The sequence below is a fragment of the Clostridium sp. DFI.1.208 genome, from assembly GCF_024463855.1.
Taxonomy (GTDB): domain Bacteria; phylum Bacillota_I; class Bacilli_A; order Erysipelotrichales; family Erysipelotrichaceae; genus Clostridium_AQ.
The window spans coordinates 57,672-115,342 of record NZ_JANGCA010000007.1 but is presented as its reverse complement, the minus strand read 5'-3'; the positions used below and the strand labels follow the sequence as shown (position 1 = coordinate 115,342).

The 57,671-nt window shown below is 46.4% G+C and carries 56 protein-coding genes, 2 pseudogenes and 2 riboswitches (2 of these 60 cut by a window edge); of the genes and pseudogenes, 53 read left to right on the top strand and 5 right to left on the bottom strand.

From position 1 onward, the window contains the following. The 15 genes from NE665_RS05610 to NE665_RS05540 all read left to right on the top strand — a co-directional run. A protein-coding gene (locus NE665_RS05610) for a SpoVG family protein (RefSeq protein ID WP_117442477.1) crosses the window boundary here: on the top strand, window positions 1–116 show its 3' end. 337 nt of this gene lie to the left of the window's left edge; the window shows 116 of its 453 coding nt (coding positions 338–453); the start codon falls outside the window, past its left edge; the stop codon is at window positions 114–116. Next, the gene (locus tag NE665_RS05605; protein WP_117442476.1) at window positions 116–673 is read left to right on the top strand and encodes an MT-A70 family methyltransferase; all 558 of its coding nucleotides are present in this window, start codon (window positions 116–118) and stop codon (window positions 671–673) included. Before NE665_RS05610 ends, NE665_RS05605 begins: the two co-directional genes overlap by 1 nt. Continuing rightward, window positions 670–1,416 (top strand): hypothetical protein, encoded by a 747-nt coding sequence (locus NE665_RS05600; protein ID WP_227199217.1) that lies wholly within the window; start codon window positions 670–672, stop codon window positions 1,414–1,416. The genes NE665_RS05605 and NE665_RS05600 overlap by 4 nt, the downstream gene beginning before the upstream one ends. Before the next feature lie 36 nt (window positions 1,417–1,452). After that, window positions 1,453–1,887 (top strand): PrgI family protein, encoded by a 435-nt coding sequence (locus tag NE665_RS05595; protein ID WP_071144312.1) that lies wholly within the window; start codon window positions 1,453–1,455, stop codon window positions 1,885–1,887. 97 nt (window positions 1,888–1,984) lie between these two features. Further along, entirely contained in the window at window positions 1,985–4,261 is a 2,277-nt protein-coding gene (locus NE665_RS05590) for a VirB4-like conjugal transfer ATPase, CD1110 family (protein WP_117442489.1), read from the top strand. Between the two features lie 33 nt (window positions 4,262–4,294). Further along, window positions 4,295–6,973, top strand: a complete 2,679-nt coding sequence (locus NE665_RS05585) for a CD1108 family mobile element protein (RefSeq protein WP_117442475.1) — start codon at window positions 4,295–4,297, stop codon at window positions 6,971–6,973. Window positions 6,974–6,991: 18 nt separating this feature from the next. Next, window positions 6,992–7,237: a DUF4315 family protein gene (locus tag NE665_RS05580; RefSeq protein ID WP_025577937.1), complete on the top strand. Its 246-nt coding sequence runs from the start codon at window positions 6,992–6,994 to the stop codon at window positions 7,235–7,237. Continuing rightward, window positions 7,227–8,339, top strand: coding sequence for a DUF4366 domain-containing protein (locus NE665_RS05575; RefSeq protein ID WP_055158513.1), 1,113 nt, complete (start codon window positions 7,227–7,229; stop codon window positions 8,337–8,339). The genes NE665_RS05580 and NE665_RS05575 overlap by 11 nt, the downstream gene beginning before the upstream one ends. Before the next feature lie 39 nt (window positions 8,340–8,378). After that, window positions 8,379–13,280, top strand: coding sequence for a class B sortase (gene srtB / locus NE665_RS05570; protein WP_118654719.1), 4,902 nt, complete (start codon window positions 8,379–8,381; stop codon window positions 13,278–13,280). 62 nt (window positions 13,281–13,342) lie between these two features. Beyond that, window positions 13,343–13,825 carry a hypothetical protein gene (locus NE665_RS05565; RefSeq protein ID WP_015542949.1) on the top strand — a complete coding sequence of 161 codons (483 nt, stop codon included), beginning with the start codon at window positions 13,343–13,345 and terminating at the stop codon, window positions 13,823–13,825. A gap of 181 nt (window positions 13,826–14,006) precedes the next feature. Continuing rightward, the gene (locus NE665_RS05560) at window positions 14,007–14,624 is read left to right on the top strand and encodes a DUF6088 family protein (protein WP_040446582.1); all 618 of its coding nucleotides are present in this window, start codon (window positions 14,007–14,009) and stop codon (window positions 14,622–14,624) included. After that, complete coding sequence (locus NE665_RS05555) at window positions 14,621–15,619, top strand: nucleotidyl transferase AbiEii/AbiGii toxin family protein (RefSeq protein ID WP_117442473.1); 999 nt, start codon at window positions 14,621–14,623, stop codon at window positions 15,617–15,619. The genes NE665_RS05560 and NE665_RS05555 overlap by 4 nt, the downstream gene beginning before the upstream one ends. Before the next feature lie 59 nt (window positions 15,620–15,678). Beyond that, a complete protein-coding gene (locus NE665_RS05550; RefSeq protein ID WP_226875831.1) occupies window positions 15,679–16,020 on the top strand; it encodes a hypothetical protein in 342 nt (113 codons plus the stop codon). Next, window positions 16,016–16,783: an FAD-dependent thymidylate synthase gene (locus tag NE665_RS05545; RefSeq protein ID WP_220431387.1), complete on the top strand. Its 768-nt coding sequence runs from the start codon at window positions 16,016–16,018 to the stop codon at window positions 16,781–16,783. Before NE665_RS05550 ends, NE665_RS05545 begins: the two co-directional genes overlap by 5 nt. Beyond that, complete coding sequence (locus NE665_RS05540) at window positions 16,780–17,193, top strand: deoxyuridine 5'-triphosphate nucleotidohydrolase (RefSeq protein WP_005361111.1); 414 nt, start codon at window positions 16,780–16,782, stop codon at window positions 17,191–17,193. Before NE665_RS05545 ends, NE665_RS05540 begins: the two co-directional genes overlap by 4 nt. A gap of 119 nt (window positions 17,194–17,312) precedes the next feature. On the opposite strand, the gene NE665_RS05535 is transcribed toward NE665_RS05540, so the two are convergent. Further along, window positions 17,313–17,627 carry a helix-turn-helix transcriptional regulator gene (locus NE665_RS05535; protein ID WP_005361112.1) on the bottom strand — a complete coding sequence of 105 codons (315 nt, stop codon included), beginning with the start codon at window positions 17,625–17,627 and terminating at the stop codon, window positions 17,313–17,315. Between the two features lie 149 nt (window positions 17,628–17,776). Between NE665_RS05535 and NE665_RS05530 the strand changes: the two genes are divergently transcribed. The 18 genes and pseudogenes from NE665_RS05530 to NE665_RS05445 all read left to right on the top strand — a co-directional run bounded on the left by NE665_RS05530 (window position 17,777) and on the right by NE665_RS05445 (window position 32,181). Beyond that, window positions 17,777–18,286, top strand: coding sequence for an SLOG family protein (locus tag NE665_RS05530; protein WP_055158503.1), 510 nt, complete (start codon window positions 17,777–17,779; stop codon window positions 18,284–18,286). Window positions 18,287–18,351: 65 nt separating this feature from the next. Next, window positions 18,352–18,477, top strand: coding sequence for a DUF3789 domain-containing protein (locus tag NE665_RS05525; protein ID WP_081017347.1), 126 nt, complete (start codon window positions 18,352–18,354; stop codon window positions 18,475–18,477). A gap of 3 nt (window positions 18,478–18,480) precedes the next feature. Then, window positions 18,481–20,589, top strand: coding sequence for a DNA topoisomerase 3 (locus tag NE665_RS05520; protein ID WP_173769604.1), 2,109 nt, complete (start codon window positions 18,481–18,483; stop codon window positions 20,587–20,589). Then, window positions 20,586–20,969 (top strand): hypothetical protein, encoded by a 384-nt coding sequence (locus NE665_RS05515; protein WP_025580944.1) that lies wholly within the window; start codon window positions 20,586–20,588, stop codon window positions 20,967–20,969. Before NE665_RS05520 ends, NE665_RS05515 begins: the two co-directional genes overlap by 4 nt. Window positions 20,970–20,974: 5 nt before the next feature. Then, window positions 20,975–21,343 carry a cysteine-rich VLP protein gene (locus NE665_RS05510; protein ID WP_025580945.1) on the top strand — a complete coding sequence of 123 codons (369 nt, stop codon included), beginning with the start codon at window positions 20,975–20,977 and terminating at the stop codon, window positions 21,341–21,343. A gap of 153 nt (window positions 21,344–21,496) precedes the next feature. Beyond that, entirely contained in the window at window positions 21,497–22,129 is a 633-nt protein-coding gene (locus NE665_RS05505) for a hypothetical protein (protein WP_117442469.1), read from the top strand. 13 nt (window positions 22,130–22,142) lie between these two features. Then, window positions 22,143–23,063 (top strand): DUF4316 domain-containing protein, encoded by a 921-nt coding sequence (locus tag NE665_RS05500; protein ID WP_064785837.1) that lies wholly within the window; start codon window positions 22,143–22,145, stop codon window positions 23,061–23,063. Beyond that, complete coding sequence (locus NE665_RS05495; protein WP_015542941.1) at window positions 23,063–23,761, top strand: hypothetical protein; 699 nt, start codon at window positions 23,063–23,065, stop codon at window positions 23,759–23,761. Before NE665_RS05500 ends, NE665_RS05495 begins: the two co-directional genes overlap by 1 nt. Continuing rightward, window positions 23,758–24,102, top strand: a complete 345-nt coding sequence (gene mobC, locus NE665_RS05490; protein ID WP_005361131.1) for a plasmid mobilization relaxosome protein MobC — start codon at window positions 23,758–23,760, stop codon at window positions 24,100–24,102. Before NE665_RS05495 ends, mobC begins: the two co-directional genes overlap by 4 nt. A gap of 85 nt (window positions 24,103–24,187) precedes the next feature. Continuing rightward, the gene (locus tag NE665_RS05485) at window positions 24,188–24,478 is read left to right on the top strand and encodes a CD1845 family protein (protein WP_005361132.1); all 291 of its coding nucleotides are present in this window, start codon (window positions 24,188–24,190) and stop codon (window positions 24,476–24,478) included. Window positions 24,479–24,566: 88 nt separating this feature from the next. Further along, complete coding sequence (locus NE665_RS05480) at window positions 24,567–25,976, top strand: relaxase/mobilization nuclease domain-containing protein (RefSeq protein ID WP_040446696.1); 1,410 nt, start codon at window positions 24,567–24,569, stop codon at window positions 25,974–25,976. 57 nt (window positions 25,977–26,033) lie between these two features. Beyond that, window positions 26,034–26,133: riboswitch (TPP riboswitch) on the top strand. Between the two features lie 59 nt (window positions 26,134–26,192). Continuing rightward, window positions 26,193–26,290: riboswitch (TPP riboswitch) on the top strand. A 66-nt stretch (window positions 26,291–26,356) separates the two neighbouring features. After that, on the top strand, window positions 26,357–27,031 hold the full coding sequence (locus tag NE665_RS05475; protein WP_117442468.1) for a TenA family protein: 675 nt from the start codon (window positions 26,357–26,359) through the stop codon (window positions 27,029–27,031). Next, window positions 27,028–27,831: a bifunctional hydroxymethylpyrimidine kinase/phosphomethylpyrimidine kinase gene (gene thiD / locus NE665_RS05470; RefSeq protein WP_055200142.1), complete on the top strand. Its 804-nt coding sequence runs from the start codon at window positions 27,028–27,030 to the stop codon at window positions 27,829–27,831. Before NE665_RS05475 ends, thiD begins: the two co-directional genes overlap by 4 nt. A gap of 11 nt (window positions 27,832–27,842) precedes the next feature. Continuing rightward, the gene (gene thiE, locus NE665_RS05465; protein ID WP_117442467.1) at window positions 27,843–28,484 is read left to right on the top strand and encodes a thiamine phosphate synthase; all 642 of its coding nucleotides are present in this window, start codon (window positions 27,843–27,845) and stop codon (window positions 28,482–28,484) included. After that, window positions 28,474–29,130 carry an HAD family phosphatase gene (locus NE665_RS05460; protein WP_005361145.1) on the top strand — a complete coding sequence of 219 codons (657 nt, stop codon included), beginning with the start codon at window positions 28,474–28,476 and terminating at the stop codon, window positions 29,128–29,130. The genes thiE and NE665_RS05460 overlap by 11 nt, the downstream gene beginning before the upstream one ends. A gap of 2 nt (window positions 29,131–29,132) precedes the next feature. Next, window positions 29,133–29,618, top strand: a complete 486-nt coding sequence (locus tag NE665_RS05455; RefSeq protein WP_223385983.1) for an NUDIX domain-containing protein — start codon at window positions 29,133–29,135, stop codon at window positions 29,616–29,618. A gap of 618 nt (window positions 29,619–30,236) precedes the next feature. Beyond that, window positions 30,237–31,823, top strand: a pseudogene (locus tag NE665_RS05450) (SrtB-anchored collagen-binding adhesin); the annotation flags it as partial. Window positions 31,824–31,827: 4 nt separating this feature from the next. After that, window positions 31,828–32,181 (top strand): hypothetical protein, encoded by a 354-nt coding sequence (locus NE665_RS05445; protein WP_005361149.1) that lies wholly within the window; start codon window positions 31,828–31,830, stop codon window positions 32,179–32,181. 36 nt (window positions 32,182–32,217) lie between these two features. On the opposite strand, the gene NE665_RS05440 is transcribed toward NE665_RS05445, so the two are convergent. From NE665_RS05440 to NE665_RS05430, 3 genes are read right to left on the bottom strand one after another with little or no spacing between them, the layout of a single operon-like run. Next, window positions 32,218–33,096: a HAMP domain-containing sensor histidine kinase gene (locus NE665_RS05440; RefSeq protein WP_004611592.1), complete on the bottom strand. Its 879-nt coding sequence runs from the start codon at window positions 33,094–33,096 to the stop codon at window positions 32,218–32,220. 26 nt (window positions 33,097–33,122) lie between these two features. Then, window positions 33,123–33,944: an ABC transporter permease gene (locus NE665_RS05435; protein ID WP_004611593.1), complete on the bottom strand. Its 822-nt coding sequence runs from the start codon at window positions 33,942–33,944 to the stop codon at window positions 33,123–33,125. Beyond that, window positions 33,937–34,998, bottom strand: coding sequence for a response regulator (locus tag NE665_RS05430; RefSeq protein WP_117442466.1), 1,062 nt, complete (start codon window positions 34,996–34,998; stop codon window positions 33,937–33,939). Before NE665_RS05430 ends, NE665_RS05435 begins: the two co-directional genes overlap by 8 nt. 395 nt (window positions 34,999–35,393) lie before the next feature. Between NE665_RS05430 and NE665_RS05425 the strand changes: the two are divergent. From NE665_RS05425 to NE665_RS05330, 20 genes and pseudogenes are all read left to right on the top strand, one after another. Beyond that, a pseudogene (locus NE665_RS05425) lies at window positions 35,394–35,657 on the top strand (hypothetical protein); the annotation flags it as partial. A gap of 302 nt (window positions 35,658–35,959) precedes the next feature. After that, complete coding sequence (locus NE665_RS05420; RefSeq protein ID WP_347285919.1) at window positions 35,960–36,574, top strand: TetR/AcrR family transcriptional regulator; 615 nt, start codon at window positions 35,960–35,962, stop codon at window positions 36,572–36,574. A 110-nt stretch (window positions 36,575–36,684) separates the two neighbouring features. Further along, window positions 36,685–38,457, top strand: coding sequence for an ABC transporter ATP-binding protein (locus NE665_RS05415; RefSeq protein ID WP_117442464.1), 1,773 nt, complete (start codon window positions 36,685–36,687; stop codon window positions 38,455–38,457). 1 nt (window position 38,458) lies between these two features. Then, window positions 38,459–40,192: an ABC transporter ATP-binding protein gene (locus tag NE665_RS05410; RefSeq protein ID WP_117442463.1), complete on the top strand. Its 1,734-nt coding sequence runs from the start codon at window positions 38,459–38,461 to the stop codon at window positions 40,190–40,192. 16 nt (window positions 40,193–40,208) lie between these two features. After that, a complete protein-coding gene (locus tag NE665_RS05405; protein ID WP_055158882.1) occupies window positions 40,209–41,024 on the top strand; it encodes a class I SAM-dependent methyltransferase in 816 nt (271 codons plus the stop codon). A gap of 24 nt (window positions 41,025–41,048) precedes the next feature. Beyond that, a complete protein-coding gene (locus tag NE665_RS05400; protein WP_055158881.1) occupies window positions 41,049–41,855 on the top strand; it encodes a class I SAM-dependent methyltransferase in 807 nt (268 codons plus the stop codon). Between the two features lie 218 nt (window positions 41,856–42,073). After that, entirely contained in the window at window positions 42,074–43,030 is a 957-nt protein-coding gene (locus tag NE665_RS05395; RefSeq protein WP_220431385.1) for an AraC family transcriptional regulator, read from the top strand. Window positions 43,031–43,163: 133 nt separating this feature from the next. Further along, entirely contained in the window at window positions 43,164–43,775 is a 612-nt protein-coding gene (locus NE665_RS05390; RefSeq protein WP_025654297.1) for an MptD family putative ECF transporter S component, read from the top strand. After that, a complete protein-coding gene (locus NE665_RS05385) occupies window positions 43,772–44,473 on the top strand; it encodes an energy-coupling factor transporter transmembrane component T (RefSeq protein WP_025654298.1) in 702 nt (233 codons plus the stop codon). The genes NE665_RS05390 and NE665_RS05385 overlap by 4 nt, the downstream gene beginning before the upstream one ends. Window positions 44,474–44,483: 10 nt before the next feature. Then, complete coding sequence (locus tag NE665_RS05380) at window positions 44,484–45,962, top strand: ABC transporter ATP-binding protein (protein WP_117442461.1); 1,479 nt, start codon at window positions 44,484–44,486, stop codon at window positions 45,960–45,962. A 2-nt stretch (window positions 45,963–45,964) separates the two neighbouring features. Continuing rightward, window positions 45,965–47,779, top strand: a complete 1,815-nt coding sequence (locus NE665_RS05375) for an ABC transporter ATP-binding protein (RefSeq protein ID WP_117442460.1) — start codon at window positions 45,965–45,967, stop codon at window positions 47,777–47,779. A gap of 3 nt (window positions 47,780–47,782) precedes the next feature. Then, complete coding sequence (locus NE665_RS05370; RefSeq protein ID WP_055158875.1) at window positions 47,783–49,516, top strand: ABC transporter ATP-binding protein; 1,734 nt, start codon at window positions 47,783–47,785, stop codon at window positions 49,514–49,516. 21 nt (window positions 49,517–49,537) lie between these two features. Continuing rightward, window positions 49,538–49,927 (top strand): metal-dependent transcriptional regulator, encoded by a 390-nt coding sequence (locus tag NE665_RS05365; RefSeq protein WP_055158873.1) that lies wholly within the window; start codon window positions 49,538–49,540, stop codon window positions 49,925–49,927. A gap of 2 nt (window positions 49,928–49,929) precedes the next feature. Beyond that, complete coding sequence (locus NE665_RS05360; RefSeq protein ID WP_204987885.1) at window positions 49,930–50,439, top strand: winged helix-turn-helix domain-containing protein; 510 nt, start codon at window positions 49,930–49,932, stop codon at window positions 50,437–50,439. A gap of 453 nt (window positions 50,440–50,892) precedes the next feature. Continuing rightward, a complete protein-coding gene (locus NE665_RS05355) occupies window positions 50,893–51,315 on the top strand; it encodes a sigma-70 family RNA polymerase sigma factor (RefSeq protein ID WP_055158871.1) in 423 nt (140 codons plus the stop codon). Between the two features lie 301 nt (window positions 51,316–51,616). Next, window positions 51,617–51,886 carry a hypothetical protein gene (locus tag NE665_RS05350; RefSeq protein WP_147324006.1) on the top strand — a complete coding sequence of 90 codons (270 nt, stop codon included), beginning with the start codon at window positions 51,617–51,619 and terminating at the stop codon, window positions 51,884–51,886. Window positions 51,887–51,918: 32 nt separating this feature from the next. Then, on the top strand, window positions 51,919–52,134 hold the full coding sequence (locus tag NE665_RS05345) for a DUF6870 family protein (protein ID WP_117442459.1): 216 nt from the start codon (window positions 51,919–51,921) through the stop codon (window positions 52,132–52,134). Window positions 52,135–52,272: 138 nt separating this feature from the next. Then, window positions 52,273–53,901 (top strand): recombinase family protein, encoded by a 1,629-nt coding sequence (locus NE665_RS05340; protein ID WP_117442458.1) that lies wholly within the window; start codon window positions 52,273–52,275, stop codon window positions 53,899–53,901. After that, window positions 53,902–55,536: a recombinase family protein gene (locus tag NE665_RS05335; RefSeq protein WP_055158864.1), complete on the top strand. Its 1,635-nt coding sequence runs from the start codon at window positions 53,902–53,904 to the stop codon at window positions 55,534–55,536. It abuts the gene before it with no gap. Beyond that, a complete protein-coding gene (locus tag NE665_RS05330) occupies window positions 55,533–57,065 on the top strand; it encodes a recombinase family protein (RefSeq protein WP_055158862.1) in 1,533 nt (510 codons plus the stop codon). Before NE665_RS05335 ends, NE665_RS05330 begins: the two co-directional genes overlap by 4 nt. A 45-nt stretch (window positions 57,066–57,110) precedes the next feature. Here the strand turns inward: NE665_RS05330 and NE665_RS05325 are convergent, their stop codons facing one another. After that, a protein-coding gene (locus NE665_RS05325) for a site-specific integrase (RefSeq protein ID WP_117442487.1) crosses the window boundary here: on the bottom strand, window positions 57,111–57,671 show its 3' portion. It continues 420 nt past the right edge of the window; the window shows 561 of its 981 coding nt (coding positions 421–981); its start codon lies beyond the right edge, outside the window; it ends in the stop codon at window positions 57,111–57,113.

Below are 57,671 nucleotides of genomic sequence, written 5' to 3'. Positions count from 1 at the left end.
CGACAAAGGGAGCAGCGGAAAAACCTTCCCTGACCGGTGCATTGAAAGAAAATGCCGGTAAGGTCAAAGAACAGCCGGCCAAACCGGCCACATCTAAGAATGAGCAGGCTCGCTAATGCCGGAAACGAAACAGTACGGCATTATCTATGCCGATCCGCCCTGGCATTATGACAGGAAACATGGAAGCGGCGTTGCGGAAAACCATTACCCCACAATGAGCATTGAAGAAATCTGTGCCCTGCCGGTATCGGAACTTGCCGCAAAAGACAGTGCCCTTTTTCTGTGGGCGACCTTCCCGCAGCTCAATGAAGCCTTCCGGGTGATCGATGCCTGTGGATTCAAATATAAAACGCTGGCTTTTCTATGGCTCAAACAGAACCGGAAAGCGGATAGCTGGTTTTATGGCATGGGCTTTTGGACCCGCTCAAACGCGGAGGTCTGCCTGCTGGCAACCAGAGGCCGTCCGAAACGCCAATGTGCGGGAATCCATCAGTTTGTGATCTCCCATATTGAGCAGCACAGCAAGAAACCGGACGAGGTGCGGGATAAGATCGTAAAACTCATGGGCGATCAGCCCAGAGTGGAACTGTTTGCAAGACAAAAGACACCCGGCTGGGATGTATGGGGCAATGAAGTGAACTGTACGCTGACTATGCCGGAGCGAAAGGGGTGATTTTGATAGAACAAGATGCAAAGCGGCTGCTTATGGAACGGCTGGACGAGTGTTTGAAGGTTCATGCGGATATGCTGGATGCACAGAACATCGGCAGTATTTACGAGTTACAGGGACTTTCGGAACTCCACTATTATCTGAAGGTTGAGCATGTATTTACTCCGGCGGAAGTAGAGGCGCTTCTTTCTTTTCAGGACCCGTTGGATGTAGCCCGATGGTGTTGGGAAGAAAATAACCATGAACACAGTTTCCCGATCTGCGATCTTCTCAAAGAAATTGATGCAGAGCAAAAATTTGAACATTTCACAAGCGAGCCTTCCGCACAGGACAAATATACGCTCCTGATGAAACGACTGGGACAGAATTACTTTGCCTACCGGGAAAGCCTTATGTCAAAGGATAAGGAATCCTTAATTGAAAAAGCTGCTGAAATTACAGCCATGCAGGAGGCGTATTCCTATCTGACAACAAAGTTTGAGTTCGGGGATGAAATGCTGGATGATGTGCTGGCGCTTGAGAATCCTTTGAAATACTTTGCAGACCGTTGGCTTTTGCCAGTTTCGGATGTGTTCGACGTGGATATGGATATTCGTGAAAATATTGCCGGAATCCGAGACAGCCAGGAATACCTGTGTCAGAGAGGACCGGCTGTTTCTGTCCTGGCACGGCTGCAAAATGCGGCTCAGGAAGTGCGGGAATGTCCGGCTGCGGAGAAAGCGGTACGCGATTTTGGTGCACGCTAATGGACCGGAAACTATATTACGATGGGAGGTGTATAGATGCCTTATGTACCTGTACCAAAGGATTTAACCAAAGTTAAGACCAAGCTGGCCTTCAATCTGACGAAGCGCCAGCTTATTTGTTTCAGCCTTGCCGGGCTTGTCGGCCTTCCGGTGTATTTCTTTACCCGCGGGGCGATCGGGAACTCGGCGGCTGTACTTTTGATGATCGGGCTGATGATGCCCTTTTTCTTCTTCGCCATGTATGAGCGTGACGGGCAGCCGGCAGAAAAGATTTTGAAGAACCGGCTCCGTTATAAGCTCTGGCCGAAGGACCGTCCATACAGGACGGATAACCTGTATAAATCTATGTCAAAGAAGGAGGTTACAAAGATTGCCAAAAAACAAGCAGCAGGAAGCTCAGGAAAAGCGTCTGCAAAAAAACATCAGGCAGGCCAAAAAGACCAGAGCCGATGCAAAGCAGGGCAAAACTAAGTCTGCCCGTTCCAAGCCGTCTAAAAAAGGCGGCTTTTTTGCCGGGCTGAAAGCAGATGCCCCGCAGACGGTCCAGCAGAGCATTCCCTACCGTGAAATGTACCGGGATGGGATCTGCCGGCTGACTGATACCCTTTACACCAAAACGGTGCAGTTTTTTGATATTAACTATCAGCTTGCACAGGCAGATGATAAAGCACAGATCTTCGAGGGTTACTGCGATTTCTTAAATTACTTCGACGCCTCGATCCATGTGCAGCTTACCTTTATCAACCAGCGGGCCAATATGCAGGATTTTACCAGAAGCATTGACATCCCTCCCCGCGGCGACGAGTATGACGGAATCCGCAGGGAATACGGGGATATGTTAAAGAACCAGTTGCAGAAAGGAAATAACGGTCTCACCAAACGTAAATACATTACCTTTGGGATCGAGGCAGATGACCTGCGTACTGCTAAAATGCGTCTGGAACGCATTGAAACGGATGTGCTGGCAAATTTCAAGACCCTTGGAGTCCAGGCAAGATCCTTAAACGGACTGGAACGTCTGGAGCTTCTTCACAGCCAGCTTCACCCGGACGGTCAGGAAAAGTTTCATTTCCAGTGGTCGGATCTGCCTAAGACCGGTCTTTCTACCAAAGACTTCATTTCCCCATCCGGGCTGTCTTTTTCAAAGGATGGAAAGACATTCCGGGTAGGCGATCATTCCGGTGCTGTCTCCTTTTTGCAGATTTTGGCGCCGGAGCTTACCGACCGGCTTTTAGCGGATCTTCTTGACTTAAACGACGCCGTGACCGTCAACCTGCATATCCAGTCTATCGACCAGGCGCAGGCGATCCGAAACATCAAGCGTAAAATGTCGGACCTGCAGAAAATGACCATTGAGGAACAAAAGAAAGCGGTCCGATCTGGGTATGACATGGACATCATTCCCACCGACCTTGCCACCTATGGAGAAGAAGCCAAAAATCTTTTGCAGGATTTACAGAGCCGCAATGAGCGCATGTTCCTTGTGACGGTACTGGTGGAAAATATCGCTGCCAAACGTCAGAAGCTGTTCAATGATATTTTTGCCGCTTCGGGTGTGGCACAGAAATACAACTGTGCCTTAAAACGGCTGGATTACCAGCAGGAACAGGGGCTTATGTCCTCGCTTGCTCTTGGTACGAACCAGATTGAGATTGAGCGCGGGCTTACGACCAGCAGCACAGCGATCTTTGTACCGTTTACCACCTGTGAACTGTTCCAGGAGGGCGAGGCATTGTATTACGGCCTGAACGCCCTTTCCAATAACTTGATCATGGCGAACAGAAAAACGCTGAAAAACCCCAATGGGCTGTTTCTCGGTACCCCAGGAAGCGGCAAATCTTTCTCTGCCAAGCGTGAGATCGTCAATGTGTTCCTTCTGACGGAGGACGACATCATTATCGCCGACCCGGAAAATGAGTATGGGCCGCTGGTACAGCAGTTCGGTTCCCAGGGGCAGGTCATTGATATTTCCCCTACTTCCACGAACTACATCAACCCGATGGACATCAATCTGGACTATTCCGATGATGAAAACCCGATCACTTTGAAAAGTGATTTTATCCTGTCGCTGTGTGACCTTATCATCGGCGGCAAAGAAGGACTTTCCCCCATTGAAAGGACGATCATCGACCGTTGTACCAGACTGGTGTACCGGGAATACCTGCAGGACCCGTGCCCGGAAAATATGCCGATCTTAGGTGATCTTTACGAGCTGCTTTTGAAACAGTCTGAACCGGAGGCACAGAATATCGCAACGGCGCTGGAAATCTATGTCAATGGTTCCCTTAACGTGTTCAACCACCGTTCCAATATCCAGATGGATAAACACCGGGTACTGTGTTTCCAGCTTAAGTCACTGGGAAAAGCCTTAAAGGAAATCGGGCTTTTGATCATGCAGGATGCGGTGTGGAACCGTGTCACGGCCAATCGCTCCAAACATAAAACAACCTGGTTCTATATCGACGAATTCCATCTTCTTTTGAAAGGGCAGACAGGAAGTTTCAGCGTGGAGATCTGGAAACGCTTCCGTAAATGGGGCGGAATTCCATCAGGTTTAACGCAGAATGTCAAGGACCTTCTGGCTTCCCGTGAGATCGAAAATATTTTTGAGAACTCGGACTTTATCTATATGCTCAACCAGGCCCAGGGAGACCGTCAGATTTTGGCAAAGCAGTTGGGAATCTCCCCGCACCAGCTTTCGTATGTGACCCATTCCGGTCCCGGCGAGGGGCTTTTGTTCTTTGGAAATGTGATCATCCCTTTTGTGGACCACTTCCCGAAGGACACACTCTTGTACAGCGTGCTTACCACAAGACCGGATGAAGTAGCGGGGACCAAAGCGTGAGACAAAAATTAAAATGGATCGGAGGTGAGAACAATGGCACACGACAGGGAATTTCAAAGGAGGCGCAAAGATACCCGGATGCCGGTGCGTGATTCCCACGGGGAGGATCAACCGGCAGCCAGGCAGACCGAACAGGATTTTGACCTGCGCAGGGCACGGGACACCCCTTCTTCTGTCAACGGCAAGACACACAGGCAGGACATCCCTGTACAGACGGAATTTTCCCATCTGTCACCGGAAACACCGGCGTCCTTGTTGGAACAGGGCGAAGCGTATGCAACCGCTTTGGATGGTTTTTCGGAACACTTTGAGACACCGGATGCTGCCAGGACAGCGCCCCCGATACAGGACAACGTGCGAAGCAATTTCCGGCAGGAGGCTTCCAGACGTTTTCTTGTAACAGAGAATGCGACAGACCATGATACCGGAAAATATGCTCCTTCTTCCGAAGGCTCAGCCACACCGGACAGCACAGACAGATCCAGTCAGGAACACCGTTACCGGACACATCAGCATGGGAACAAATATCAACAGCGTTTTCAGGAAGCGGCACAGGCGGAGGAACAGGCAGCGCAGAAGGAAAAGGGTGTGGATAGCGAACCGCCAAAAACATCCAAGCTGGAATTTACTGCGGATGAACTGCCGCCGCAGACAGAGGATAAAAAGCTCACCCATGCAAGGCGGAAGGCCGAACGTACTGCACAAAAAGCAGAGCAGGCACAAAATCGTCTGCCGGCCCGGAAGAAACTGCGCATGGAGACGGTTTCCGACCCGGAGACCGGAAAAGCCAAAAAACACTTAAAATTTGAAAAGGAGGTCAAATCACAAAAGGCCCATGTAAAAGGGCCTGTACCACTGCGTCCGGTCAAGGCGGGCGCCAATACTGCCATTGGTTACGCCCATAAAAAGATTTATGAGGCAGAGGATGAAAATGTGGGGATCAAGGCATCCCACCGCTCTGAACTTGTGGGCGAGGCAGGGCTTCGCACGGCATATCACCGGCATAAAACTGCCCCCTACCGAAAGGCAGCGAAATTACAGCAAAAATCAGCAAAGGCCAACGCAAGACTTGCTTACCGGCAGGCTCTTAGCGACCACCCGGAGCTGAAGAAACATGCGATTGCCCGGATATGGCAGAAACAAAAACTGAAAAGGCAGTATGCCAAGGCTGCCCGTGAAGCCGGGAAACAGGCAAAAAATGCCGCAGTCGCAACAGAGAGGGTCAGCGTCGGTATTGTCCATGCGGTCAAACGGCACCCTGTAATCTGCCTTGTCCTCCTGCTTCTCCTTTTGGTAATTTTCCTGATCACATCCCTGTTTTCCACGTTCTCCAATATCGGGACCGGCGGTTTGGGAAGTCTGGCTGCTTCTACCTATCTTGCAGATGATCAGGACATCAACCAGGCGGAGCTTACCTATACCGAATGGGAAACGGATCTGCAAATGGAAATAGACCGGGTGGAATCAGACCGCCCCGGCTATGACGAATACCAGTATAACCTGGGCGCAATCGAGCATGACCCGTATGTGCTGATGGGGTATCTGACTTCTGCTTATCAGGGATTTACTTACGATGAAGTGGAAAGCGTGCTGCGGCAGCTTTTCCAGGAACAATATACCCTGTCCTTTTCAGAAGAAACCGAGATCCGTTACCGCACCGAAACTTCCGTTGATCCGGAAACCGGGGAAGAAACCCAGGAGGAAGTGCCTTATGAATGGCGCATCTTAAATGTCAAGCTCACAGTCACACCTCTAGAAAACCTGGTCGTTTCCCGGATGAACGCAGACCAGAAAGAGATCTGCGAGATCCTGCTGCAGACAAAAGGAAACCGCCAGTATGTCAAAAATGTCTTTGGCACCAACTGGCTCCCTTATGTGACCAGTTATTACGGCTACCGGGTACATCCCATCAGTGGGGAAAAGAACTATCACACCGGTGTGGACATCGGGATGCCGGAGGGCACAGAGATCCTTGCCGGGCATGACGGAACGGTCACCCTTGCGGGAAATGTCGGCGGTTATGGCTTGTGTGTCGCTATTGAAGGCGAGGCATACGAAGGACATACCCTGACGACCAAATACGGGCACTGTTCCCAGATCCTTGTTTCTGCCGGGCAGGAGGTCAAAGCCGGGGATGTGATTGCAAAGGTCGGGAATACCGGAAATTCTACCGGGGCCCACCTGCACTTAGAAGTCCTGGTTGACGGCCAGTATTTGAATCCCCTGTATTTTGCCGATACCGGCGATACCAGCGAACGGCACCTGCCGGAAGTTGGTTCAGGCGGCACAGGAAACTACTTCGATTATGACATTCCACCGGAAGCCCTTGCGGATGAACAGTTTGCCGCAATGATGGCCGAGGCGGAAAAATATCTTGGCTATCCGTATGTATGGGGAGGCGCAAGCCCTTCCACTTCCTTTGACTGTTCCGGCTATGTGTCCTGGGTGATCAACAACTGCGGCGTTGGCTGGAATTTCGGAAGGCTGACCGCGGATGGTCTTTTAGGTGTATGTACGCCGGTATCAAGTGCGGATGCAAAACCGGGCGACCTGATCTTCTTCCAGGGGACCTACAACACCAGCGGCGCAAGCCATGTAGGGATCTATGTGGGAAATGGAATGATGATCCACTGTGGAGACCCGATTTCTTATGCAAACATCAATACAAGCTACTGGCAGCAGCATTTTTATACATTTGGGCGTCTGCCTTAACAGATTGGAGGTAATAAATTGAATCCTAAAATTGAAAAACTGGAAAAGGAAATTGAAAAGACCAAAACAAAGATTGCGGAAATGCAGGCAAAGCTCCATAAGCTGGAGGAACAGAAAACAGAACTGGAAAATACCGATTATGTGGCGGTGGCGCGCAGTTTCAAACTGACGCCCCAGCAGCTTGCGGATTTTTTGAAATCACAGCAGGCAGCCCCTTCGGAAACTGTTTTACCGCAGGAGAAGGAGGATGTGCATGAGGCTTAAAAAACTTTCCCTGCTGCTGGCGCTTACGCTTCTTGTAAGTGTCAGCGCATTACCTGTAACGGCTCATGCCGGCGGTTCCAAAGACACCACACCGCCAACGCTGACTGCTTCCCTGGAGGGCGATGCCCTGAAAATAGAAAGCAGTGACGATCTATCCGGCGTGGAGGCGGTCTTTGTTGATGAAAACCGTATCAACTCCCTCACCGATGGGAAAGCGTCGGTTGCACTAAAAGATTATGCAGGAACAGAAAAACAGGTAAGCATATACGCAAAAGATTATGCCGGCAACCGTTCTGATGTGGTAAAGCTGGATAATCCGTATTACAAAGAACCGGCTCCTGAAAAGAAACCTGCTGCGGCAGCACCCCAGAGTCCGTCCGGTACACAGACAAAACCGCCTAAGGAAGAAAAACCTTCCGGCTCAAACGCTGCAACCCCTTCCGGCGGCGGAAATTCTTCCGGTTCAGATAACAGTACCGGACAGCAGGAAAATACTTCTGCGATCCCGGAAGGTGCATTTACCCCGGAAGGCACCGGAACGGTACAGGACAACATCAGCGGTACGGATGGGGAAAAACAGTTTTACACCATCACTACGGACGCGGGCAATGTCTTTTATCTGGTGATCGACGGGAAACGGGAAGATAACAATGTCTACTTCTTAAACGGCGTCACAGAGTCCGACCTGATGGCGCTTGCAGAAAAGAACAATGGCAGCATGAGCATGATTCCCCAGGAAGAAAGCTGCAACTGCACCGAAAAATGTGAGGCAGGAAAAGTCAATACCGGCTGTCCGGTCTGCAAAAATGACTTGAGTGGCTGCAAAGGAAAAGAAAAGCCGACGGAAACCGAAAAACCGGCTGAACCGGAAAAGCCGAAGAAAGAGACCGGCAGTGTCGGCACGATCCTGTTTATCCTTGCTGCCTTACTTGCGGTCGGCGGGATCGGTTACTATGTAAAAATCGTGCGTCCGAAACAGCAGGCCGAGGACGATGCGGAATTTGAGGATGACGGTTATGGAGAAGGCTTTGACCCGGATGAGGCATACGGGGAACCGGAATATCTTTCCGAGGATGATTTTGACGACAAGGACAGCAAATAAGGCTGTCCTTTTAGATTTTATGAAAGTGAGGATTTTTTCATGGAACATATCATAACCAGGCGCCGCGGCTTTCGCAAGCTGTTGGCGTTTTTGCTTTGTATGGCAAGCATTTTGGGGCTTCTTCCGGCTCAGGCTTTTGCCATGTCTGTCGGACAAACGGCAAGCTCCTGGCTGGGCGACCAGTATGTGGGCTCTGATGGAAACCACTACCGCGCCCCGGCACCTTACACCTATCTTGCCTACCATGCAGACGGAACCATCGACGTACACACCAGTTCCGGGGGCAATGCTTACCGGCACTATATGCTGACGGATTCTGACGGGATCAGCCATCAGGTTTACTGTGTGGAGAGCGGGATTCCTTACCATACTTCGGAAAACACCTATGTTTCAGAAAGCGGGACCAACAGCCAATACCTGAACCTGCTTCCTGCCGAGGCAAGGAGGGGGATCACCCTGACTGCGATCTATGGCTGGAAACCCGGTGCGACGCTCCCTGTTTCCGGGATCAACGAGGATGACTATAAGATGGCAACCCAGATCATCCTTTGGGAATACCAGCAGCAGCTTAGAAGCGATCCGTACAACCGCCACGGAAACGGCCACGCAGATGGTGACCAGTATTTCAGCGTGATCGCCGGACGACCGGCTGAAAAAGCCTATGACTGGATTCTGGCACAGGTCGCTTCCCATTCCACAGTCCCTTCCTTTACTTCTTCTAAGAAAAGCGAAGCACCGGAACTGGAACTGAAATGGGATGTAGAAAAAAAGGTCTATACCCTGACGGTCACAGATACCAACAACTTGAAGATCGACCTGGAGGCTTTGAAAGGCAGCGGCGTTTCTGTGACAAGAAACGGAAATGAATACACCTTTACCAGCAGGCAGATGATGATGGACCCGGTGCTGTTTGAATTCCGAAAGAATATCCCGGTGGCAAATGACATGCTGATCTGGGGCAGACCAGGCTACCAGACCATGATGACCGGCGCCAGCGATCCGGTTTCCTTCTTTGTAAAGATCAAAACGGAAACTTACGGTACTGCAAAACTTGTCAAGACCAGTGAGGACGGCATTGTTTCCGGTATCACCTTCCATATTTCCGGTACGGACATTTTGGGAAATGAAGTCAATGAGGAAGTCACGACCGGAGAAAACGGCCAGATTGAAAAGAAGCTCCTGCCGGGAACCTATCTGGTAAAAGAGCTGCCGGTGGACCGCTATGTGACCCCTTCCGCACAGTACGTGACCATTGAAAGCGGGCAAACTTCTTCGGTACATTTCAGCAATATCCTGAAGAAGTTCCGCGTCCATGTGGTAAAGAGCGACGCTGATACCGGAAATGCCCAGGGGGACGCCACGCTTGCAGGGGCGACCTATGGGATCTTCCGTGATGGCGAACTGATCGACACTTATACTACCGGGCCGGATGGCAGCTTTATGACTCGCTATTATGTGTGCGGGGATAACTGGACGATCCGGGAGATCGAACCGAGCACCGGGTATCTTCTGAATGAAACCGTTTATGAAGTGGGTGCATCCCCTTCCCTGTATGAAGTGGAACTCAATACCACAGAAAATCAGGTGACGGAAACGGTTATTTACGGAAATATCCAGCTTGTCAAGCACACCGATGACCTGGACCCGGATGTGCCTGAGGGCGAAAATACCGACGATCCCAATGCCGGTATCATCGAACGCCCGGAAGCAGGCGCAGTCTTTGAAATTTACTTAAAGGCAGCCGGAAGCTATGACGCGGCAAAGGAAAGTGAACGCGACCTTCTTACCACGGATGCGGATGGTTTTGCTTCCAGTAAACCGCTTCCGTATGGGCATTATACGGTCCATCAAATCGCAGGCGAGGAAGGCAAAGCCTTTGTCCCGGACTTTACGGTATTCATTTCCTCTGACGGAAAGACTTACAGCTATATCCTGAACAACCGCACCATCACAGCCCGTCTGAAAGTTGAAAAATGTGACGCAGAGACCGGAAAGATTATCCCTGTGACCGGAACCGGTTTTCAGATCAAGGATCTTTCCACCGGGGAATTTATCACCCAGACCGTCTACTATCCGAACCCGGAAACACTGAATACCTTCTATGTTTCTGACGAGGGCTGGCTGATGCTGCCGGAGCCTTTGGCCGCCGGGGATTATGAACTTTATGAGGTAGCTGCTCCTTACGGCTATGTGCTTTCCGACCAGCCGGTACCGTTTACCATTGACGGCAGCGAGGCGGTTGTGACGGTCACGCAGTACAATATGCCGCAGAAAGGCCAGCTTACCATCACAAAGACCGGAGAAGTATTTGCTTCTGTCCAGGAAAACGACGGACTGTACCAACCGGTATATGAGGTTGCCGGACTTCCTGGAGCGGTCTATGATGTGATCGCAGATGAAGATATTTATACCGGTGACGGTACCTTGCGGGCAGAAAAAGATACGGTTGTGGAAACACTTACGACCGGCGAGGACGGCACAGCGAAAAGCGGGTCTCTCTATCTTGGCCGTTATCGTCTGGAGGAACGTCAGGCGCCTTCCGGCTGTGTGTTGAATCCTCAACCGGAATATGTGGAACTGACCTATGCGGGTGAGACCATAGAGGTTACACAGACAGCGGCCGGTCTTTATGACGAACGCCAGAAAGTGGATGTCACACTTTTCAAGGCAATGGAGACCGATGACCTGTTCGGTCTTGGCATGAACGAGGAATATAAGGATATTTCCTTTGGACTTTATGCTTCCGCAGACCTGACGGCGGCAGATGGCAGCGTAATCCCGGCAGGTGGACTTCTGGAAGTGGTCTCTGTTTCGTTTGAGGAATCCGGCGGTTACAGCGCTTCCTTCGCTTCCGACCTGCCTTTTGGCAGCTATTATGTCAAGGAACGCACAACCAACGGCGCCTATATCCTTTCGGATCAGGAATATCCGGTTGTCTTTGAGTATGCTGGTCAGGAAACCGCCCTGGTACAGATCCTTGTCAATGAAGGCGAGGCTGTTTCCAATGAACTTCTCCGTGGGCGTGTAGACGGTGTAAAAGTCGGGGAAAACCCGGAAGGCGGCGAGGATGTCACGCTTGCCGGTGCGCTCATGGGTCTGTTTAGACCTGATACCGAAGAATTTACTGAAGAAAATGCGCTGCTTACTGCTATTACCGGAAAAGACGGCAGTTTTTCCTTTGAGAACATTCCTTACGGACACTGGATCGTCAAGGAGATCTCTGCCCCTGACCTTTATACGGTAAGCCCGCAGCAGCACCATGTATATATCGGTGCAGACGGACAGCATATCGAGATCCGTGTGGAAAACACCCTGATCCGCGGCAGTGTGCAGGTAACTAAAACCGAAGCTGTGGAGGAACCGTCCCCTGTGGAAAAGGAGGATAAGAAAGACAAGAATTCTTTCCTGCGCTTCCTGCCCGGTGCAGTGTTCGACCTGTATGCGGATTCCAACGCCAACCAGGAATATGATCCTGACGATCAAAAGATCGGTACGCTGAAAGAAACCGATGCAGGCTATCATACGGCGGAAAACCTTCTGGCTGGCGGCTACTTTATAAAAGAAAGCAAAGCGCCGGAGGGCTATCAGCCTGATCCAAACGCTTACTATTTTTCCATCACAGAAGATGGACAGGTCGCAGTTGTGGAAAATGGAGAAGCCGGGCACGGATTTACCAATGAGGCTTACCGTGGCAACTTAAAGATCACAAAGGATTCCAGCGACGGGCGCAAAGATGGTTTTGCCATCGAGGTCAAGAGCGCGGACGGCTCCTACTGCGAGACATTCACCACTCCAAAATCCGGTGTAATTGAAGTAAAGGGCCTTCGTGTCGGTATTTATACCGTAACAGAAGTTGCAAACCGGGCAAGCAAGGATTACATCATCCCTGATGCCGCTACGGTGGAGATCAAAGCTGACCAGACATCTACGGTCCAGTTCTTTAATGAAAAACCGGAAAAGCCGGGGAAGCCGGAAAAACCTTCTGTTCCGTCCAATCCTTCCACCCCTCAAAAGCCGGTACCGCAGACCGGGGATGATCCGTATATTTTCCTATATGGCGGACTGTTGGCAGCCGCACTGATTGGCGGCAGCGTATTTGCTGTGTATTATTTCAAAAAGGGAAAATACAGCAGGACTTCCCCGAAAAGAACGGCTGTCGGGATTTCTGTCCTTTCACTCTGCGTTCTGGTGGCTTTTGGCAGCGGTTTTTTGGTGTTCCGTGACTTAAACCAGTATGCCGAGAGTAAAGATGCCTATCAGGATCTTGCCGGATATGTGGAAGTACCGGAGCAGACAGCCTCCCCGGAACAGGCAACCGATCCAACGGAAACAAAACAGGACGATGCCGATATTGTCCTGCCTTCGGTAGACTTTGAAGCGCTCCGTGAAAATGGACCGGACATCATCGGATGGCTTTCCCTTCCTGATACGGTGCTCAATTATCCGGTGACGCAGACTGACAACAACGAGTATTACCTGAACCATCTTTATGACGGGACCTACAACAAGGTTGGCTGCCTGTTTGCCGACTATGAAAATCAGGCAGGTTTTTCAGACCGCAATACGATCGTCTACGGCCATAATATGCGGGATGGTTCCATGTTTGCTCTGCTGAACCGGTACGATGAACAAAGTTACTTTGATACCCACAGGCAGATGTATCTCGTTACTCCGAAGGGTGGTTATGTCATGGAGATCTTTGCGGCGTTTGCAGCAAAGCCGGAAGAATCCGGCAGTGAAACTTCTCCCTGGCAGCTTTCCTGGAAGGATGACGGTGCTTATACTACCTGGCTTACAGCTATGAAGGAACGTTCCGCGGTGGAAAGTGATGTGACTGTGACCTGCAGCGATAAGGTACTGACCCTTTCTACCTGTACGCCGGGCGGCACAGGACGCTTCCTTGTCATGGGAAAACTCGTGAAAGTAGATAACGAAATATAGATTCTAGACGGTGCGGGGGCAAAAGCTCCCGCACCTGCTGTTTACAAGGAGGATTTTATTTTATGGTAAATACCATGATTTCCATTCCCGGCTATGTCCATCTTTACCGCTCGCTTTTGCGGTTTTATGACATGCCGGAAAATGAAGTCCGGGAAATGCTCTATCTTCTGAATACGGCAAACCTGGACTGCTATGAGTATTATCACCCGGACCGCAGTGTGATCCAGAGCGGACCGGTCGCTTTTTGCGGATGGCTGGAAACGAAAGACTGCCGCCCTTACCGCACAGAGGTACAGCTTTACAAATCGCTGCTGTTTTTGAAGCGCAGCATTGACCGTGACCTGATCGTATCAGCTCAGAGGGAGGCTCTGCAAACCCTGCGCTGTATTATCTCCAATCTGGAATACCGCTTTTATAAAGCCTATGGCATGGAGATCGAGGACAAACGCACGGTCTATGGGGAATGTACCTACCGTCTGGTTCCCAGGGAGGATGAACCCAGCGTGTGCCTGATGCACGACTGGATCTACCTGCCAACTGCCTGATGTCACGAATAATATATAAAATATGTGACATATATGAAAACTGTACTGCCTTGCAAAATTTTTGATTTTTGATGTATAAATCAGATTTTTAATGGGAACACTCAAAATAAGAGGAATAGGACCTATTGCAATCATGTCACGAATAATATATAATATTCGTGACATGAAGGGAGGCGGTATTGTGGACAACGGATATACAAAACGAATACGAGAGCGTGTTCTTTCTCTTGAAGATGGAACTGTTTTTGTGATGTCTGATTTTGCGGATATTGCAGATACATCCACTATTCGTCAAAGTTTAAGTCGTTTAGTGCAATCAGGAACATTGCGCCGTATTTTGAAAGGAGTTTATGAAAAACCAAAATATAGCAAACTTCTGGATGAATATGTGGCGGCAGACCCGGAAGCGGTGGCGAACGCATTGGCACGAAGTTATCACTGGACGATTGCCCCATGTGGGAATACAGCATTGAACCTGTTAGGTCTTTCAACACAGGTAACAGCAGTATGGTCCTATATCAGCGATGGTCCATATAAGACCTACGAGTGGAACTCTACAAAGCTGGAATTTAAGCACCGGACCAATAAAGAGATTACCGGATTGTCCTATATGACAAGTTTGGTTATACAGGCATTAAAAACGCTTGGCAGATCGAATGTTACGCCAGAAGTCATACAGATGCTTTCCGAAAAACTGACAGCCAAGGATAAACAGGCTTGCTTGAAGGAAGCAACAGAGTCTACGGATTGGGTTTACGATACGATACGGCAGATTTGTGGAGGTGAAAAGGTACAATGAGAAATATAGCAAGACTTTCAGATAACGACCGTAGGGAGCTGTTCAGAAATACAGCAGATAAAATGGGGCTGAATGATGCCATTGTAGAAAAAGACTTTTGGGTATGTTTTACGCTGGATTATTTATTTCACCGCTCACCATGGAAAGAGTCCATCACCTTTAAGGGCGGTACCAGCCTTTCAAAAGCCTTTCACCTGATCAGCCGGTTTTCAGAAGATATTGATTTGATTCTGGACTGGCGTGTATTGGGATATGGCAAAGATGAACCATGGGAGAAACGTTCCAATACAAAACAGGATGCTTTTAACAAAGAAGCCAATGCGCGTGCGGAGGTATTTCTGTCCGAAACATTCTGCCCGGCAGTCAAAGCCGGCTTATCCCAGGAAATCGGTTGTGAAGCAAATGTCTACATAGATGAAAAGGATAAACAGACGGTCATTTTCGCCTATCCGCACCTTTTTACAAATACGGCGACCTTACAGGTGATCCGTTTAGAGATTGGTGCGCTGGCAGCGTGGACTCCTGCAAAAACAGCGCAGATCGAACCATACGCGGCAAAATATTATCCGAAGATTTTTGAGCAAAAAGAAACTGCAATCCTTACCGTTGCCCCGGAACGGACCTTCTGGGAAAAAGCCACAATCCTGCACCATGAAGCGAACAGACCGGAACATTTGGAAATGCCGCAGCGGTATTCCAGACATTATTATGATCTCTACCGCATGGCTGCAACACCGGTCAAAGAAGCTGCTTTTTCCAGGCTGGATCTCCTGAAGAAAGTTGTAGATTTCAAAATGAAATTCTATCCCAGATCATGGGCGAAGTACCCGGAGGCTGTGCCGGGCACATTAAAATTACTCCCGCCGGAATACCGGTTCGCAGCATTGGAAGCGGACTATAACTCTATGCAGGATATGTTGTATGGGGATATTCCGACATTTGAGACAGTCATAGCAGCGGTCCAGGAACTGGAAAAAGAGATCAATACACTATAAACAATTACATATCCATTTATTTGCCGGCTATTCTAAGATGCTTTAGAATAGCCGGTTTCTTGTTTTCAAAGGAGGGATGCTATATTACGCAAAATGAAGTCAATGCCGTTTTTGACGAACAGGTGCGGCTCTGTGCTGATACCTTGAAACGGAAAACCAAAGAATACACCGGGGATGATCCGGACCGGCTGGGTGCATTTAAGGCAGCGGCAACTTTACAGCACACAACGCCCCAGCGTGCCCTTGCCGGTATGCTGGCAAAGCATATTGTTTCTCTATACGATATGTGCTTTGCCGAGGAAACAGTTTATCCGATGGACACATGGGACGAAAAGATCACAGACAGTCTTAACTATCTGTTCTTACTGAAAGCGATTGTAAAGGAGGGACATACCAATTAAACAGATTGAAGTAAAAATTTTGAACTGCCAGGCGGTAGCGGAAGCAGAAAAAAACATGGTCTTTGCGGCAAGACTTACCCAGCAGGGACATAAGATTGCCTCAATGGACGACCTGATGGAGCTCTACGAAAAATCATTCAGCGTTCAGACAGTAGCAGCTATGGGGGCGCTTCCCCATCCTACCATCCAGAAATTTGCGGTGATCACGGTAGCCATTGTCGGCGCCAGCAGGCGTTTTCTGGCGCAGATCACCCGCCACCAGAACGAAGTAAAATTTATGAGTGCATCGCTGCAGTACAGCAACTATACGGGACAGGCGGATTTCGCTGTCCCGTATTCTATTATGACGGCTCCGGCAGTGGTACGGGAATTGTACTTAAAAAGCTGTCATGAAAGCATGAAATGTTATGAAGCCCTGTGCACTGCCGGAAGCGGGCACGATGCGGCCGGCTATGCCACGCCCCAGGGATTACGGAATGTACTGCTCATCAGCGCCACCCCTTATCAGTGGAAACATATCATCAGCCAGCGGGTATGCCGGAGAAATACTGATGAAACAAGGATTGTGCTGCTAAAGGTCTGGAAAGAACTTTATGAACTAAGCCCTGCTTTGTTTGCCCCATCACTGACCGGGCCTTTTTGTCAGATGGATCGATGTCTGGAAGGTAAAATGACCTGCGGGCGAAAATTGGAGGCAGATATGACGCCGGAGGATATTTTAGAAAAAGACTATCCTGCTCTTTGGGAAGGAGGCTGCCGATGAAAATAAAACTGATTGACTTTGGCGTACCGGAGCACCAGCGTCCTTACCGTCCGCATGGCAATGATGCCGGAGCAGATGTTTATCTGCCCTATGACTGCACCTTACAGCCCGGAGAAATCGCCAAAATTCCTCTTGGTTTTGGACTGGAAATACCGGATGGGTATGCGGGATATATCTTTCCCCGTACCAGTATGGCGGTAAAAGGTCTGGTCTGTGAACTGCCACCTGTGGATTCCGGCTACCGTGGAGAGATCCATGCGATCATCAGCAATGTAAGCAATCAGGCGCAGTCTCTTTTTAAGGGAGCCCGTATCGGGCAGCTTGTGATCACGCCGATCGTCATTGCGGATTTTGTAACCGATCTGGGAACAGAACGAGGAACCGGCAGCTTTGGCAGTACCGGCGAATAGAAAAAGGCTGTTTGGAGAACAGTTTTTGAATACTTATCGGTATAGGGAGCGGACATTTCGAGAACATTATAAAATATAATAAAGAAAGTCACGAAAAAAGCGGCCATTACCGTGACCGCTTACTTTCTGCTATTGAGTTCTTTCATAATACCGAGGATATATTGCATGGATTGAGGATCAAGCTGTCTTGCCTCTGCAATGAATTCCTTTAAGGTTTCCGGGTAGGTATTTCCTTCATCAAAGAATTCCTGCGGTGTCACACCCAGATATTCGCAGATGTAGAAAAAAGACTGCATAGCGGGAAGTGACTTTTTATTCTCAATATTATTGATGTAGTTGTTTGCCTGACCTAACGATAAAGACATATCGCGTGCGGAAACTCCTTTTTGTGTCCGCAGCTTCGCTAATCGTTCCGGGACAAAATCTTCATACATCGCCTTCACCTCCCATTCTGTAATAGATTGTACCTCACGCCCCTTTATTATCCGCAAAAGGAAAAAGGGTATTATCGTTGACTTGCTAAATTAAATCTATTACTATATGAAAAGTGAAGAATTTTACCTATCAGATGGAGGGATGACCGATGAAAGGAAAGACTTGCTGTGTTACCGGACACAGGGATTTGCCGCAGAATGAGATCAACAAAATAAAAGCCGCTTTGGAACATGAGATCGATGCTGCCGTTACAGATGGATTTACCTGTTTTATGAGTGGCTTTGCAGATGGCGTGGATCAGTATTTTGCAGAGCTGGTGTTGGAAAGAAAGCAGACTAATCCGGCGCTGGAGCTGATCGCAGTGATCCCTTACCGCAAACGTCTGGACAGCCTGAATAAGAAAACAAGAACCCGTGAACTGCTGGAGGCTTGTGCGGATGTTGTTGTCATACAGGAAAAATATCTCCCAAGCGTCTACTCCCACAGAAACCGCTATATGGTGGAGCACTCCGACCGAGTGATCGCTGTATATGACGGACGGGAAACCGGCGGTACGGCAAAGACGATCCGCTTCACCCATCGGATGAAAAAGGAACTGCGGGAAATCCCGGTTGGAGAGATCGTCCTGCCGGATCACTTGAAACCAAAAACAAAATAGATACCTGTTGATGCGCTCACTTTGAAGTGGGCGTTTTTCTTTACCCATTTTTAGGAGGAATGCTTATGTGGAACCTGATTTCACATTTCCTTACCTTTGCCGGAGGAATGGCTTCCGGCGTTATGTTGATGTGTCTTATGCAAACCGGAAAACTTGCGGATAAAGAATTTGAAACTATGAAGGAGGAATAAAAATTGAAACTTGTGATTGCAGAAAAGCCCTCTGTTGCTATGTCACTGGCAGCAGTATTAGGCGCAACGGAAAGAAAAGACGGTTATCTCGAAGGTTCCGGTTATCTGGTGAGCTGGTGCGTGGGACATCTTTTGGAACTGGCACAGCCGGAGGCTTACAAAGAACAGTACGCCAAATGGCGGTATGAGGACCTTCCGATCCTACCGGAAAACTGGAAATATGAAGTTCCAAAGGATAAGAAAAAGCAGCTTGCCCTTTTGTGCCGGCTGATGAAGGACAAACGGGTTGATTCTGTGGTATGCGCTACGGATGCCGGGCGTGAAGGAGAACTGATCTTCCGTCTGGTCTATGAATATGCCGGATGTAATAAGCCTATGGAACGCCTTTGGATTTCCAGTATGGAGGATGCGGCGATCCGTGAGGGTTTTGACCATCTCCGTCCCGGCAGTGATTACGATAAACTCTATGATGCGGCAGTATGCCGGGCAGGAGCCGACTGGCTGATCGGGATCAATGCCACCCGGCTTTTTTCTGTCCTGTATGGTGTCACACTAAATGTCGGCCGTGTTATGTCACCGACGCTGGCACTTTTGGTACAGCGTGAGTCGGATATTGAATCCTTCATCAGCAGGCCTTTTTATGTGCCGGAAATCACCTGCGGAGGTTTTACTGCTTCCGGCGAAAAAATGACGGAACGATCCGAGGCTGAAAAAATCCGTATGGACTGTGACCACAACTCCGCTTTTGTGCGTTCTGCGGAAAAGCAGGTAAAAACTATACAGCCTCCCCGCCTTTATGACCTTACAACTCTGCAAAGGGAATGTAACCGTATTTATGGCTATACGGCTCAACAGACCCTTGATTATGTGCAATCTCTCTATGAAAAGAAGCTAGCAACCTATCCGAGAACGGACAGCCAGTATTTGACGAAGGACATGCAGGCAACCGCCGCTTCCCTGATCCTATGGCTGCGTGACAATATGCCCTTTGGAAAAGGCTGCGCCGGAGAGCCGGACATTGACCGGGTAACAGACGACAGCAAAGTGACCGACCACCATGCCATCATCCCAACTGTGGAGATTGCACGGACAGACCTGTCGGAGCTTCCTTCCGGGGAGCGGGATGTGCTTACCCTGCTTGCCGTCAGACTGCTTTGTGCCACAACGCAGGCAAACCGGTTTGAAGCGGTCACCGCTATGTTAGACTGCCAGGGATATACTTTTACGGCAAAAGGAAAGACCATCTTACAGTCCGGCTGGAAAGAGGTGGAACGGATTCACCGTATGAGTATCAGGCAGAGTGAAACGGAACACAGAGAAAATGAAGATGCCGCTCTCCCTGTGCTGAAGGAAGGACAGACTTTTGAAGCTGTATCAGCAAGTCTCCGTGAAGGGAAAACTTCACCGCCGAAACACTATACGGAGGACACACTGCTGTCCGCTATGGAGACTGCCGGTGCGGAAGATATGCCGGAAGATGCCGAGCGTAAAGGATTGGGTACTCCGGCTACCCGTGCGGCAACACTGGAAAAGCTGGTTTCTGCCGGATTTGTACAGCGAAAGAAAAAGCAGCTCATTCCTACGGAAAAAGGAAAGAACCTGATCGCAGTCCTGCCGGACAATATCAAATCTCCCATCTTAACTGCAGAATGGGAATCCATGCTGAAACAAGTGGAACATGGCGAACTGTCGGCAACATCTTTTATGGATCAGATTGCAGATATGAGCCGGACGCTGGTAAAAGAACATACTACCCCGGAAGAACGTTTTGCGGATCTGTTTCCTTCTTCCAAAGGAACTGCACACGAAGCCGTGGGGGTATGTCCCCGCTGCGGTGCCCCGGTATTTGAAGGAAAGAAAGGTTTTTTCTGCGGCAACAGGGAATGTTCTTTTGCTCTTTGGAAAGATAACCGTTTCTTTTCCAGCAAGAAAAAATCTATCACAAAGTCTGTGGCAGCGGCTCTTTTGAAAGAGGGCCGCATTTCTATGTCCGGGCTTTACAGTGAAAAAACAGGAAGGACCTATGATGCGGAAGTGATTCTGGATGATACCGGCGGTAAATATGTGAATTTCAAGCTGGAATTTCCAGTAAAGAAAGGCAGGCGTAAATGAGCGATCGAAAAACCTTTGAATATGGCGGTTATCACTTCACGCCCATACGAAAATTTCACAAAAAAGAAGGCGACTTTTTCGCCATATCGAAACGGCTGGCAAGTGACCCCAACTTAGGGCTGTGTACCTATCAGGATCGGCAAAAAGCACCTTATGATTACAAAGACTTTTATACCGTTTCAACAGACAAAGAATGTGATATTTTCCGCTGCGAAGAAAATGGATTGTTGTATGTACCAGGAAAAAATGAACTTTTTATTTACCATGAACCAAAACAGAAAAAGCGGAACTCTATCGCCGATGCCCTTTCACAGCCTAGGAATGTTACTGATACAACCGAAATTTCCAGCGGTCGGCAAAGCAGAGCCCCGGAAAGGTAGGCGTTATGGCGGAGAGAGAATTGAACCGCTCGGAGCGGGCTACGATCCGAAAGCTGGTTACGGAGCTTTGCGCCAACTATGACTCTCAGGATAAGATCTGCCTTCCTTTGAACAGTCCTTGCTATATGCTGAATAAATGGTGGACCGGTGCTTATTGCAGGTACTTTGAAAAAGCGGTGCTGCCGGTGGATGCAGCACTGGAATCAGCCATTACCGGCGAGGACACCTCCATGAGACAGAAAATATGCCCTGTGTGTGGAAAGGCATATCTTCCTACAACCAGCCAGGCATATTGTTCCGCTGCCTGCCGGGTCTATGCAAGACGGAAATCCGAGCGGGAACGCAAACGCCGGAAGCGGCAAAACCAACCATGATATGTCCGCAACTTAGCCTTAAAAGTCCTTGATTTTCAAGGGCTTTTTGCACCTGTTTTCAAGGGAGCTGTATAAGAATACTCCGGTGCTTTGAAATGAGGTTAAGTTGCAGACAAAACATATATTTTAACAAAAACGATAGGAGGCGATTTTTTGAATATCAACACGATTACCGCGGAGGACCTTCGCCGCATGCCGGATAAGGAAGGACTGATTTTACAGGGCTGTGGCGGGGATCTGACAGAGTGGGTGGACGGGATCAATGAAATGCTGACAAAAGCAGGCATATTGAAAGATGGCTGTCAGTTTGAGAATGTGGCTGCTTTTCAGCACGGCGAACTGACCTGTCTGCTTTACCCGTTTGATGATGTGAAACTGGATATAGGAAAACTTGCCCTGTGGCGTTTACAGACCCATGAAGTCTATGGCGGCACATGGCTGTCGGACTTTGTGCCGAATTATTTAGGCGGATTTATAGAAACACCGGAAGCGTTGGCAGATAAACCGGATTGTCCGCTGATCGGAGCAGATGGGAACATTTTTAATCTGCTGGGTATTGCTTCCCGTACTTTGCTGGAGCATGGTTTGAAAGAACAGGCAAAAGAAATGTCTGATCGGGTATTTGTTTCCGGCAGTTATGGAGAAGCGCTCTGTATCATTGGCGAATATGTCAACATCACAGATTCCGAACCGGAGCATAAGAATTCTCTCCGTCAGCAGCTAAAGGCAACAAAACCGGCAGACCCAGTAAAAAAGCAACAAACTTCCAAACAGCAGGAACGATAAGGAGGGATGCGAAATGGAAAGGAAACGGACCTATGGTGTATGGGCAGTACGAAGCAGCACTTCTATTTTTGGACCGGCACAAAGCTGGTGCAAGGAAAATGGAAAACCGTTGGAGTTTGATAGCAAAGCCGACGCTGAAAACTATGCAAAGGAAGCCAACGAGCATACGACAGCAAATGTCCGATACTATGTGAAAGAAAAAGAACCGGAACCCGGCGCTGTTCGGAAAGGAACATCTCAACCGGAACTGGATGCGCGCAGCCATGAAGAAGTAATACCAAGAAATGATGCAGCGGAAAAACAAAACGAGATTCCGGGCCGACAGATTCCTTCTCAAACAGATCCGCTGGTAGAAATCCGCTCTGCGGTCCATAGTAATTACGCGGGTATGGTCGCTATGCTGGGTGCGGACAACCGTGTGTATTTGGGGCGTGAGGAACGTTGCCATTACCAGGATATGCAGCCATCTTACTATGACAATCAGGACGGTTCCCTGTGTTTTGTCTGTGATCAGCCCGATATGTATTATTTTCTTTATGGAGAAGGCTGGGCGCATACCCAGACGGAAATGTTGGAACGAGGGCTTACCTTGCGCCAGTATGAAGAATTTGCGAGACTGCAAAATGGGGTCCTTGCACAGTTTACCACCCAAAGAGAAATCCTGTTTGCCGGACAGCCGTTTCAGGCGCCGGAAAGTTATCTTCGCAATGCGGAACTTTATGAGGAAGGACAAACCGGGAACTACAATATGCTGGATGGCAGGCTGAACAACGAACCTCCTGTGCGCCCGGATCTGACAGACGGACAGACGGATGAAGAAATCCGGGAGCTGGTGCCGGAAGCAAAGCCGTCTTTGATGGACCGTTTGAAAGCAGACAAACCGGAGCATGAAGCAAGGCAGATGATCCCTCCTGTGCCGGAAAGGGAACGCTGATGGCCGGGGTAAGATTTGAGGATGTAGATCTTTTGGGTGCTCTTTCCCGTATCGTAGATCTTCATACCCAACATTATAAAGAGGACTTTGACCTGGATAAGGAACTGATTTCAAAACTGGCTGTGTCAGACCGTTCAGAGGATAAACAGCTTCTTTGGATGTCACGCCCTTGCGGAACCTATACCCTGCGCGAACGGGAAGTTTATCTGGATGGAAGCCATGAAAATAAAGTGTGGCGGTTTTACCAGGAACAGACAAATGATCCCGTTTTGGCTTATGCCATCTCTTTGAAAGAAGTCAGGGACGGAAAAATATTTGGCAATCTCTATCCGCTAAATTATAGAGAACATGTGGAACGGATGAAAAAGCTGACCTGTCCAATCGGAAATGTAGCCGTTGCATTTGCGGATGGAAATGTTATCACGATTCCCTATCAGGAACGGAGACAGCTTATGAACCGGTTTATGCCAGAGCATGGAGCCCCTAAAACAATGACTTATCTGCCGGAAAATGAGCCGGAGCTGATGATGATTCTAAAACGGGAACGCTTCAAACGCAGCTATCATGCGACAGCCGGAAATCTGGAGGAATATCTTGATAAGCTGGAAAAGACCACCTTGCGGGAAAAACTCAAAAGAGCAAAGACGGTGGTTTCAACACAGGAGGTCTCATCTCATAAAAGAGGGTTGGAACGATGAAGGGCGGGCATAACAAAAAATCCGTCCGCGTCGAATTTGTCATGTCCGAACCGGAGGCCGAACTGGTAAAAGAACGCATGGCGGAACTTGGCATTACCAACCTGTCGGCATATCTGCGAAAGATGGCCGTAGACGGTTACATCATTCACCTTGATATGGGAGATATTCAGGAAATGATCCGGCTTCTCCGCATTTGTTCCAATAACTTAAACCAATATACCAGACGGGCCAATGAGACCGGCAATATTTATGCCGCAGATATAGATGACATCCGCACCCGTCTGGACAGCCTTTGGGATGGCATGGACAAACTGATCCGGGGATTTGCAAACATTTCATAAACAGCCGGAAAGCCGTTGCTTTCTTTTTGCCGTCACGGTAAAATTTTTATAAGGGCAGATGCCCTTCTGAAAGGAGGCAAAGCGTATGCGTTTGATAGGTAAATTACTGGCACTTCCCTTTATGCTGGTTACGGGGATTCTTTATCTGGTATGTAAATTTTTGGTGGTCCTTTCCGGTGCGGTACTTGGGATTCTTTCCGGGATCATCTTTTTGGCAGCATTGGTGCTGTTCTTTGTCGCAGGATTTTTGCCGGGTCTTGCCTGGCTTATGATCGCCTTTCTTATCAGTCCATACGGTCTGCCTCTGGCGGCTGCATGGCTGGTAGGGATCATTGGCGGGGCAAACAGTGCCTTAAAGGATTTTATATTTGGTTAAGCAGATTTGGCGGGGCGCATAGGCAGCCCCGCTCTTTTTCTGCAATTATAACTTCTCTGATTGGAATTAAGTTAAGGAGGTGACGAAAATAGCGACCACAAGACTGATGCCTCTGCATGTAGGAAAAGGTCGGAATATCTCTACTGCGATCTCAGATATTATTGATTATGTAGAAAATCCGCAGAAAACCGATTTTGGAAAATTCATTTATGGCTATGAGTGTGATACCCGGCTTGCTGATGCAGAGTTTCTTCTGTCCAAACGACAGTATGCAAATCTGACCGGCAGAAATCAGGGTGCAGATGATGTGATCGCCTACCATCTCCGTCAGGCATTTAAGCCCGGCGAAGTTACGCCAGAAGAAGCTAATCAGATCGGCAGGGAGCTGGCACTGAAGCTCACAAAAGGAAACCATGCCTTTGTTGTCTGCACCCATGTGGATAAGCACCATGTCCATAATCACATCATTATCAACTCTACTACACTGGACTGTCAGAAAAAATTTCGCAACTTCTGGGGCTCTACCTGGGCAATCCGGCGAATGAATGACAAGCTGTGTTTGGAGCATGGACTTTCGATTGTAGAAAATCCGAAACCCAGCCGGGAGCATTATGGCACATGGCTGGGAAATAAAAAGCAGCCTTCCTTTCAGGAGCAGATACGCATTGCTATTGATGCTGCATTAGAGGAAAAGCCAAAAGATTTTGAGGAACTTCTACAGAAGCTGGAAACTGCTGGGCTGGAAGTCAACCGTGAAAGAAAACATCTTCGGTTCCGAGTTCCGGGACAAGAAAATTATACCCGATGCGATACGCTCAAAGGCGATTATACAGAACAGGCCATCAAAGAACGGATTGCCGGTACACGGACAGTAAAACCCCGCCATGCCTTTTCTAAAAAAACGGTTTCCAAAGTTGGATTGCTGGTTGATATTGAAGCTGCAATCCGTTCCGGCAAGGGCCCTGGTTATGAGCGCTGGGCAAAAGTGTTCAATCTAAAGCAGCTTTCTCAGGCAGTGCTCTACTTAAAAGAACATGGCGATATGGGTTATGAGGATCTTCTGGAAAAAGCCAACGCCACTACCACTAATTTCAATACCTTATCCGTTCAGATCAAAGATCTGGAGTCAAAAATGAACGCCAATGCCGAGCTGCAAAAACAGATCGTAAACTATGCGAAAACGCGGGCTGTCTATGTAGAATATCGCAAAGCCGGGTACAGCAAAAAATTCCGAACAGAACATGAAGCTGAAATTCTGCTGCACCAGGCGGCAAAGAATCATTTTGACGAGCTGGGAATCAAAAAGCTCCCCTCTGTCAAATCTCTCCGGGAGGAATACACCGATCTTCTGGAACAAAAACGGAAAGCCTATTCTGCCTATAAGCAGGCCAAAAATGATATGAAAGAACTTCATAATGTTCGGGCCAATGTGGAATACCTATTAGAGATTTCTTCCCCACCACAACCGCAGCGCAGCACAGAAAAATCCCGTCAATAAGGTTTGCTAACTTGAATTCTATAGACCTTGACTTTCCGGGACTTCTTAACTATAATAATACTCAAGCAGGGGGACTACCTTGTAGTTGAGAAGGTTAAAACCTGACCCTTTGAACCTGTTGGCTAATACCAACGCAGGGAGCTAAAGAATACAGATTCGTATTTTTTGGACATTCTCTGTTTTGGGAATGTCCTTTTTAATTGAATAAGATATGATATGTGTTTGCGAGGGAACTGAACAAGTTGAAAAAGGTAAGACCTGACCTCTGGACCTGTCGGCTAATACCGGCGTAGGGAAGCAATTTCTTACGCTCGTATTGCGTCTGAAAGAGCTTCTAATTGTTTTAGAGGCTCTATTTTTTTATTTTAGGAGGAACAAACATGGCATTTATGAAAGACATTTTAACCCGCAACATCCCCATTTGGGAAGAATGTGCAGCTACCCCATTTGTGCAGGAAGTGCAAACTGGAAAGCTACCTCTTGAAAAGTTCAAGAGATATATGATTCAGGATAGTATCTATCTGAAAAACTATGCCCGTATATACGGCAAGGCAATTTTTCATGCTGATACATTAAGAGAAATTCAGCTTTACTATTCCATGCTGAATTTTGTAAATGATACGGAATCAGAAGTGCGTCTGGATTATCTAAAGCAATTTTGCATGACGGATAATGATATTGAACTGATCGCTCCTCTGCCTGAAAATCAAAATTACATTGATTTCATGTTTGAGATTGCGTCACATGGAAAGAATGAAGAAATTTTAATGGCGGTTCTTCCCTGTATGTTAAGTTACAGCTATATATTCCGCAAACTGGCGTCTGTCCCCACAAGCAGAGAATCAAGATATTGGGACTTTATCAAAGATTATGCGGATGAACAATATGCAGAAAGCTGCAAAGAATGGTCTGCTTTTGCAGAGCATAAATGTGCCGGGTTATCAGTAGCAAATAAAAAGTATCTGGCTGATATTTTTGAAAAAGCAAGTTTGTTAGAGCTTGCTTTTTGGAAGATGGCCTATCGGAACGAGAGAATGGAGGAAAATGCAAAATGAAAAAAGTATTGTCCATTGCCGGATCAGATTGCAGCGGAGGTGCAGGTATTCAGGCTGATTTGAAAACTTTTTCTGCTCACGGTGTATTTGGAATGAGTGTTATTGTTTCTGTTGTTGCAGAGAACACCAGCCGTGTTATCGACATCCAAGATATTACCCCGGATATGATTGAAAAACAGATTGACGCCGTATTTGAAGATATTGAAGTGGACGCAGTAAAAATCGGTATGCTTTCTACACCAGAATGTATGAAAGCGGTGGCAAAGAAACTATTACAATATAAGCCCCAAAATGTCGTAATCGACCCGGTTATGTATGCCAAAAATGGCTGCCCATTGATGAATCCTACGGCGGTTTCCACCTTGATAGACACAGTAATTCCACTGGCCGATGTACTTACTCCGAATATTCCAGAGGCAGAGAAAATAGCAGATATGCAGATTTCCACAGTTTCAGATATGGAGGCTGCCGCAAGAAAAATATATGCCATGGGTTGTAAGGCGATTGTTGTCAAGGGTGGACATCATATAGGAAATGCTGTTGATGTCCTATTTAATGGAGAAAATTTCTACCATTTTGAAACATCCCGCATTGATACGAAAAATACTCATGGGACAGGCTGTACCTTTTCTTCTGCAATCGCTTCCCAGCTTGCAAAGGGAAAAAGTGTTCCGCTTGCAGTCGAATCTGCAAAGGCTTATGTCACAATGGCAATCGAACACTCTCTTGCGATTGGAAAAGGCTGTGGCCCAACGCACCATTTCTACGAATTGTATCAGCATGGTTTATCTAAAGAATAGGCAGGTGCAAAATGAACTTTGATTATACACTTTATCTTGTTACTGATCGTCAACTAATGAGCTGCGATAGCCTGACAGAAGCGGTAGAACAGGCAATTTTAGGAGGCTGCACAATGATACAACTCCGAGAAAAAGAATTGTCCTCATTAGAATTTTACAATCAGGCTGTTGCCGTGAAACAGGTTACGGATAAATACCATATTCCCCTTATCATAAACGACCGGATAGATATTGCAATGGCTGTGCAGGCTACGGGGGTACATATTGGACAGCATGATTTACCTGCGGCTGCCGTCCGCAAAGTAATTGGGGAAAATATGCTGTTGGGAGTATCTGCATCTTCCATTGCAGAAGCAATACAGGCACAACAGGATGGTGCAGATTATTTGGGAGTTGGCGCAATGTTCCCTACTGGAACTAAAACCGACGCTGATTCTGTATCAATGGAGGAATTACAGAAAATCCGCACAGCCGTTTCTTTGCCGATCGTTGTTATTGGCGGTATCAATAAAGGAAATACAGGGCGTTTCAAGCCCATGGGAATTGACGGGCTGGCTGTTGTATCTGCCATCATAGCGCAGTCCGATATAAAAGCTGCTGCTGCGGAACTGAAAGATTTATTTTGCAGAAAGGAAAAGAAACATGGATTTTAATGCGGCAATCTTTGATTTAGATGGAACAATTCTGGATTCAATGGATGTATGGGAGCATATAGATATTCAGTTTTTGAAAAAGAGAAATCTTCCTGTCCCGGAAAATTATGTAACTGAAATATGTGCAAGGAGTTTTGAGGAAGCCGCACAATATACCATTGATCTTTTTGGATTGCAGGAAACGGTAGAGGGAATTATTGAGGAATGGAATAATATGGCGGTCGAGGAATACAGTAACCATGTCGGTCTGCTGCCCCATGCCCTTGATTATCTTCTGCGCTTAAAAGAACATGGAATAAAACTTGCAGTTGCTACGGGGTTGCCGGAAAAGCTCTATATTCCATGCTTAAAGAACAATTCTATTTTAGAATTATTTGACGCTCTATGTTCAACAGATGAGGTTCAGCGGGGAAAAGAATATTCGGATGTCTTTGAATTGGCCGCAAGAAAATTAGGGGTTGCACCTGAACACTGTATTGTGTTTGATGATGTGCTTCCAGCAATTAAAAGCGCAAAGGCAGCCCGTATGTTAGCAGGCGGGATTTATGATAAGTATTCCGCAGATCAGCGTACAGAAATAGAAAGGATTGCGGATATTTACTTACTTGATTTTCGGCAAGCACCGATCCCACACAAAGAGGTATGAAAATGGAAAAATGGGATTTATATAATGCAAAACGGGAAAAGTCTGGAATAACAGTGTGCCGTGGAGAAATCATACCCAAAGGGCTGTATCATTTATCTGTGAGTGTATGGATCGTCAACCAGCAGGGGCAGTATCTTTTATCACAGCGGCATCCGAAAAAGCAATACCCTCTTTATTGGGAATGTACGGGTGGTTCTGTACTTTCCGGGGAAACCAGTTTACAAGGAGCAATCCGAGAGGTAAAAGAAGAATTAGGAATACTGCTTACTCCCGGAAGTGAAAAATTGATTTATCAGAGCAGACGGGAAAATGTGCAGGATTTTTACGATGTTTGGCTATTTCATAAGGATATAAAGATTGAAGAAATGCGTTTACAGGAAACAGAAGTTGTGGATGTTCAATGGGTAAATCCAGATAAGTTATTTGAGATGTTTCGCCTGAAACATCTGCACCCTCTAATTACCTATGTAGATCAGCTAATAGGCTGAAAAAGCGCCGGGCGCAGAGGTATCAAAGCCTCTGCATCTGGCGCTTCTTTTTTGTCCTTTTTCCCGCATTTAGAACCCCGTTTTGCGGGGAACAGGATAACTTTATCCACCTGCCTGCCGGCCATGCGGAAAAACCCTTGATTTCCGTGGACTTTTAACGCCCTAAATGCGTAGACAGGAGGTATCTTTTCCGCTGGCGCTCAGCCTTTTAATTCCGTGTTGCACATGAGGCGGAAATCTTACTGCACCAGACAGCGAAGAATCATTTTGACGAACTGGGAATCAAAAAGCTCCCCTCTGTCAAATCTCTCCGAGAGGAATACACCGATCTTCTGGAACAAAAACGGAAAGCCTATTCTGCCTATAAGCAGGCCAAAAATGATATGAAAGAACTTCATAATGTTCGGGCCAATGTGGAATATCTATTAGAGATTTCTTCCCCACCACATGGAGGTTGTAGATAACGCAAGTGATGAAAACAACGAAAATACAAGGAGAAAGGCAACTGTTGTACCTATTAAAATAGAATATGTGTGAGAGGACAAGCCTTTCAATAATGTAGACGTTCAGAAATGAGCGTCTATTTTTATACCCAAAATGAAAGGAGCATTAGATTTTATGAAAAAGATGTTAAAACGATTGTGTACGGGCTTCTTAGCTCTTGCAACTGTCGTTACTGCTTTACCGACTACACCCGTCCATGCAGAAAGTAAGCAATACTGGACGGAAAGTGCAGAGCGTGTCGGTATCATTGAAAAAGTAATGAATGACGGTTCTATCGGTTCGACATTCAATGAGGGCTATATGAAAGTCGAGGGCGAAACTGCCTATTGTATCGACATCAATACAGATTTTAAGAATGGTTACAAGACCAGAGCTGACGCAAGCTCACGTATGAGTGCCAACCAGATTTCAGATGTGGCGTTATCCTTAGAGTATGTCAAACAGTATGGCGAAACTCACAAGGAATTGAACTACAAGCAAGTCTATCTGTTGGAACAATGTGTGGTCTGGCAGAGATTGAGCGTACATCTTGGCTGGCAGTGCGACAACGTGCGAGCTTCTTATGATGAAATTCCAAAAGCTACGCAGGACGAAGTTTTCTCTGGTGCAAGAGCCTTTGTCAAAGAGAATAAAGGACGCTATGAATGTGGCGGTTATATCTACTCTGGCGAGGGGCAGGAATTGGGACAATTCTGGGCGAAACTCAATGTTGGAAATGCGAAACTTCAAAAGACTTCCAGTAATACCAGCATTACAGACGGTAACGGGAATTACTCTATCGCTGGTGCGACATACGGTGTCTTTGCTGATAAGGACTGCACGAAACAGCTTGCCACCCTTACGACTGATGAAAACGGAAATACAGATGTCGTAGAGGTAAAGGCTGACACAGTCTATATCAAGGAATTATCCGCACCAGCAGGATATAAGGTTGATACAAATATATATTCCTTAAAGGTTGAAGCTGGAAAGACAGCGACCTTGAACGTATCAGATACACCAAAGGTAACAGACACTTTGATTGAACTCTTCAAGATTGATATGGAAACACAGAAAGACAATCCGCAGGGGAACGCTTCTTTAGCAGGTGCGGAATTTACATGGAAGTATTATACTGGCTTCTACAATAAAGACAATCTCCCTGCCGAAGCTACAAGAACATGGGTTACAAAGACAATCGCCGAAACAGACAGCGACGGTACAATCCATTATGTTACAAAATTAGCGGACACATACAAAGTATCTGGCGACAGTTTCTATATGCAGGACGGCAAGGCAGTTCTTCCACTTGGAACACTAACCGTAGAAGAAACAAAAGCTCCAAACGGTTACTTGCTGGACGGTGCATATATGCAGGCTGGCGATAAGTCCGAACAGATTAAGGGCTTATACCTTACACAAATTACAGAGGACGGCGACCTTGCCGTACTTACTGGAAGTAACCAGTTTTCCGTATCAGACAAGGTTATCCGTGGCGGTGTCAAAATTCAGAAACGAGATTTAGAAACGGGCGATACAAAGCCACAAGGAAGTGCTACTTTGAAAGATACTGCCTTTGACATCATTTCCTTAAATGATAATGCGGTATTGGTTGAGGGCAAGTTATACAAGAAAAATGAAGTGGTAAAGATAATTCGTACCGATATTGAGGGTATCGCTTCTACTTCTGCTGACCTCTTACCTTATGGAAAATTCCGTATGAACAATGAAAAAAGCAGAAACGCAGGAACAGGAATTTTTAGAAGTTTGTTCTTCTTACGACCATGACCTTTTAACTGGAAAAAAAGAAATGACATTGAAAGACTATGAACGAATTACTTATTTAGTTAGTTCTCTTGGGTATAGTCAATATCTTCAATTCCTTATTGGAAAATATATGGACTTAGCACAAGCTGACGAAGAACGAGAAGAAAGAGAACATGAAATATATTTGGAATATCCAGAGTATTATGAGGACGAGGGAATTTTAGAAGAAGAAGAAAAATGGCTGGAAGAATTTTTAAATCAACTTCCAGAGAAGAAAAGAGAATATTTTGAAAAACTTATAAAAGAGAGTTAAAGCTACTAAAAAAGTTACTGTATTCAGATGTTCTGATCACAGTAACTTTTTATCATTATACAAGGGAAAACAAATGCTAATAGACAAAATATTTTTTTCGTAACTTACATTTTCAATTTTACCGTCAATCTTTTTCAGCAATTCCTTTACAATATACAAGCCTAGACCAGAACTTCCTTTGGTGCGTGATTTATCAACAGTATAAAACTTGTTAAATAATAAGTTTACATCAATATCATCAAGGGATTTTGTTGAATTTTTAATTGTGAACACTCCTTTTTGATTGATAGAAACTTCAATGTAATTATCTGAATAACGAAGTGCATTTACAATTAAATTTTCAATAATTCGTTTACAGATAAGGTTATTTCCGTATATCCATACAGGAGTATTTTCTGTTTGAATGGTTGGTTGGATTTCTCCAAATTCATAATACTTTTCAATTAAGCAATCTGTAACAATTCTATTTATGTCAACACGCTCACATTCAACATCAACTTGCTCATTTTCTATCACAGATAAATCATAAAACTCTTGTACTAAATCCGTGAGATAATCTGTTTTTGCCTTAATGATTTTAATGCATTGTCCTTGTTCCTGTTTATCTTCACATTCTTGCAGAAGTGTTAAATAGCCTTGTATAGATGTCAAAGGTGTTCTTAAATCGTGGCTTATATTAGATATAGACTGTTTTAACTGTTCTTCTTCCTGCTTAATTTGAACCTGTAATTTTTTATGTAGATTATCTTTTTGATTGATTGCATAAGCTAATTCTTCAATGTCCCTATTTGATAAAGATACTCGTATTTTCCGTTGTTGCTTTATTTGCTTATTTATGTTGCGAATTGTTCTGATAATAGAGAATAAGGAAAATGCTAATATGAAAATAAAGCAAATCAATAAGAAATATAACATATTCGCATTTCCCCTTTCTGTTATGATTAGCGTATTTCTTGCTTTCTTAGTATCAATGCTGAAACAAGAAATGTAATAATTACAGTTCCCACGAAATAAATCAAAATATTGATTTCTAAATTATTTATCATATTATAAGAACAGGTATTCATCCAGTAATACATAGGATTTATTTTTAAATAGGTTAGAACTCTCCATGATTGAGTTGACATATTATCCCATGTCATCATATAGATAAGCGGTCCGCTAAATGTAAACAATGACATAGCACCTACAACGATTGCCGTATGTTTGAATATTACACATAACATAAGTGTAATTCCGATAAATGCTCCCATAATCATACAATTTAGTCCTGCAATTTTTAGCATTGGAAACAGTTGTATTGGAATATTAAATTTCGCACATTCTATTATAAATGCAATCATAATAAATGAAAAGTATAGAAATATACTGGTAATCGAAATCACAATATATTTCGCAACAAAAAACTTAATTCGGCTTTGTCCGCTTGCGATTGCAATTTTAATTGTTGAATCCGTATATTCTCTTGAAAAGAAAATGACAGAAAATATAAGAACAATCAGCCAGAAAAATACAGTATAAGATGTGGCTGTCCTTATTATTTCTTCAATCAATGGGTGTGCTGTATCGCTATAAGCACGAGCAAGAAATCCAACAGTTTCTCCTATTTTCCATGTTTCGTCTAAACTTGAACTTGATGCCACAAATTGTTGCTGACCGCCTATGGAGAAAATTCCAAAGACTGCTAAAATCAAAGCAAAGGTTAAGTACAATGCCTTTGTATGAAATAACTTATAAAATTCTGCTCTTATTTGATTAAACATTTTTTCGTCCCCCTATTAGATTTTCAAAGTATGTTTCCAAATTTTCTCCTTGCACAGAAATTTCATCAATAATAACTCCATTACTGGATAGTAATTTAGAAATCATTCTTACATTATCTAAGCACTCGTATATCCGAATAGAATTATCGGGGTAAACGGAGTAATTGTTAATATTTCCCTTTTGCTCTAATAAAAGAGTGGTTTTTTGGATATTATCTGTCCTTAAACAAATATGGCGTTTACATTCTTCGTTTAATTCTTCGGTAGAAATTTGTTTCAAAAGTTCTCCTTTATGAAGAAATCCGTAACAGGTAGCAAGCTGATGTAATTCACTTAATATATGGCTGGATATTAAAATCGTTACCTCTCGTTCTTTTACTAATTTTTTAAGAAGTTCTCTTAATTCAATAATTCCTGTTGGGTCAAGTCCGTTGACGGGTTCGTCCAAAATCAAAAATTCTGGCTCGCCTAATAATGCAACGCCTAAAGCAAGCCTTTGTTTCATTCCTAAAGAAAAGTTTGCTACTCTTTTTTTACCAGCATTGGATAAGCCTATCAACTCTAGAGTATCGGTAATACATTTTTTATTTGGAATACCTCGTTGTATTCTTTGTACTTCCAAATTTTGAGAAACTAGAGAGTTATTGATTTCAATATCTCTATATGTCAAAGTATCATTTTGACAGGACGTATTTGAAGTCCTTTTCAAATTTGCTTCAATACGAGCAAGAAGCTCATGCAGGTCAAACGGCTTAGTCATATAATCATCAGCACCTAATTTTAATAAATCTATTTTTGTCTGTACCATTGTTTTGGCGGAAACAACAATGACAGGAGCGTTTGTAAATTTACGCAATCTCTGTAATACATCATTTCCATTTAACTTCGGTAACATAATATCAAGTATTATTAAATCTGGAACAAGCGATTTACATAATTCTATTCCCTCTGCACCATTCAAGGCATAATGAACGATATATTTATTATTTTCTAAGAATTTTGCAATCATATTGCAAATGTCTATATCATCTTCAATAATAGCAATTTTATTCATGTGATTTCATCTCCTTTAATTAGATATTGTATCATAAGGTTTTTATGCTATCCACATCAAACAAAGAAGTCTATGGTACATTTAGAAATTATTTAGAAATATACTTTATGATTTTGGAAAATAATTTTGATGTGTAAATCAAGGAGTATGTTTCATGGAATGTTTTAAAGAAATCTATCGGCTATAAATGGAAAAAGCAATCAATAAAATCGTTAATTAGATATATAAATTCATTCGCTCGTGCAAACAGTCTGTTTTGTGCGGGCTTTTTTCATTCTGGAAAAATTTTGGATTTTTTGAGTTCTCAACTTAACAAATCACACCTGCCGTTCCCTATATGGTGCGGAAAGAGGGAGAACCACTTTTCACGTCATAGCGGAAAGGGGGTGAGATTGATGAAACCGTCTGACTTCCAGAAAACAGTTCAATGCCGTTTTGAAAGTTGTTTGAAGAAAGTTGTCCGTCATGTTGTTAAGGACTACCAGCAGAAATTAAAACGACGACAAGAGAAAGAAACGCTCTTTTGCGAACTCCCAGAAATCGTTGTAGAAAATCTGGCTGTCTGGGACGATTATGAAACGGACTATACGATTTTCAATGTATGCGGTTACGATATTCGTGTTTATGATGATGAATTGGCAGAAGCCTTGCGTAAACTACAATCAGCACAACCGCAGCGCAGCACAGAAAAATCCCGTCAATAAGATTTGTCTGCTTTTGGTTTTCAGCGTTCCAACGGAACGCGCAGCCATTGCCACCGGCAATGATCTCAGGGGTTTGGGGATATGTCACCAACAAGCATTAGCAGGAATTCCGGAAACGGGATTTCTGCTAAATACGCAATCTTACGTAAGATTGCATTGCTTGCGAACTTGTAAAATAGGAACAGATTCTTGACAAAACTCACTGCACATCATATAATATAACAGTGATATATAACAGTGTTATGGAGGTGAACAGAATCAAAGAAAGTCAGACTACTTTAGAACGTATCCACCGGGCAGCGAAAGCGGAATTTTTAGAAAAAGGATACAAAGACGCTTCCCTACGAAATATTGTGAAATCCGTGGGAATGACCACCGGTGCTTTTTACGGTTACTATAAAAGCAAAGAAGAACTCTTTGAAGCCATCGTTAGTGAGCATTACGAATATATTCTCAACCGTTTTATAAAGGCGCAACAGGAGTTTGCCGAGCTTCCTGCTGTACAGCAGCCGGAAGTCATGAGTGATATTTCGGGGCTTTGCATGGATGATATTCTTCATTATGCGTATGAACATTTAGAGGAATGTAAACTGCTTCTCTGCTGCTCGGAAGGAACAAAATTTGCAGAGTTTATTGATGAAATGGTAGAAATTGAAACAAATGGAACCCATGCCTATCAGAATGTTTTAAGGAGACTTGGAAGGCCCTCTCCACGTATCGATCCTTCGCTGGAGCATATTCTGATCACCGGAATGTTTCATACTTTTTTTGAATTGATCATCCACGAAATGCCGCTCAAAGATGCCGAAAACTACGTCAGAGAAATGCGCACCTTTTATACAGCGGGATGGATGAAAATTATGGGGCAGTAATGCCTTATAATTTTTACTTAATAGTTAGCTAGAGCTAACTCGAATTCGGATATTGTAAGAACATAGACGTGTTCTCTTTATCATAAACACAAAGAAAAGGAGGAATTTTTTTGAAAAAACAATCCAATTTATCACGCCTGCTGGAAATTGCAGGCAGCCATAAGTACCTGACCTATGCTTCTTGGGTGCTTTCTGCAATCAGTGCCCTGATTGCTCTGGTACCCTTCTATTACATCTGGAAAATGATCAAGGAAGTACTGGAGGTGGCGCCGAATTTTGGCCAGGCACAGAACCTGACCGGTAATGGCTGGATGGCAGTATTGTTTGCGGTTATAGCGGTGCTTGTCTACATAGCAGGGCTGATGTGTTCCCATTTAGGGGCATTTCGTATCGCCACAAACCTGCGTATCCAGACCATGGAACATATTGTCAGACTTCCCTTAGGTTTTACCGAAAGTTTTGGCAGCGGAAAACTGCGCAAGATCGTCAACGAATCCAGCGCAGCCACTGAAACCTATCTCGCTCATCAGCTTCCCGACAGAGCCAATGCCATTGCAACCCCCTGTGGTCTTTTGGTGCTGTTGTTTGCATTTGACTGGAGACTGGGACTGTTGAGCCTTGTTCCGGTTGTGCTGGGATTTCTGATCATGATGACAATGACCGGAAAGCAGATGCAGGAAAAGATGAAAGAATACCAGAATGCGCTGGATGATATGTCCAACGAAGCGGTAGAGTATGTCCGTGGGATTCCGGTGGTAAAAACCTTTGGCCAGACGATCTTTTCCTTTAAGAAGTTTAAAGACTCCATTGACCGGTATAAAGTATGGGTGATTGCTTATACCAAGCAGCTTCGGACACCGATGATGTTCTATACAGCTGCGATCAACGGAGTTTTTGCCACACTGATCGCCGGAGGACTGTTGCTTACACAAGACGGTGTGACTTCCGGTTTCTTACTGGATCTCATTTTCTATATCATTATTACGCCGGTTATTTCTGTCACACTGACACGCATTATGTTCCAAAGTGAAAACGCCATGATCGTAGACGACGCTTTACAGAGAATTGACAGTGTTTTGAATTTGAAGCCTCTGGAGGAAACGAAACATCCAAAGCATCCTCAAAACGCTTCCGTGGAACTGAAATCGGTTCATTTCAGCTATGATGGAGAAAAAGAAGTATTAAAAGATATTTCACTGACCATTCCTGCAGGGCAGACGGTAGCTTTTGTAGGCTCGTCCGGCGGTGGTAAGACAACCCTTGCCAACCTAATTTCCCGATTCTTTGATCCCCAGAGCGGAATGGTAAAAATCGGTGGTGTTAATGTGAAAGACATCCCAAAAGAGGAACTCATGAACACGGTGTCTTTCGTATTTCAGAACAGCCGTCTCATCAAGGCGTCCATTCTGGAAAATGTGCGTATGGGAAAACCGGAAGCTACCCGTGAGGAAGTTCTGACTGCCCTTCATCACGCGCAATGCGATGATATTCTGGAAAAACTCCCACAGGGTGTGGATACGGTCATCGGTACAAAGGGGGTCTATCTTTCCGGTGGAGAGCAGCAACGAATTGCCATTGCCCGTGTGATGCTGAAAAATGCTCCGATTATTATTCTGGATGAAGCCACTGCCTTTGCTGACCCGGATAACGAAAGCCGTGTACAGGCTGCTTTCTCAAAACTTTCCGAGGGAAAGACAGTGATTATGATTGCCCACAGGCTTTCTACCGTAACAAATGTGGATCAGATTTTTGTCATTCAGGACGGACAGGTTGCCGAGTGCGGGAACAGTCGTGAATTGCTTGCAAAAGACGGCATTTTCAGCCGTATGTGGAAAAATTACCAGACTTCCGTGCAATGGAAGGTAACAAAGGAGGTGCAGTGATATGATCAAAAAACTGCAGAAAAAATATGCCCTGTCTGAACAGGGAGCAAAAGACCTGATCAAAGGCTGCCTGGCCTGTGTCCTTCAGAATCTGTCTTTTATGTTTCCGGTGGGACTTTTATATTACCTGGTCAGCGATCTGATGAACGGGGGTGTTCCCGGTGGGAAAATTCCATTTTATGTGGCAGGCTGCGTGGTGTGTATCGGCTTGATTCTGCTGACCACTTTCTTTCAATACAATGCGACCTATTTTGCCACTTACAAAGAAAGCGGTATCCGCCGCATTACCCTTGCAGAGCATCTGCGCAAAATCCCCCTTTCCTTTTTCGGAAAAAAGGATTTAGCCGATCTTACCAGTACCATTATGGCGGATTGCACCTTCCTGGAGCAGAGTTTTTCGCATTTTATCCCTGAGCTTGCGGGTTCGATCATTTCTACGGTTCTGATTTCTATCGGTCTGCTCTTTACGGACTGGAGAATGGCACTGGCTGCCTTATGGGTTCTGCCGGTTGCCTTTGCGATTGTGGGATTTTCCGCAAAGATTCAGGAAAATCTGAATCAGAAAGCGATGGATGTGAAGATGGCCTGCGCAGACGGGATACAGGAGTGCATTGAAACGGTTCGTGACCTGAAAGCGAACAACGCGGAGCAGGCATATTTAAAAGGTCTGGAAAAGAAGATCCGTGCCGTGGAGCATCGTTCCATCCTCAATGAATTCGGCCTTGCTGTTTTTGTGGTTTCCGCATCGCTGGTGCTGAAGCTTGGTATTGCAACGGTTGCGCTGGCAGGAGCTGTTCTGCTCATGCAAGGAAGCCTCTCCGTGCTTACATTCTTTATGTTCCTTCTGGTAGTATCCCGTTTATATGACCCTCTGCAGGGCGCACTCCAGAATCTTGCGGCAGTCATCAGTACACGAACCAACATTGCCCGTATGAATGAAATTCTCGATCATCCGATCCAGCAGGGCAGCGACAGGCTTTCCAATCAGGGGTATGATATTGTCTTTGACCATGTTGGGTTTGCCTACAATACCGGAGAAACCGTATTGAAAGATGTTTCCTTTACGGCAAAACAGGGAGAGGTTACGGCTTTGGTCGGCCCATCTGGCGGCGGAAAAACAACCGTATCCCGGCTGGCAGCAAGGTTCTGGGATATTAACAGAGGAAAGATTACCGTGGGAGGCATGGATGTATCCCGAATTGACCCGGAAACACTGCTTTCTCTGTATTCCATCGTATTCCAGGATGTTACACTATTTGACAATACGATTCTGGAAAATATCCGAATCGGAAACAAAGACGCCACAGATGAACAGGTCTTTGCTGCTGCGAAACTTGCCAATGTGGATGAATTTGCGGAAAAACTGCCGGATGGATGGCATACCAATATCGGGGAAAATGGCTGTGAACTTTCCGGCGGAGAGCGCCAGCGTATCTCTATTGCCCGTGCATTTCTGAAAAATGCGCCGATCATTCTTTTAGATGAAGCTACTGCTTCCCTGGATGTGGAGAATGAAACTTTGATACAGACAGCCCTTTCCCGTCTGATCGCAGATAAAACTGTTCTGGTCATCGCCCACAGGATGCGTACCGTAGCAGGAGCAGATAAAATTGTTGTCCTTTCTGATGGCACCGTGGCAGAAGAAGGATCACCAAAGGATCTGGAAGAAAAGAATGGTGTATATGCCCATATGGTAAAACTGCAGACAGAAAGCCAGAATTGGAAACTTGCGTAAAGAAGGAGGAAATGTAATGAACAAGAACCATTGTAAGCAGGAAAATATCCGACTTGGCACCCACGGAGAAGACTATGGAAGCTGGATGTCCAACCCTGTCTTTTACATCATTGGCGGAATCGGAGTTTTGGCCGCTGTGCTGGCTGTCCTCTCTTTTTATGTATTACATGTCGCTGTTCTTGGTGTTCTGTTTACTGTTATCACAATCGCACTTTTGGTTTTGCTGATCTGGATCACATGGATCAGGCGGCAGTATGCCTTTGGCGGTGGCGGAATCATGGAACAGGTTCATCGAGTCGTTCTCTCTCATCTGGACTATGACGGTGAGGGGAAGATTCTGGAAGTAGGCTGCGGCTCCGGAGCATTGACAATCCGTTCAGCTCTGACATGGCCGAAAGCAAAAGTGATCGGTGTTGATTACTGGGGCGCTGTGTATAATCACAGCAAAGCACTCTGCGAGAAGAATGCTGCCAGGGAGGGCGTGGCTTCCCGCTGTGTATTTCAGCACGGTGATGCGAAGCAGCTGGATTTTCCTGATGAGAGTTTTGATGTAGTCATCAGCAACTATGTCTATCACAATGTTATGGGTGCTGATATGCAGAAACTGCTGCTGGAAAGCCTGCGGGTATTGAAAAAAGGCGGCGTCTTTGCACTCAACGATGATATGAAACCAAAGATGTACGGTGACATGGAAGGTTTTGCGCAGAAACTACGAGATATGGGGTATGAGGAAGTACGACTCGTTGACACTGCACAGGAAGCTTTTGGCTCCCACCGTCGGGCTGCCATGATGATGCTGGGGTCTTCCCGGCTGCTTGTCGGCAGAAAGTAATGTATCAAAACAGGAGGTTTGGCTATGTCCAAGTTAGGAGTCGTGGAGGACACCCTGTTTGTCCCTATGCTGGGAAGAATTTATGCTGCTGAGCATTGCCCACAAATTTTATATGATAAAAAGGCGTTGGAATTGAAAAATAGGCTACCGTTAAACTTGATTGAACAGAATATGCAGAACCAGTATACCCTTTTGGCCTCTGCTTCCCGGTCTGCTAATATGGATCGGATTATTCGGGCTTTTCTGGAACGCAGACCGGACGGTGTGATTGTACAGCTGGGCTGTGGTCTGGAGACAACCTATCACCGATGTGATAACGGAAAGACACACTGGTATGCCGTGGATCTACCGCATGTGATAGAATACCGGCGAGATCTTCTTCCCGAACCAGAGAGGGAATTATATATTTCCGGGGATGCCTTTGCAAAGGATTGGATCAAAAAAGTTCGCAATGATGTACTTGATGCTCCTATTCTCGTTACTGCAGGCGGATTATTTCATTATTTTGAGGAACATAAGGTCATTGCCCTTCTGCGTATGATTGGGCAATTTGGAAATATGGAAGTTGTTTTTGATACCGTGAACAGAAAAGGCATGGCAATGATGCAAAAGAAGTACATGAGGCAGGTAGGCCATGCCGATGCGCAGATGTTCTTTTATGTCGATGCAGTGGAAGAACTGGCGGCAAAGATCGGGGGTAATGCAAAGGTGATTGCGGATGAACCATACTATCGTTACATCCCTAAAAACGGCTTAAAGATGTCCACGAAGGTCAGTATGGCGGTTTCTGATCGGTTCTGCATGGTGAAGATGATACAGTTGAAACTATAGATGCTTTTGCGTGGAAAAGAAAAGAGGTTAAATCTTGTTATAACATGTAATAAATGTTACCACAATCAACTCTACAATGATTTGTTTTCCAATAAATTAGAGCGATGATGTATTACTCAAATAAAAATTAAGCACAGAGTGATTCTTTCTAATTGGTAACTAAACTACTTAAAAAACTATTATATAATTAGTTTATATCAACTGATAGGGAGGTGGAAATGAGCATGAGTGAACTCCACAAACCAGAATGGTACGGGGAATGTGCTATAATTTCTGATAAATATAATGATTATGTTCAAATCGAATATAAATGTAATGGAACAGGTCGTCTCTATGACTACACTCTTTTCCCTGGTATTGACTTAATTTTTATGGATTTTAACTGCTCAGATACATTCCATGAGCCTATTCCTAATAAGAATATCATCGAAATCCGTCATTACCAAAAAGGACGCGTTGAGTTTGAGCTAAGAAATAATAAAGTTTTCCACATGAAAGAGGGAGAATTTTGCATCAATGCCCTTGCTAATATTCCAGCAGCCTATTCGTTTCCTTTTGGATATAGCGTAGGATTAAGCTGTGTGATCGATAAGGAATCTGTCGATGCGGAAACACAACAAATTTTTTCGTACTACAACATTGATGTTCTAAATCTCGGACGAGAATTGGAATTAGAAAAAAAGTGGTTTTTATGTCGGACACCACAGCGGTTGTTACATATCTTCGATGAATTGTACGCTGCAAAAGGTGTTGAAGGGCAAGATTACTTCCGCATCAAATTATTGGAACTCTTTTATCATATCAAACAACTGCGGATAGAAGATCAATATGAGGCAACATATTATGCTAAAGAGCAAATTGAAATCATCAAACGCATCCGTCAAGAGCTTATAGAAAACCTCGACAAAAAAATATCCATAGAAGAACTCCTGCGAAAAGAACCAATGAGCAAGGTCACATTTCAAGCTATTTTCAAGCAGATTTATGGTGATACGCCCTATGCTCATATCAAAAAGTATAAAATGAATCTTGCGGCTGTTTATTTGCAGGAAACAGATCAATCAATCACTCAAATAGCTGGTGAACTTGGTTATTCAAATATTAGTAAGTTTGCGAGGGCTTTTCAAGAAGTGTTTGGAATGCTTCCAAAGGATTACCGCAAAGCAAAAAAGTGATTTAACTTTTGGGCTGTTTTTCTGATTCGTTTTTTCCTTTGGAGTAGTTAGGGAAAACAAACTGATGTAGAATGGCAGTATGGTTAGCAACCACTAACCATACTGCCATTCTATTTTTAAGGAGGGTTCTAAAATGGAACAAACGGTGAAGAAAAAATTTGGCATTCGTGACATTATGACGATTGCCGCAATGATGGTAATTACTTACCTTGTCGCAATGGTTATCGGCTCCGTTACGCTGCCTTTTCCGGTGGTGTACCTGTACGGTTCTGCCGGTATTGATGCTTTTATTGGAGCAATCTTTTATCTGGTTGCAGCAAACCGCGTCAACAAACATGGCCTTCTGTTTGCGTGGGCCGCAGTCTACGGGATAATTCAGGGCGTCATGGGCTATATGTTCCTGATTCCATATTTCCTGGTGGTAGCACTCATTGCCGAGCTAACCATGATTGGCAAGGATACATACCGCAATGCTGTCCGCAACCGGATCGGCTGGACGGTAAATGCCATCGGCAACTTTGTCGGTTGCGCCGTACCGCTGTGGTGGGCGTGGGACAGCTATCAGGAAATGGCTGCAAGCAGCGGGTTTGATGCAAATACTCTGAATATGCAGTTCTCTATGGTGACTTCTCCGGCACTGATGCTTCTGGGTATTGCCATTACTGCGGTTCTTGCCATCCTCGGTACATTGTTCGGCCAGCGGTTGCTCAGAAAGCATTTCCAAAAAGCGGGCATTGTAGGATGATGGCCGAAGAAAAAAAGCAAAGACGGATTGACCGGATCGATGGGCGCACAGTTCTTTTCCTGACGCTGTGCGCCTGTATCGTGACCTTTTTTGCAACAAGTTTTTTAGGGCATGGGATTTTTACCTTTTGGATTTTTTTGATCCTTTGCTGGTTCGGCTTATATAAACAGGCCCTGGGATGCTTTGCGGTCTATTTAGTGGCGATTGTATGGCTGATGATTGAGACGAAATATCAGATCAGCATCCCCTCTCCGCTGCTACTCAGCATGATTTACAAGCTGTTACTGCCCGCTATGCCAGCCTATCTTCTGGCGAAAATCCCGTCCGGGAAGCTGACAGCCAGCTTGAGGAAAATGCCGATCCCCACCCGTATCATGCTTGTTTTGATCGTCATGCTCCGCTTTGCTCCGACTGTGCTGCATGAATTTGGAGAAGTCAGGGAAGCCATGAAAATCCGTGGCTTCTTAAAATCGGTTGGCAATGTTTTGAGGCATCCAATGGACACATTGGAATACGCCATTGTTCCGATGGTGTTCCGCTCCTTAAAGATCGCGGACGAGTTAGCCGCTTCTGCCATTGTCAGGGGAATTGAAAGCCCCTACAAGAAAGAAAGCTACTATGTCAGCCGGATCGCTGCGCTGGATTACTTTTTGATTGTTGTCAGCGTGGGAGCTGCCGTGTGCTGCTGTCTTTTATAGGAGGAATGGAATGGGAAAAGAAATTATGATCCGTGACCTGACCTTTTCCTATGGCGGGAACGGAAATCAACTGGAACACATATCGTTAGACATTGCCGCTGGGGAGGTCATTGTTATGACCGGCCCATCAGGGAGCGGGAAAAGCTCTTTGACGAGAGTGATTAACGGCCTGATCCCCTACTTTTACGAGGGGGAATTAAGCGGAGAGGTTTTTGTGGACGGAAAACCGCTGAAAGAGATTCCGTCCTGGGAGCGCGGCAAAATCGCAGGGAATGTATTTCAAGACCCCAGGAGCCAGTTTTTTGCCAATGAGGTAGCTGGTGAGATTGCTTTCGGCTGTGAGAACTATGGGTATTCCCATGAGGAAATTCGGAACCATGTTCACCGGGCAGCGGCAGACATCAAAATTCAGGACATTCTGGATCACAGTCTGCACAGCCTGTCTTATGGGATGCGCCAGAAAGTTGCGATTGCGTCTGCGGAGGCGATTGACCCGGAAATCTATGTCATGGATGAACCGTCCGCCAATCTGGATATTGCATCTACCTACCGCTTTGCAGACATTATCCGCGCTTTGAAGCAGCAGGGAAAAACCATCATTATAGCGGAACACCGGCTTTACTATCTGATGGATCTGGCAGACCGCTTCCTGTGTGTGCAGAAAGGGAAAATTGTGCGGGAATTTACCGCGCAGCAGATGAAAGCCCTGTCCAATGAGGAAATCCGGGCGCTGGGGCTTCGCACTCCTGACCTGCACCAGATCGAGCAGGCAGAAATCCCGTCTGCGGCAACCAGCGAGGTTGTTCTGGAAGTGAAAAAGCTGAACCACTCTTTTGGTGAGACGATTGTGGCAAAGGATGTTGACTTTCAATGCCGCAAGGGAGAAGTGGTAGCCCTGATCGGCCCTAACGGGACGGGCAAAAGCACCATAGGACGAATCCTGGCAGGGCTATTGAAAGAGAAATCCGGCGAAGTCGTTTTGTTCGGAAAGCATTGTAGATCGAAAGGCCGCTTGGGAAAGGTCTGGTACATTCCCCAGGATTTAGACAGCCAGCTTTTCGGTGAGGACCTGCTGGATGAACTGACTACCGGCGCAGAGGTCAGCCCGGAGCGGAAACAAGCAGCGGAAGAAATCTTGGAAGCCTTGGAACTGATGCCGTTTGTCAAACAGCATCCCTCCACGCTGTCAGGAGGGCAAAAGCAGCGGCTGGCCCTTGGCGTGGCGCTGATGCACGAAGCGCCGATCATCGTACTGGACGAACCGACAAGCGGGCTGGACGGTACGAATATGCGGAATGTCAGCCGGATGATCCGCAAGCTGGCAAAGATGGGACGCACCATTATCGTCATTACCCATGACGCGGAGTGTGCGCTTGCCTGCTGTGAGCGGGCAATACGCCTGGAGAACGGCTGCATTACCGATGATTTTCAAATCAGAGGCGCAGAGCTTCTTTTAGACAAAATTGGATATGACAAAAAGGAGGGTTAGAAATGGCACAGCAAAACGAGAAGCAGCCGAAAGCGAAAACCGGACTGGCACGCTGCCTGGAGCTGGCTTCCGGCCATAAAGGGCTGGTGTTCCTGGCAGGTTTTTTGGCGGCGCTGGCTGCGATCTGTTCTTTTGTACCGTACTTATCAATCTACTACATCATTCGGGAAATCCTGTTTGTTTACCCGGATATGTCGCTCTTGAATGTTTCCACGATTTCGACCTGGGGATGGCTGGCCCTGGCTGGAATTTTGGGGAACATCGTATTTTACTTTTTTGCCCTGTTGTGTTCCCACGTTGCGGCGTTTGGAACGCTTTATGAATTGAAGGTGGCCTTTGCCGACCACATCATGCAGATTCCCCTTGGGTATCATCTGACCCTGGGCAGCGGCAAAATGAGAAAGATCATGGACGAAAACATTGAAAGCGTTGAGAAATTCATCGCTCACCAGCTCCCGGACTTTGTGGCCTCGCTGGTCGCACCGCTTGTTCTGGTCATCATTCTTCTCGGAATTGACTGGCGGTATGGAGTGGTTTGCCTGGTCGGTATTGTTCTGGCCTTTATTGTGCAGTTTGCAGGCTTCAACGGAGAAGCAAAGGAAAAAATGCACCGTTTCCAGACCGCTCAGGAAAACATGAACAGCGCCTCCGTGGAATATGTGCGCGGTATGTCGGAGATCAAAGCATTTAATCAGACCGCCGATTCCTTTAAGCGGTTGAGCAAATCCATTACAGACTATACCTCTTTCGTGTTGGAATACGCATTGGGCTGGCAGAACTGTATGCCTGCTTTTACCACGATCATCAACAATATTTATCTGCTTTTGATTCCGGTGGGTGTTCTGATCGGGATGCATACTACGGATTTCAGGGAGTATTCGCTGACATTCATTTTCTACCTGATTATTGTCCATGCGATTTCCGGTGTTCTGAATAAGATCATGTATATCTCGGAGTCCTTTACGCAGATTGACGGCAGCGTGGAGCGTATGGATGAAATCCTGCGTATCCCGGTCCTGCCCGAAAAGAGTACGGCGGCAACAATCGAAAACTATGGGATTGCTTTCCGGGATGTCAGCTTTTCCTACGAAGCCGATTCCCAGGTCAAGGCCCTGTCTCATGTTTCTTTCTTTGCGGATCAGGGCAAGGTGACAGCCATTGTCGGCCCCTCCGGTGGCGGTAAGAGTACCATCGCCAGCCTGATCTCCCGGTTTTATGATGTGACGGACGGAAGTATTCAGATCGGCGGCGTTGACATTCGGGATATTCCGCTGGATGCGCTGATGGATAAGGTCAGCTTCGTATTTCAGGATACGTTCCTGTTCAAGCAGAGCATCCTGGATAACATCCGTATGGGAAATCCAGATGCTACGGAAGAACAGGTGATTGCGGCGGCAAAGGCTGCAAGATGCCATGAATTTATTGAGCAGCTTCCGAACGGGTATCAGACTGTAATCGGCAGCACCGGCGTCCATCTTTCCGGTGGTGAGCGCCAGCGGATTGCCATTGCAAGGGCTATCGTAAAAGACGCGCCCATTATCGTTCTGGACGAGGCAACTGCGTTCAGCGACCCGGAGAACGAGTACCTGATTCAAAAAGCCTTTGAAAAGCTGATTCAGAATAAAACGGTTGTAATGATCGCCCATCGCCTGTCTACGATTCGTAATGCTGACCAGATCCTTGTCATGGAAAAGGGCTGTCTGATTGAATCCGGCACCCATGACGAGCTGCTGAAGAAGGACGGAAAATACGCGCAGATGTGGAGCAGCTATACGGAGTCGATCAACTGGAAAATTGGCACAGGAAAGGCGGTGTGATCTATGAGTAAGTTGAAAGAAAAGTTAATGCTGTCGGAGAAAGGCTACTCCGACCTGAAAAAAGCGATTACGGCCTGCACAATAACCAATATCGCGCTGTTGCTTCCGTCTATGGTAGCCTGCCTGCTCTTTTGGGAGTTGTTAAAGCCGTTTACTGGAGAAGCAATTTCGTGGGCCGCGTTGTGGAAGCTGCTGGGCCTGGGGCTGGTGGCGGCTATTCTGGTGTTCCTGGCCGCGAAAAACGATTATAGGAAAACCTATATTGCTTCCTATAAGGAGGCCAGCACGACCAGACTTCGGATCGCGGAGCATCTTCGCAAGCTCCCCATGAGCTTCTTTAACACAAAGGACTTGTCCGACATTACCACCAACATGATGGCGGATTGCAGCAGCATGGAATCCATGCTCAGTAGTACCATCCCGCCGCTGATTGCGAATATTATCTCTGTTACTCTGACTTGTATTTGTCTGGCGTTTTTTGATTGGCGCATGGCCCTGGCTATCTTCTGCACAATGCCGGTCACATTCCTTATCATCTTGGGCGGGCGCAAGTTGCAGCTTCGTCTGTTTGACAAACAGGTGGATGTGAAGCTGGAGGCGTCCAGCCAGATTCAGGAATACCTGGAAGGTATCAAAATCATCAAATCCTGCGGCCTTGGCGGTTCCCGCTTTGATGCGTTGGATAAAGCACTCCAGGCCATGAGAAAAATCGCCATTAAGGTGGAACTGGCCTCCGGTATTCTGGTTCAGGGAGCCAGCCTGATCCTGCAAGCAGGACTTGGCATCACCATTTTCATTGGAACGGTGCTGATAACCGGCAGCAAAATTGAACTGCTCCCCCTGTTGGTGCTGCTCATGTTCTCCACACAGATTTACGGCCCGATCCTTGCCATTCTCTCACAGTTGACCTCTCTGTTTCATTTGGAGACTGTCACCAACCGTATGCGTACTCTGCTGACCACGCCCGCTATGGAGGGCGAGGATAAGGATGTATCCAAGTATGACATTGAACTGAAAGATGTCACTTTCGGATATAACCAGGACGATGTTATCAAGGATGTGTCTTTTTCTATTCCTGCTGGCAGCGTAACGGCCCTGGTAGGGCCTTCCGGCAGCGGCAAAAGTACGATTTCCAAACTGATCGCCCGCTTTTGGGATGTAAGAAAAGGCCAGATCACCATTGGTGGTATGGATGTCAGCACCATTGAACCGGAACACCTGATGCGCTGTATGTCCTTTGTATTCCAGGATGTGACCCTGTTCAACGATACTGTTTTTAACAATATCCGTGTAGGCAATAGGAACGCTACCGAGGAGCAGGTCATGGCGGCGGCAAAGGCGGCATACTGTGACGAATTTATCCAGAGATTGCCGGACGGTTATCAGACTGTCCTTGGAGAGAACGGCAGCACGCTTTCTGGTGGTGAGCGTCAGCGGATTTCCATTGCCCGCGCGCTGCTGAAAGATGCCCAGATCATTCTTCTGGACGAGGCAACCGCATCCCTTGACCCGGAGAACGAGGTTTTAATCCAGCGGGCCATTGCAAAACTGGTGGAGGGCAAGACGGTCATTATGATTGCTCACCGGCTTCGTACCGTTGTGGATGCCGACCAGATCATTGTCCTCGACAATGGAAAATTGGTGGAATGCGGCACACATGATGAACTGATGAAGAAAAAAGGTTTGTATCACAAGTTGTTCTACATCCAGCAGGAGAGCCTTGGCTGGGCGGTATAACCTTTGAGGATAGGAGGTCCTATGAAGATTCATGCGTCCGGGGAGGATTATCTGGAGGCTGTGCTGATACTCCAAAAGAAACAAGGCATGGTCCGCTCCATTGACCTTGCCCGGCACATGGGCTTTAGCAAACCGAGTGTCAGTCATGCGGTGGGCGTTTTGAAAAGCGGCGGTTTTCTGACTGTGGATGATGATGGATTCCTCCATCTGACCGCCATAGGTCTGGGGATTGCCGAGAAAATCTATGAACGCCATTTGTTTTTTACAGAGCAGCTTGTTTTTATGGGAGTTGATAGGAATATCGCCGAACAAGACGCCTGTCGAATTGAGCATGTTATCAGCGATGAGTCGTTTCAAAAATTGAAAGAGACTTTAGAGAACGAAAGAGGTGGTGACAGCATGGGAAATTAGCAGTGCTTGACTTGTCAGAGTCCGGTGGAGATATTGCCGAGAAGCTGTTTGTCTTACTTGATGAAAAACAGCAAAAAGAACTGACTTCTTATGTTATTACCAGAAATATACAGGATTGTTCTTTTTCCGGCAGTCTTCCTGATGTCTTCAACAACTCTCCTGCACAGGCAGATTCTATACAGACATTAACAGAAATCCGGGACGGCGATTTGTATTTCTGCCTGGAAGGGAGAACGGTATGTATCCGCGATCAGGAAATTGATCTGACTGCTAAAGAGTTTGATGCTCTCCATCTTCTGATTATCAATCGGAGGCGGGTACTGACTTTTGAAACCATCGCTTACCATGTGTGGGATGAGGATTATATAGATGTCACGGCGCAGGCCATCCATAATCTTATGAGCCGATTGCGTCAGAAACTTCAAATCTCCCCTGATGTGCCAGAATACGTAACCAGCGTTCGTGGTGTTGGATATAAATTTAATTCTCAAAAAGTCAATAATAAAAAATGAGAATATTGGAGTATTCTGAAAGACAAGTACAAGGAAGCTGATAGTTATACCTTATATAATGTCCCCAAAGAAACAGATTGGGGGAAATATTCACACATATTGACTGATCTGTTTATGTTCCCCCAGATATGGGGGCGAACATGTGCATTGGGAAAGTCTTATATTTCCACAGGAAACGACAACGATATAATCAAATATATTTTTGTGCCGCAGCTCAAAAGGCTGCGGCGCTTTTTGTATCGACATATTTTTATCTTTTCTCCCCGCAATCATCAAATTGTTCCATTTGGCGCGCACCTATAGCAAAACAGGTGCGCGCTTTTTTCTTATCTGCGGATCATACAAGCCTTCCGGCTGCCTGTGTTACAGAAGGCTGTCCGGGATGCCGCTCCCCGCCCTCTGATTTCGATTTTGCTTATCCACTCAAACAAATTGAAATTGGAGGAAATACCCATGAAAGAAATCAATCTGCGGGACTATTACCCGTTTTATACATCGGATGTGATCGTTGAAGTGCCGGATGAAGTCGCTTTGCTGCTTCGGGAGTATACTTTGCTGGAAGAAGCGTACCGGATTCGTACATACCGTTATCAAGCATTTTATTCCCTGGAAGGACACGAGGGCATAGAGAGGGATGCGCTGATGGACCAGCCCACACCAGAGGAAATTTTAGAACAGCAGCAGACGTCGGAACTGATTTTCAAAGGATTGTCTGCCTTGTCGGAGAAACAGCGCCATCGAATTTATGAACACTTTTTCCTCGGTATGAGCAAAGCTGATATCGCCAGGAAGGAGGGCTGCTCTGAAAACTCTGTAAAAGACAGTATTCGTCGTGGCCTTAGGAGTCTGGAAAAATATTTTGAAAAAAAATTATAAAAGGCCACGTCGTTTTACCCGAAAAATGTACTACTTAATAGAGGGACATATTCGGTAGGACAAGCCTGACGGGTGTGGCCGTGCAGCATGCTCTCCGGCCCGCCCTAACTGAAATACTGTCATAACTGCCACGCCCCTCGCCTGCTCCTTGACAACCGAATATACGCTGTTACAGGTACTTCATTCTGTGTTCCGAGCGGCAGATGGGACGGCGCGGAGACAGGCAGCCGAGGAGGTGATGAATCAGGCTGTCCGAGCGATCAACGTAACCCACAAAACCGGCTGTGGCAGGCCGGGCGCGATGACGGCGCAGATCATAATGGTACTTCTTCACGGCTCCCTAAAGACTTGGGGAGAGTTCCTGCGGCGTTTGCTTGCTCTGGCAAAGCGGCGGCGTATGCGGGGCTATGATGCGGCAAAGCTGACCGCAGCCTGTAACAGCCCCAGCTTTGTATATTCAGGGCTTGCCGGGGGTGCGTGGCAAATACGGCAGACAGAATCGAAATCAGATACAATGGGCCGGATTTATGTGCTTAGTAGCCGTGGGTCCGGCCTATTCATGTGGTTTTGATAACCAGGAATTTTCAGGAAGGAGCTGATATTATGGAACACACGCCTGCTGTTGGCGGAACCGATACATTGGTAGACATTCGGGATGTTACGGTTGACAGGGAGCTTTCCCGTGAGGACCGGATTGCAGAATTTGTCCGACAGATCAAAAACCCTTACCGTTTCAAGTGCGGACAGTTTACCGTCCACGCCAGTTTTGCTTCCGGCGGCGCCACGCTGGAGGAATGTATCAAAGGAATCCTGCGGTAAGCCGGATATTTTTCAGTAAGGGGCTGACTTTCCCGCGAGGTCGTGGTAGAATAGAAATCGGAAAAGGAATTGAATACGGCATAGCCACACTTCTTGAATTGCGGGGATTTTTCTGCGCAAAGAAAGGAGTGTTTTTTTATGCAGGTTTACAAGACCATTAAGTACATCCGTCTTTCTTATACGGATGACAAATCAGTGGAAAGCGACAGCGTTGCCAACCAGCGGCGGCTGATCGACGACTACATTGCCAGGCATCCGGAAATTGAGGTTGTTGCGGAAAAGATTGACGACGGCTACAGCGGCGTTCTTTTTGACCGTCCGGCCTTCCAGGAAATGATGCGGATGATCGAGCAGGGCGAGGCCAACTGCGTAATTGTAAAAGACCTTTCCCGCCTGGGACGCGAATACATAGAAACTGGCCGTTATATGCGCCGGGTGTTCCCGGCTTACGGCGTCCGTTTTATCGCCATCAATGATAACGTGGACACGGAAACCGATGCTGCCGATGACCTTACCGTCTCTGTCAAAAATATTATGAATGAGGCATACAGCCGGGATATTTCTGTAAAGACCCGGAGCGCCCTGGATGTGAAACGCCGCAGCGGTGATTTTGTCGGAGCCTTTACCATTTACGGTTATGTAAAAACCGGCGATAAGCATAAAAGTCTGGAAGTTGACGAATATGCGGCGGGTGTGGTGCGGGATATTTTCAGAAAGCGTCTGGAAGGGTTTAGCGCTTCCCATATTGCGGATGAACTGAACCGGATGGGCATACTTTCCCCACTGGCATATAAACGCAATCACGGGATGCCCCATGCAAAAGGCGGCTATACGGATCGCAAGGACTGTAAATGGTCTGCGACTACCATTATCCGTATTTTGCAGGATGAAACCTACACCGGAACGCTGGTACAGGGAAAGCAGACGACGCCCCACTTCAAGCTGAAAGAGCGTGAGGACAAGCCTTCCTCCGAATGGGTCCGTGTGGAGGGTACCCACGAGGCAATTATCCAGAAACTTGATTTTGATCTGGTGCAGAGGCTCCGAAGGATTGATACCCGCACCTCTCCAAAGTCAGATAAGGTCTACCTGTTCTCCGGCATTTTAATCTGCGGGTGCTGCGGTTGCCGCATGACCCGCAAGACGAACCGTTACAAGGACAAGGAATACCACTACTACTATTGCCCGACCGGAAAGAAAAATGGCTGTACTTCCTCTGTCATGTTAAAGGAAACAGACTTGATCGAGTGTGTGCAGGACAGCTTGAAAGGCCATATTGAAAATGTAGCTTCCCTGGATGCTCTGCTGTCCAGTATTAGTCAGGAGCGGATCAACCGGGAACTGGTTCAGGAATATACCGCGCAGATCAAGGCAAACGAAAGGCAGCGGGCGCAGATCGAGGGATTCAAGACAAAGCTCTATGAGAACCTGGTAAGCGGGATTCTCACCAAAGAAGAATATCTTTCCTATAAGCGGAAATACAATGCCGACATTGAACTTCTGCAAAAGGCGATTGACGAATGGGAAGAACGCCTGACGGATGTACTGGAGAACCGCAGCGAGCGGAACCGCTGGATCAACCATTTCATGCAGTTCTCCACAATGGAAGAAATTGACCGCCGTGCGGTCATGCAGCTTATCCGCAGTATCCGGGTAATCGGCAAGGACGAGCTGCATATTGAATTTAACTATCAGGATGAATATAAAAAGGCCGTCGCACTGGCGGAGCAAATCGCGGAACAGGCCGCAGAAAGGAAGGCAGGCTAAATGGCAAGAAAAAGCAGGAAACAGACGGAATCTCCCATGCCGGCGCCGTCCTTATATGTATATGTGGCACTGTATATCCGGCTTTCCGTGGAGGATAACAAGAAACGGGGCTGCTCCGTGGAGAACCAAAAGCTGGTGCTGAATGATTTTCTGGCGGACAAACCGGATTTTGTAGTCTATGACACATACATCGACAATGGACTGACGGGTACAAATTTCCACCGCCCCGGATTTCAGCAGATGCTCTCTGATATTGAAGCGGGCCATATCAACTGTGTGATCGTTAAAGACCTTTCCCGGCTTGGACGCAATTCTATTGATACCGGCTATTATATTGAGCAGTATTTTTATGCGCATAATGTCCGTTTTATTGCGGTCACGGACCAGTTTGACACGGCGGACCCCGGCAACCTTCACGGCGGCATTATGCTTCCCCTGAAGAATATGATAAATGAAGCCTATTCTCTGGATATTGGAAGAAAGATCAAGGCACAGGCAAGACAGGCCATGAAAGACGGCGATTATATTGGCGCACGGGCACCCTATGGCTACCGGAAAGACCCGGATAACTGCCACAAGCTGCTGATCGATGAGAATACGGCTCCTGTCGTGAAACAGATTTTTGAATGGGCTTATGAGCGCGTAGCGTTGAACCGTATCGTCCGTAACCTCAATGAAATGGGGATTGCGGCGCCAAGCCACTACAAAAAATCCACCGGTGAAATCACCAGCCCCGGCCTGATTGGGAGCGGCAAATGGCAGACCCGCACGGTAATGAAGATTTTAGAAAGCGAAGTTTATACCGGCGATCTGGTGCAGGGCAAAACAAAGATGGTGGACCACCAGCAGGTCAAGGCTGACGATGACAACCTGATTATTGCCAGACGCACCCATGAGCCGATTATCAGCCATGAACTCTTTACTGCGGTACAGGAATACCGGAAACAGGTCTGCGAGGAAAGCCGGGCGGTCCCCAAACGCCCCTATACCCCGAATATTTTCAAGGGTAAGGTATTCTGCGCCGACTGTGGCAGGAGCCTCCACCGGCAACGGGCGGAACGTAAAAAAGGCCCGGATATTTACTGGTTCCATTGCCTCACGAACAGCCGTGTGGCGAAAGATACCTGCAAAGGCGTGATGATGCAGGAGACAGAGCTGATTGCAACCGTCACCACTATTTTAGAAAAAGAGCTGTCCGTTGCTTTGGGTATGTCCCTTCCTCTCTTTCAGTTGGAGGCAAGGCAGAAACAGAAAAAAGACGGGCTGAAATCCCAAATGTCTGCCAAACGGCAGGAAATAGAGAAACAGCGGCGTTTAATCCGGGGGCTGTATGAAAACTTCGTACAGGGCATTTTAACCAGCGATGAATATTTTGAACTGAAAGCAGGTTATGAGGAATCTATCACTGTCCTTTCCGGCGATATTGAGGCGCTTGAAAAAGATATGGATGCCCTGGATGACCAGCTTGTACGCTACCGTGCAATGGAAAAAGACGCAAAATCACTGGCTCAGGACCATGTATTGACGGCGGAACTGATTGAACGGCTGATTGAGCGGATTGAGATCGACCATGAGCGGAATATCCGTGTTTTTTTCCGGTTTAAGAGTGAATTTCAGGGGGAGGCGGTAAAATGAAGCAGAAATATGTGATTGCCCTTTATATCCGCCTGTCTGTGGAGGACTTCAAGACGGAAAGTTTGAGTATTCCCAACCAAAAGCTGCTCCTTCTGGAAAAGGCCATGTCGCTGCAGGAATGGGATAACAGCGAAGTCCTGGAATTTGTTGATAACGGCCATACAGGAACCAACTTTGAACGTCCCGCGGTACAGGAGCTTTTGACAATGGTGCAGGCCGGGAAAATTGACTGTATCATTGTGAAGGACCTTTCACGGTTTGGCCGCAACAGCATTGAGACCGGCTATTTCATTGAGCGAGTGTTTCCGCTTTACCATACCCGGTTTATTTCTGTCAGCGACGATTTTGATACCGCCAATTTCAAAGGAGATACCGGAGGGATTGACATTGCCTTTAAGTATCTTATCAGTGAGTGTTACAGCCGGGATATGTCCATGAAAACGAAAAGCGCCAAATACGCAAAGATGCGCCGGGGCGAGTATCAAAGCGTCATTTGTCCTTATGGCTACCGTAAGAGCGCAGACGGGCGTATGGAACCGGACGAGGAAGTGTCAGAAATTGTCCGGCAGATATTTGAATGGGCAGCCGACGGCAATACCGCCGCAGAGATCACGAGGAAACTGTACGCCATGAAGATTCCTACGCCTGGAGAATACCGGAGGAATAAAGGCAAAGATCACTACAATGTTTCCCGAACGCATGGCGTCTGGAACAGTTCAACGGTGCTGCGGATGCTGGCGGACCAACGGTATATCGGCACCTATGTGATCGGTAAGCGCAAGGTACAGGAGATTGGCAGCCGCCGCATGAAATTGAAGGATGAAAGCGAGTGGTTCAAAATCCCGGATCACCACCAGGCAATCGTAAGCAAGGAACTGTTTGAGAAAGCCAATGCTTCAATTAAGCGGTTCTCCCTTCCCAATAAAAAGCAGCGTGACTACCTTCTCCGTGGAAAGGTATTCTGTGGATGTTGCGACCATGCCATGTCACTCAGAAATGATGTCTGGTTTTACTGCCGTCATTCCGAAGTGGCAGAAAATCTTCCTTGTCACGGGGTAAGGGTAAAAATGGTTGATCTGGAGCAGGCGGTTTTTGAGATAATCCGGGCGCAGATGTGTCCGGCGCTGGGAATTGACAGCAGCAAAGACAAGCTGGATTTGCAGACGGTTCAGCAGGCCGAGCATGAAGATAAGCTGCACTCTATCCAGGACAGTAAACGGCAGCTCTATGAACAGTATGCGCTTGGAGAGATTGACCTGGAAACCTACAGGGAGCGGAAAGCGGTATATGACGCGGAACTGGTGCAGGCAAAGAATGTCCATGCCGCTATTACCGCACAGACCAAACAGATACAAAGCGATTACGAAGCAAGACTGAAACAGCGTGAAATCGTTCAGGAAGTAGACAGTGCCGGCACTCTGACGCAAGCCCTGATTGACCGGCTTATCAATAAGGTCTATATCTTTCCGGGAGACCGGATTGAGATTGAATATGTTACGCAGGACTTCTTAGCAACTGCGGAACCGTGAAAGGAGGCATGAGCCATGAACGCCGTATGGAACAGCTACGGGCAGCTATGCGGTTGCCCGGAAATTTTCAAAAAAAGTTGCAAATTTTTTTGTCGTGAGCTTGACATACGGGTGCCTTAATCCATGAATACGAATTCTTTTAACTCCTGTTTCCTTACATCCTCGATCCATTTCATGATGCAAATATGATTTAGAAATCGGAAATAATCTTGTATCATCCTTACACCCATAAAATCGTTCTATATAATCTTTCATTTCTTCTACAAGAAAATCAGGCATTAATACGATACGATTACTCTTGTCTGTTTTAGGTGATGTAATTAGATCCTCACCTTTGATTCTTTGATAAGATTTCGAAATCGTCATTGTCTTTTTATTAAAATCAAAATCATTTGGTGTTAATGCCAATAATTCACCTAATCGTAAACCACACCAATACAAGATTTCAAATGCATGATAAGAAACGTCCTTATCTTTCATCGCTTCTGAAAACTTCAAATATTCTTCTTTTGTCCAAAACTCAACTTCCTTGCTTTTCTCTTTGCCCATGTTACCAGCAACCCTTGCCGGATTATTTGGTAGATTATAGAGCTTTACAGCATAGTT

Excerpts from the sequence above, each read along its gene's own strand:
- NE665_RS05605 (WP_117442476.1), top strand. The coding sequence starts at position 116 with ATGCCGGAAACGAAACAGTACGGCATTATCTATGCCGATCCGCCCTGG.
- NE665_RS05595 (WP_071144312.1), top strand. The coding sequence starts at position 1,453 with ATGCCTTATGTACCTGTACCAAAGGATTTAACCAAAGTTAAGACCAAG.
- NE665_RS05590 (WP_117442489.1), top strand. The coding sequence starts at position 1,985 with ATGTACCGGGATGGGATCTGCCGGCTGACTGATACCCTTTACACCAAA.
- NE665_RS05585 (WP_117442475.1), top strand. The coding sequence starts at position 4,295 with ATGGCACACGACAGGGAATTTCAAAGGAGGCGCAAAGATACCCGGATG.
- NE665_RS05575 (WP_055158513.1), top strand. The coding sequence starts at position 7,227 with ATGAGGCTTAAAAAACTTTCCCTGCTGCTGGCGCTTACGCTTCTTGTA.
- srtB (WP_118654719.1), top strand. The coding sequence starts at position 8,379 with ATGGAACATATCATAACCAGGCGCCGCGGCTTTCGCAAGCTGTTGGCG.
- NE665_RS05565 (WP_015542949.1), top strand. The coding sequence starts at position 13,343 with ATGGTAAATACCATGATTTCCATTCCCGGCTATGTCCATCTTTACCGC.
- NE665_RS05555 (WP_117442473.1), top strand. The coding sequence starts at position 14,621 with ATGAGAAATATAGCAAGACTTTCAGATAACGACCGTAGGGAGCTGTTC.
- NE665_RS05540 (WP_005361111.1), top strand. The coding sequence starts at position 16,780 with ATGAAAATAAAACTGATTGACTTTGGCGTACCGGAGCACCAGCGTCCT.
- NE665_RS05535 (WP_005361112.1), bottom strand. The coding sequence starts at position 17,627 with ATGTATGAAGATTTTGTCCCGGAACGATTAGCGAAGCTGCGGACACAA.
- NE665_RS05530 (WP_055158503.1), top strand. The coding sequence starts at position 17,777 with ATGAAAGGAAAGACTTGCTGTGTTACCGGACACAGGGATTTGCCGCAG.
- NE665_RS05525 (WP_081017347.1), top strand. The coding sequence starts at position 18,352 with ATGTGGAACCTGATTTCACATTTCCTTACCTTTGCCGGAGGAATGGCT.
- NE665_RS05515 (WP_025580944.1), top strand. The coding sequence starts at position 20,586 with ATGAGCGATCGAAAAACCTTTGAATATGGCGGTTATCACTTCACGCCC.
- NE665_RS05510 (WP_025580945.1), top strand. The coding sequence starts at position 20,975 with ATGGCGGAGAGAGAATTGAACCGCTCGGAGCGGGCTACGATCCGAAAG.
- NE665_RS05500 (WP_064785837.1), top strand. The coding sequence starts at position 22,143 with ATGGAAAGGAAACGGACCTATGGTGTATGGGCAGTACGAAGCAGCACT.
- NE665_RS05495 (WP_015542941.1), top strand. The coding sequence starts at position 23,063 with ATGGCCGGGGTAAGATTTGAGGATGTAGATCTTTTGGGTGCTCTTTCC.
- mobC (WP_005361131.1), top strand. The coding sequence starts at position 23,758 with ATGAAGGGCGGGCATAACAAAAAATCCGTCCGCGTCGAATTTGTCATG.
- NE665_RS05485 (WP_005361132.1), top strand. The coding sequence starts at position 24,188 with ATGCGTTTGATAGGTAAATTACTGGCACTTCCCTTTATGCTGGTTACG.
- NE665_RS05475 (WP_117442468.1), top strand. The coding sequence starts at position 26,357 with ATGGCATTTATGAAAGACATTTTAACCCGCAACATCCCCATTTGGGAA.
- thiD (WP_055200142.1), top strand. The coding sequence starts at position 27,028 with ATGAAAAAAGTATTGTCCATTGCCGGATCAGATTGCAGCGGAGGTGCA.
- thiE (WP_117442467.1), top strand. The coding sequence starts at position 27,843 with ATGAACTTTGATTATACACTTTATCTTGTTACTGATCGTCAACTAATG.
- NE665_RS05460 (WP_005361145.1), top strand. The coding sequence starts at position 28,474 with ATGGATTTTAATGCGGCAATCTTTGATTTAGATGGAACAATTCTGGAT.
- NE665_RS05455 (WP_223385983.1), top strand. The coding sequence starts at position 29,133 with ATGGAAAAATGGGATTTATATAATGCAAAACGGGAAAAGTCTGGAATA.
- NE665_RS05445 (WP_005361149.1), top strand. The coding sequence starts at position 31,828 with ATGAAAAAAGCAGAAACGCAGGAACAGGAATTTTTAGAAGTTTGTTCT.
- NE665_RS05440 (WP_004611592.1), bottom strand. The coding sequence starts at position 33,096 with ATGTTATATTTCTTATTGATTTGCTTTATTTTCATATTAGCATTTTCC.
- NE665_RS05435 (WP_004611593.1), bottom strand. The coding sequence starts at position 33,944 with ATGTTTAATCAAATAAGAGCAGAATTTTATAAGTTATTTCATACAAAG.
- NE665_RS05430 (WP_117442466.1), bottom strand. The coding sequence starts at position 34,998 with ATGAATAAAATTGCTATTATTGAAGATGATATAGACATTTGCAATATG.
- NE665_RS05410 (WP_117442463.1), top strand. The coding sequence starts at position 38,459 with ATGATCAAAAAACTGCAGAAAAAATATGCCCTGTCTGAACAGGGAGCA.
- NE665_RS05405 (WP_055158882.1), top strand. The coding sequence starts at position 40,209 with ATGAACAAGAACCATTGTAAGCAGGAAAATATCCGACTTGGCACCCAC.
- NE665_RS05400 (WP_055158881.1), top strand. The coding sequence starts at position 41,049 with ATGTCCAAGTTAGGAGTCGTGGAGGACACCCTGTTTGTCCCTATGCTG.
- NE665_RS05395 (WP_220431385.1), top strand. The coding sequence starts at position 42,074 with ATGAGCATGAGTGAACTCCACAAACCAGAATGGTACGGGGAATGTGCT.
- NE665_RS05390 (WP_025654297.1), top strand. The coding sequence starts at position 43,164 with ATGGAACAAACGGTGAAGAAAAAATTTGGCATTCGTGACATTATGACG.
- NE665_RS05385 (WP_025654298.1), top strand. The coding sequence starts at position 43,772 with ATGATGGCCGAAGAAAAAAAGCAAAGACGGATTGACCGGATCGATGGG.
- NE665_RS05380 (WP_117442461.1), top strand. The coding sequence starts at position 44,484 with ATGGGAAAAGAAATTATGATCCGTGACCTGACCTTTTCCTATGGCGGG.
- NE665_RS05375 (WP_117442460.1), top strand. The coding sequence starts at position 45,965 with ATGGCACAGCAAAACGAGAAGCAGCCGAAAGCGAAAACCGGACTGGCA.
- NE665_RS05370 (WP_055158875.1), top strand. The coding sequence starts at position 47,783 with ATGAGTAAGTTGAAAGAAAAGTTAATGCTGTCGGAGAAAGGCTACTCC.
- NE665_RS05365 (WP_055158873.1), top strand. The coding sequence starts at position 49,538 with ATGAAGATTCATGCGTCCGGGGAGGATTATCTGGAGGCTGTGCTGATA.
- NE665_RS05355 (WP_055158871.1), top strand. The coding sequence starts at position 50,893 with ATGAAAGAAATCAATCTGCGGGACTATTACCCGTTTTATACATCGGAT.
- NE665_RS05350 (WP_147324006.1), top strand. The coding sequence starts at position 51,617 with ATGACGGCGCAGATCATAATGGTACTTCTTCACGGCTCCCTAAAGACT.
- NE665_RS05345 (WP_117442459.1), top strand. The coding sequence starts at position 51,919 with ATGGAACACACGCCTGCTGTTGGCGGAACCGATACATTGGTAGACATT.
- NE665_RS05340 (WP_117442458.1), top strand. The coding sequence starts at position 52,273 with ATGCAGGTTTACAAGACCATTAAGTACATCCGTCTTTCTTATACGGAT.
- NE665_RS05335 (WP_055158864.1), top strand. The coding sequence starts at position 53,902 with ATGGCAAGAAAAAGCAGGAAACAGACGGAATCTCCCATGCCGGCGCCG.
- NE665_RS05330 (WP_055158862.1), top strand. The coding sequence starts at position 55,533 with ATGAAGCAGAAATATGTGATTGCCCTTTATATCCGCCTGTCTGTGGAG.